Origin of the sequence: Taibaiella soli, from assembly GCF_003236175.1 — a bacterium.
Lineage (GTDB): Bacteria > Bacteroidota > Bacteroidia > Chitinophagales > Chitinophagaceae > QKTW01.
Window position 1 is genome coordinate 57672 of the sequence record NZ_QKTW01000014.1, and the last position, 57671, is coordinate 115342.

The window sequence follows — 57671 nt, forward strand, 5'->3', positions numbered from 1 at the left end:
GCAGTATTGAAAAATCCGCCGTTGCTGATCCTCGACGAAGCTACTTCTTCGCTGGATACAGAAAGCGAACGACTGGTGCAGGATGCGATCAATGAACTGATGCTCAACCGTACTTGTATTGTGATTGCGCACCGCCTTTCTACTGTGCAGCATGCGGACGAAATCATTGTGATGGACAAAGGAAAAATCGTGCAGCGTGGCCGCCATAGCGAGTTGATGCAGCAAGAAGGCATGTACCGCAAACTGGTAGAAATGCAGCAGGTGAAATAGCGTAATTTCTAAGGAAATTTTAGGAAAAACACGGGGAGTAATAAACTTATAATGACTTATCTTGCTTGAAGATGAAAAAGATTTTAGTAACAGGGGGTTGTGGATATATCGGTGCTCATACGATTATTGATCTTATAGCGAATGGCTTCGAAGTAATTTCTGTAGATGACCTTTCGCGCGGGTCTTTGCGCATGTTGTCGGGTATTGAAAAGATCACTGGTAAGAAAGTGAAAAACTACAAAGTAAACCTTTGTAATCTGGATGATACCGAAACTATTTTCATTGAGAACCCCGATATTCAGGGCGTTATTCATTTCGCCGCTTACAAATCGGTTGGTGAATCGGTAAACGAACCGCTCAAATATTACAATAACAATATCAGTTCGCTGGTGAATGTGCTGAAATGTGCGAGAGACCATAATGTGCTCAACGTAGTATTTTCTTCGTCATGCTCTGTTTACGGCAACGCTGAAAAATTGCCGGTAGACGAGCAAACACCATTGAAAGAGCCGGAATCTCCATACGCACGTACCAAACAAATGGGCGAAGCTATTTGTGTTGATTTCAGCAGAGTAAATCAGGCTTTCAACACCATGTTACTTCGTTATTTCAATCCGGTAGGTGCACATCCTACAGCCTACATTGGCGAGATTCAGGAGAAACCGGAAAATCTCGTTCCTGTGATTACACAGACGGCCATAGGGAAACGTCCGCAGATGCAGGTTTTTGGTTCTGATTATCCTACCCGGGATGGCTCTTGCGTGCGCGACTATATTCATGTAATGGATATTGCGAACGCGCATACCAGAGCGTTGCAATATATGATTGACGGTAATAACGATTCCAACTGCGAGGTTTTTAATCTTGGTTCTGGTGTTGGCGTTACCGTATTGGAAATGATTCAGTCTTTCGAAAAAGTTTCTGGTAAAAAGCTCAACTATAAAGTGGGCGATCGTCGCCCGGGTGATGTGGTGGCAGTTTATGCAGACAATACAAAAGCAAAAACAAAACTTGGCTGGGAGTGTAAATACACTTTAGATCAGGTGATGGATTCCGCCTGGCGCTGGGAACAAAATATGCAGCACGAATCACAAGTGCATCTCAATTAAAAAACAGGAGCCGGCAATTTTGCCGGCTCCTGTTTTTTAATTGAGGCCTAAAGCCTAAGGCTGAAAGCTTAAAACTGCTCGTGTTAATAAGCTTTTCGCTTCGAGCTTTGAGCTTTTCGCTTAATTGGACTGTATAAACATCCCTGCGTCTGAGTTATAAGTTGCGGAAATTTCAGTAGCGCCATTACGGAAAACCAGTCGGGTCATTTGTGAAGTGACCTTGGCGAGCATATTTCTCGGAGCCTGCGATTGAAGTGAAATATAAATTCCCGTATCCGGAGTCATTTCTGCGGTGTTCTGATAAGGAACACGCGCTGCGGAGAGCGGGTTTGCTGAAATTGTCATTCCATTTACGGTAGCATCCTGTGTTAATCCGATAGTCATGAAAGAAACAGATGATCCATTTTGAAACTGGTTCAAAACGCTAAAAGAATTGGAACCGCCAGTGCTTTTACCCGGACCGGAAATAACGCCGTCCCTGCCCAGCGTGTAAAGTGCATTCCGGGCAGCGCCAATTGGTAGGGTGGTTGTTTTAGTGATATCAACATTTTCTCCGGGAACAATAGTAGATGCATAAATGCCGTATTGATCCTGCCATTCAAGCCTGTTGCTTTCCATTGGCCTGAATGTCTGCCAGGCGAGCTCTGGCTTTTCATCGGTTACAGGTTTCGCAATAATTACATTCATGTTGGTCTCATAAATCAGATTTATTTGCTCTGGCGTAAAAATGAGATTGAGTGTGTAGTTCATGGTTTTTTATTTGTAACCTGAATTTAAAGCCTAAAGCTTAAAGTGCAAAGCCTAAAGTTTTCCTTCGTTTTGCATTAAACTCCCTTATGATGTTTCAACGCATGAATCTCTCATGTTCTTGTCATGGAGAGCGGAGTTGAAGGGCGACCACACCATGGTTCGACTTCGCTTACTATTACATCCGTGTGTATCGCTTTGCTTTTGTTAGGCTTCCCAAGGCGTATCAATAGACTAACTTTTTGACGAATTAACCCATTAACCCTTTAGCCCTTTAGCCAATTACCGCACTATAAACTTTTCCCGGTGCTCTTCACCATCTTCTGTTTGCAGATTGATGAGGTAAATACCAGATGGCAATTGGCCAAGTGTAATTTCGTTTTTGCCGGAATGTAACGCGCGTGTAATTACGAGGCGGCCCTGCATATCGTAGATGGTGATTTTTTTCAGCCTGTCAAAAATATCGTCGGCATAGATGACATCTGTTGCAGGGTTTGGATAAATCCGGAATCTGTCGCGCACTGTTAAGCCATCTGTATTGGTAATGCCGGTTGTTGTGGCGCTGTCTAAACGGTAGGCAAATGAGGTAACTGAATAGCTATAGTTTTTTCCTTTTTCGCCGGCAATGATAGCGCCTGATCTGCCATCGCACGGAGTGACTTGCTCAGGCAAGATACAGTATCCGCTATCGGAAAAAATGTATTTAGTCCATTTCAGATTCAGATTAGTGTCTGCGCAGGTTATCTGCAGGTAGTTTTGATTTCCATTACAAGGATCTACGTAGGTAAATGTATGCGTCCTTTCTGCAAAATAGATCAGGTTATCAGATTTATTGTAGGCAATTACTTCATAGATAGAGTAGCTGGTGCTGTGGTAGTGGTCATCGCTGTCATGGGCATAGAGATGAAGGCTTTTTACTGGCTCAAATCCGGTTGACGCGTAGCTTTTAAATAAGATGCTACGTGTGGGATATGTTGAATTTATGCCTGGGTAACCTTCAATCAGACCACCAGTAGGTAATGCTGTCATATTGCTCATCACGTTATAGACGCTGACAGTGTCATTAGGGTATGTAGTATAAAACGGGCGGAAGAAGCTATCTGTAAGATGCATATTAGTATCAGCCAGGTAAAGCTCTGCTGCATCTACTGCGTTGCCATTATAGCTCAAATTCGTTGCCAGAAAAAGAATCTGATTTTTATAAGGAATCAATCTCGTAAGCCAGCGATCTACCTGGTGCCTCGCCAGTGGATTCTTATCACCAAGTGTATCTGTATTGAGCAGGTTCGCATCCGTATCCAATTTGGCGTACCGGAGCACAGAATAATAGTTTCCGCCCACCACAGTAGAATCGTCGCCAGCAAATCCTAAAAATATACGATTACCAATAAACGTAGCAGTATATAAGCTCGTATTTGTCGTTGGCTGATGCTCGCTTTCAGACCATATTTTCTTCTCCGGAATTATAGGCGTTAACATGGTATCAAAAGCTGTGCAATAAATAATCCGGTCGTACGGCCTGACGGGCGTAACACTCGAATCGGCTTCCAGCGTTTTTTGGTAAAAAAGATAAATACCATCGGATGGTGATCGTCTCATAAAAATCGGATAAGTATATACCACGCTGTCGTCTTGTTTAGTGTCTCCCATCGCAATGGCGCTGTCGATAACCGCCAGACTGTATTTGTCTATTTTAAATAGTGTGAATTCGGTTGGCAGTGGTTTGCTGTATGGACTGTAAGTCCCGAAAAGACCACTTTCTTTAAAGGTCAGGAAGTAGTAATAATTACCGATTTCTAAAAAACTGTTTGAAATCGTTTGCTCAAAATGGGATGGCTGCAGGATGTTTGTCTGGCCTTGTGCATAAAACGACAGGATAGTAAACAGGAAGAATAATGCTTTTCTCATTGGGTATCGGTATTGAAGCATAGCGGTGCAAAATTCCCTGCTATACGATGGGTAAATAATGGATTGATAGAAAGTATATAAATCAGTTTTAACTCACAAATGGAAAATTTTCAATTGTTAATAGTGATTTAACGGTTTTTATTAGAAATTATTATCCTCGTCTCTCAATTCTCAATTTTAAATCGCCAACCCTCAATAACGTACCTTTGTGCTATGATGACAGTCACGCAAAAGCTGCATTTGTTTCTTGCGGATGAAGATAATTTTTTGATCAGGCTGCGTTTTCTGGAAGGACTGGATGAGCACAATCTGAATGAGTTTATGGGTTTGCTGAATGAAGCAGAACGTAATCTTTCCGGCAGGATATTCATTGAAAAAAAACTCGCTTCGATGTTGATAGAAGTAGTTCCAATGCTTTTGAGTATTTCCGAAAGTTATACGGGAAAAGAGCGGAAGGCAATTGACCAGGCTGTGAAAGACATTAGCGAGAAAATAACTGCAATTTTCTACTGCGAAGAATAAAATCGCGACAAATAAAAAAGGTTCCGATTGCTCGAAACCTTTTCTCTGCGCTCCCTTCAGGACTTGAACCTGAGACCCTCTGATTAACAGTCAGATGCTCTAACCAACTGAGCTAAGGAAGCTTTTTTTCCTTTTTGAGGACTGCAAAGATACAAATGGTTTTATTTGAAGCAAGAGGGCGACAAAAAATCTTTGCAGAAAAATTATGGATTGATCGAACCCGCGGATTTTGAAATTTAAGCTATTGTAATTCCATTATTCAATGCTGGTTCAATCTTGTCTTTTTTGTGAAAATATCTCGCCCCACGCTTGTCCGTGTTCGGTACGAAAAATTAAATGAAAGCTGCTGTCTGATTTTATTTGTGCGAATCTGTCATCCGGCTCAATATTATCAAAAAGGGCATAGTCTGTTGTGGAGTCAATATTCCAGTCGGCATGCTTAAATATTTTCCCAGATTTTAGCATCCCGGCTTCTGGTTTAACCATACTTACTCGTTGCTGGAATGAACCAAGTCCGATGTTCTTTTCGTAGGCCTGTTTATCCTCTAAATAATGTATCAGGTCTTGCTGCACTTTCATCGCATTAAAGGCTTGTAAGTTGCAGTCACCAACTCCTGTATTCCATTGGTACGCTTTAAAAATGTTCAGCCCAAGCAGAATGGCTATCGGAATGTACAAATAAAGGGAACTTCTGGAAATCAGCCCGTCTAGCCATATGGCGATATATACAACTACCCAGACTAAAACTGCTATTAAATATCGATGGGTAATAAAATTGAAAACAGTAAAAGCTATGTACAGCAGGAAAAATCCGCCCCCGAGTAACAGGAATTTCCTGGCTTTGTTTTGATCTGACAACAACCGCGAAGATGCTATGAATGCCGCAATGAATGACAATGCTAAAATCGCAACATATAATTTACCATCGCCAAATCCTGCATGACCAGTTACCAATCGCCATATAACAGTCGCGGGTAACAAATACACAAGCCATAACCATTGTTTTTTCCAAATGGCAATTCCAACGGAAAGCAGCAGTAAAAGCCAAAACACACGGTACATCTTATCCACAACGAACAAGTCATTCATGCTGTCTACAACCTTTCCAAAAATGGCGCCCCATGAATAATCGATCAGCCCAGTATGTCCTGGATACAAAAACCAGCCATAAGTATGATGTTGATAAAGGAAGAAAGCAACAATGATTGCGCCGGCACCGCCCACGCAACCTGTTTTTTTCCACCGTTCAGGCCAGGAAATAGATTTGTTGAAAAAAGAAAGCAAAACATCTGCGCCCAATACAATTCCCATTACCAAACCACTTTCCTTGGTAAGAAACAGGCAACTCAGGAAGACAAATGACCAGAAATATTTGCCGGCTGAATAGAAATAGATGGCAGCGAAAGCGAGCAATCCTACAAGTATTTCAGGCAACAACATTGCAGATTGTACAAAAAATGTCACTTGCGCGGCGAGCAAAATGGTGCTAACGATTGCAACACGTTTATTGAACAGCCGAAGACAGGCGATATAGACGATGCTAAGTTGTGCGAGTGAAACGAAAAGCGCAAAACAGTGCTTCGCCACCATTGTGTTGCCAAATATCTTCAACCACATTGCAGCGGAAGCATAAAAGAATAACGGATGGCCGCGGGATGCCTCTACATCAATTGAGCCAGGTAATAAGGTAGGGCCATGATGGTACATCAGGTTTACTGCTGGTGCGTATGACCAGGCTTCGTCCCAGTAATGCGGGTAGAAAAGGTGTGGAACTTTTAGAACGACAAATACAATCAACAGCACAAGCAGCACTGCATAATTGTTCAAAAATGTTCGCATTAAATTCGGTTAAAGTAAGTTAGCCGGGGCCTTAATAAACAAGGTACCCGGAAATAAGGGCGCATAATAGCTCTTTTTTGATCTTCTGGCAAGCTTTCGGAGGAAAAGTAAACTTGGAGTTGTTTATAAAGATCTGTGGCCAGGAAAATATTGGGCAAGTGGTATAAATGAAAAAAGGTTCCGATTGCTCGAAACCTTTTCTTTGGCGCTCCCTTCAGGACTTGAACCTGAGACCCTCTGATTAACAGTCAGATGCTCTAACCAACTGAGCTAAGGAAGCTTTTGTTTCCCTTTTGGGATTGCAAAGATACAAATGGATTTGTTTCTGCAAAATTTTGGGCTTAAAAATTCCCGAGAAATTTATAGTTTTTTATTAGTAATGTAATATCTGCGCCCGGAGTGTAGTTTTGGGCATAAGCTTTATTCATTTTTTCACGGATAGCTTCGCTGGGCTCGTAGTCAGCCTGAATAAAGTAAGACGGCAAAATGCTTTCGCGGATTTTCGGCAAGTGCGAAGGTGTTCCGGTTGCAGCATAACCGATCCATGTTTTTTTGCCTGTCAATACCTGAATGCAGTTGCTAAAAGCCTTTCCAGCATTTTTAACCAGAAAAAAACTAAATGGTAAAAACAGCAAAAGAAACACGGAAGCTACAATATCAAACACCCGTTTATTGCGTTGCTGTGCAAAGCTATTGAGGTTATAGCGGAGATCCATTGTGTACAGATCACCTGCGGTATGGCTTGAATTACTACCTACAAAGCTTTGGCTACCCGGCAGGTGGATTTTATAATCATACGAACCACCACAATATGCCATCTGTGCCAGAATTTCCTGGTAGCTCAATCCATTCACACAGAAAATTACTTCATCGATTCCCGCTGTGTACAATAATTGTTTCATTTCCGGCAATCCACCCAGCGAATGCTGCACATCAAGTTTGTCTGCATGAATACGTCCGGCCAATTCCGGCGCGTAGTGCACACGTTGCAGCGTTGCAGCGGTTTGCAAATAGTTTTTTTCATCCGCAACAATTACCGCTTTTTTAGGAAGCGTATCATATGGGATGAATTTGAAAATGCCCAGGCGGTATAATAATTCGTGAAGCCCAAGAAGCAACACCGTTCCGGAAAATCCAGACAGTACAATGATCGCACGCGAATAGCGCATGCCTGCTTGCAGAAGACCGTAATAGGCTAATATGAAAATGGTGCCGATCAGCATGCCGCGTACTACGCGCAACGCCCGGTACGGCTGGTCATAAGCGCCATTAAGATATAGCGAAACAATCCACAGTATGATGTAAACCGGGAATGTTGCATAAACAAGACTCATCGAAATAGGACTGATGTTTTTCACCTGTCCCACCCAGAATTCTTTCATGAACCAAAGTGTAATCAGCAACACCAATGCATCAAACAATGGCATACGCAATACTTTCAGAACTTGCTTGGCGGCGCCGAGGACAGCACGCAGAACGATGCCTACATTAATGAATAACGTAAACAGGCTTGCCTGTTGCTTGCTGTAGTGCTTTCTGACAAATGTCGCCAGTGCTTCATTAAAGATCCGTACATAGGAAAGCGTCGCCTTGCGCGTGCTTTCTCCTTTGTAATGGATCAATGTTGCTTCTGGGAAGTACATATTATCGTAGCCCGCTTTCTGAATGCGGTACGACAAATCGACATCTTCACAGTACATGAAATAGTCTTCGTCAAATGCACCGCCGATTTCATTAATCACATGACGGCGCACCAGCATGCAACAACCCGAGAGCACCTCTACAGGCGCCAGTTGATGTTCGCCGATATGTACTGCGTAGTATTTATTGAAGTATGGAGATTTGCTGAATATTTTGTTGATGCCGGTTGTCTTAAAAATGGCAACAGATAATGACGGAAACGATTTTTTGGAATCGGGCGCAAACAGGCCTTTACCGTCTATCAGACGCGGGCCGAGCGCTCCGGCTTTTGGATGCGCATCGAGATAGGTGATTGTTTTCTGGAAAAAATCTTCCGGCATCACTGTATCCGGATTCAGAAACAACACATATTCTCCCGAAGACCATGCAACGCCTTGATTGTTCGCTTTGGAAAAACCCTTATTGTCCTTGTTTTCGATCAGGATTACCGAAGGAAAACGTTCCCGGATCATTTCATTGCTGCCATCGTGTGAATTATTATCGACTACAATAATTTCCGCATCATAACCTTTTGCTGCGCGCATAACAGAATGCAGGCACACTTCCAGGAAGTACTTAACGTTGTAGTTTACAATAATTACGGATAGCTTCATTCCGGCCGGATAAGAATCAATTTGCTTGAACGCGAATATAAGCGGCGTAATCGTAATAACGAAAAAGCCGCTTACACATTGTGTAAACGGCTCTATTTATTTTGTCAAGTTCTACGTTTTAAGTTGTACGTAATAAGTCAAACCAACGTACAACTTAAAGCGCTCTATTGATACAGATAATAAATGTTTGTGATCCATTTGGTGGAGTCTTTCTCCTGTCCGGGACCTTTGATGTATTCTTCCACAACCAGATGTTGTTTTTTGCCCATTTCTTTCACTTTACTCATCAATGCATCATGTACAGCACCTTCAGAAGCATAACCGCCTTTGTGTACCGCCATCAGTGCCTTAGAAGATTCAACGCGGATCGGCACAATGCCGGTCGCAGTTACCTCGTTGGCTACAGGCATTACAGCGGCTACATCAGTACTTTGGTTATCGGTATCCCATTTGTAATAGATAGCTGCAGCGGGGCCATTAACAGAGCTACCAGCTGCTTGTCCGATTTTTGAGTAACTCTCCTGAAAAAAGGCGCTGAGCTCATCCCACTTCATGGATTTGCGGATGCCCGCGTAGATATGCATCGGATATTTAGTGTCCTGTATTGCTGGTGCAGTGTTTTCAGCCACGGGTTCCGGATGGCTTTCTACATATTGTTTCATTTTATCCAGCCCATGTTCGAAGTCTTTGCCCAGCATTTTATCCATGCTAAATATTGAAGAAAAAATGCTGTGTGGAAATGAATTGTCCATGATAAAGATCCAGGTAGCGTTGGTCATGCCGCCACTGTCGGTGGCTACCAGATATCCGGTTGCTTCTGATTTGAAAGGTTTTATAAACTTGAGGCTGAATTGCATGCTGTCGCCGTTCAGATTTTGATTGGTAATTTCTCCCTCACCTGATTTTTTAGGATCTCCAACCCAGTGATAACCACTGCCTACTTCTCCGTCATTACCAAAATAAGTCATTTGTACGGCTGTGTCCATTTCATACCAGGGACTCCAGTTCGGCCAGTTTTTAAAATGTGTCATTTGTGCAAATACAGCACTTTTGGAGCCTTTAATGGTTGTACTGCGTTGAACGAGAATGGTTTTTGGAGCGATCGCCGCAAGAATGCCAACAATGACGATGACGATCACTATAAGGATCAGAAGAACCTTTAAGAATTTTTTCATGAGTCTAGAACAATTTCTCGAAAAATATAAAATTATTTTAATTATAAGTATATATTTTTATTCAAAACTTTTTAGAAATGAATGAGAATGGTGTTGTCGGGTAGTTAAACTTCAGACAGAATAATATTTCAGATAAACATAACGTACCTTTGCGCCATGAAAAATTTGCGTCAAAGCAGTTTGGAAGAGCTGCAGGCCGTTTTTAAAGAATGGGGTGAGCCTGCTTTTCGAGCCAAACAAGTGTATGAATGGATCTGGAAAAAGTTTGTGGGTGATATCAGTGAAATGACGAATCTGTCTAAATCGCTCCGCGAAAAATTAGCTGAACATTATTATATTCCTAAAGTAAAAGTGCATCACGCACAGTACAGCAATGATGGTACCATCAAAAGCCGTCTGCAGCTTCATGATACACATTTTATCGAAGGTGTTTTGATTCCTACTGATAAGCGTATGACTGCCTGTGTTTCTTCGCAGGTAGGTTGTAGCCTTTCTTGCAAATTCTGCGCTACAGGCTATTTGCCACGTAAGCGCAATCTGGATTACGATGAGATTGTAGACGAAGTGGTACTGATCAATGAGCAGGCGCAAAAGCACTATGGTAAAAATCTGAGCAATATCGTTTTTATGGGTATGGGCGAACCTTTGCTCAACTATAAGAACGTATTGAAGGCGATTGAAAAAATCACTTCGCCAGATAGTTTAGGTATGAGTCCGCGTCGCATTACGGTTTCCACTGCCGGTGTTGCCAAAATGATCCGTCAGCTGGGCGATGATCAGGTGAAATTCAAGCTGGCTCTATCACTGCATGCTGCGAATGACGAAAAGCGCAATGAAATCATGCCGATTAACGAAAGCAATAATCTGGCTGCGCTGGTTGATGCATTGAATCATTTTTACACGATGACGGGTAACGAAATTACGTTTGAGTACATCTTGTTTAAAGACTTTAATGATAGCTTAAGGGATGCGGACGAGCTGATTAAGCTTTACCGTAAGGTGCCTGCAGATCTGGTAAATATCATCGAGTACAATCCAATTGATGCTGCTGCTTTTGAAAAACCGGAAGAAGATGTTGCGGAGCGTTTCATGGAATATCTCGAATCTAAAAAAGTAAATGCCCGTCTGCGTCGCAGCCGCGGTAAAGATATTGATGCTGCATGCGGTCAGTTAGCAAATGTGGATCATCCGACTGCATAATGCGGTAATTGAATGTAAATGTGAGGGAATGTGATTAATATGTTTCCTTGAAGAATAAACAAGAAAGGCGTTAAGTTTTAAACTTAACGCCTTTCTTGTTTTTAATTATTTGGGGACAATACATTCACCATATTGAACACATTCAGCACATTCCTTATAGCATTGTCGCATTTTTTAATTATCGTATTAAATCACATTCCCTCACATTAAAACACATTCTTCACATTAATTAATAAGCCCACTTAATATAAGTAGCGCCCCATGTAAAGCCACCGCCAAAAGCTGCGAGGATAATATTATCGCCTTTTTTCAGTTGACTTTCCCATTCCCACAAACAGAGCGGTAAAGTACCGTTGGTTGTGTTACCATAGCGTTGAATGTTGACCATTACTTTTTCCTGCGGCAAGCCCATGCGCTCGCGGGTTGCGTCGATGATGCGTTTATTGGCCTGGTGTGGAACCAGCCACGATACATCTTCAGAGCTAAGGTTGTTGCGTTCCATGATTTCTGCAGAAACGTCAGCCATGTTTTTCACAGCAAATTTGAAAACAACCTGACCTTCCTGGTACACATAGTGTTCCTTGTTCATGACTGTTTCAATTGATGCGGGTTTTACTGAACCGCCTGCTTTTTGATGCAGATGCGCACGGCCAGCTCCGTCACTTCTGAGAATAGAATCACGGATACCTGTTTCATCAGTTGTTGGTTCCAGCAAAACGGCGCCTGCACCGTCGCCAAAGATGATACACGTAGCACGGTCTTCATAATCGATGATGGAGCTCATTTTGTCAGCACCCACCACAATAATCTTTTTATGACGGCCAGTTTCGATAAATTGGGAAGCAGTAGTCAGTGCAAATAAGAAACCGCTACATGCAGCGTTGATATCGTAGCCAAAAGCATTTTTCAAACCTGCTTTATCAGCAATTACGTTGGCAGTTGCCGGGAATTGCATATCAGGCGTAGTTGTAGCACAGATAATCAGATCAATATCCAGAGGGCTGATACCTCGTTTCTGAAGCAATACTTTTACCGCTTCAACGGCCATATCAGAAGTTCCTCTTTCGCCTTTCAACAAACGGCGTTCCGAAATTCCGGTGCGCGCTTGTATCCACTCGTCATTGGTATCTACCATCGTTTCCAGCTCCGCATTTGTAAGAACGTACTCAGGGACATATCCACCCACTGCTGTGATGGCAGCATGAATTTTCTGCATCTATTGATTTTTAAAAAGGCAAAATTAGTTATGTCAGCACACATTTCACAATAGATATGTTATAATCTATTGTGAAATGTTTATAGGCACTGATTATGTATTCATACCGCCGCAGGCACTGATTACCTGACCGGTTACATAGCTGCTTAATTCAGAGGCAAGAAAGAGCGCAACGTTGGCAATTTCTTCCGGTTTGCCGAAGCGTTGCATAGGAATTTTCTCAAACCATTTGTCACCGCCACCATCTTTCAGGTAATGTGTCATATCGGTTTCGATAAAGCCTGGGGCGATGGCATTTACGCGAATATTGCGGCTGCCGATTTCCTGGGCGATAGATTTTGTAAAACCGATGATACCTGCTTTGGAAGCTGCATAGCTGCTTTGGCCGGGATTACCTTTCATGCCCACAATAGAGCTGAGGTTGATGATGCTGCCGCTGCGCGCTTTCATCATAGGTTTGATTACCTGACGAGTGAGGTTGTAGACAGATTTCAGATTGGCCTGCATTACTTCATCCCATTGCTCCGGAGTAAGGCGGAGCAGGAGATTATCGCGGGAAATACCAGCATTGTTTACACAGATATCGATAACGCCAAAATCCTTTGCCACATCGCTTGCGAGTTGTTCTGCTGCAGCATAATCGCCGGCATCAGATTTATAACCTTTTGCTTTTACACCAAAAGCAGACAGCTTTTCTTCGAGCGCCTTTGCACGTTCTTCAGAAGAGAGATAGGTAAACGCAATATTTGCACCTTGTTCCGCAAATTTGATGGCGATTGCTTCACCAATACCACGGCTTGCTCCGGTAATGAGCGCAACCTTATTTTCCAGCAATTTCATTTCCAGTTGGATATTTGGCCGCTAAAATAATGATTGCTGTAAGAATAACATATTTCCGGCCTGTAAAACCGCAAAAAAGTGGGATTTACAAGCCGGATTTTGACTTTGATATAGCTTATTTGTCACTAGTTACCGGCCCAGGGTGCGGGTAACGCAGTTTGTTTGGATGTGCGGAGAAATCAAAGGTCATCATATCGGGGTTGTAACCGGACTGCTTATTTACATTTTCAATCATCGCGCTGTATTTTGAATTATGCTCCTCGTTGAGTTTTTTACCGTTTACAAACACTGATCCCAAAGAATACTTGATTTCAATTTTTTTGCTGGTGTCTACAAGTTGATCATCGAGCATATTCAATACGAGCAAGTCTCCGAGATGCCTCGCGCTATCTCGGTCTGGTAGGACTTTATTGGGCGGTGTGTTGAACCAGGCTGCCGACGAACTTTTTGCAGGTTGGTCGGCAGCGATGTAAGCTGTTGTCTTGAAAATTTCCGCTATACGAACGCCGTCACTGCGTATGCTGACAGTTGAATTTTCAGTCATACCACCGTTTTTGAGGCAGGTTATGAATTTCTCGTTGTATACCCGCTGCTGTTTTTTAGATAATTTTTCTTTTTTAAAACTGCATCGTTTGTCTTTGTAGGTGAATTCATAGGGTTCATTTAATTCGAGAATTCCGTCCAGCACTGCGTCTACGGTTACGAAACCGTAAGTTCCGGTTTTAAACATCAGATCGCTTGCTTTTTGCAGGCTATCTCTGAGCGATGGTCGCAATTGTTGCGCCGATACGGTTTGTGTGCCGATAAGAGCCGATAGCACGAGTATCAGAAAGGGTTTTGGCATGGTGCGTTTTTTTGAATTGGGTGAATGTGGACTAAAATTTAAGCATATTATTTGGCATGTGTTCCCATAAGCTCTCTGTTCTCTTTCATCGTTGGGCCCCATAGGCGGGAATTGGTGTCGAATATTTGCATCGTACTTACACTGTCGGAACGCCAGCTGGCTTTAATGTTTGCCGGCTCATATTGCTCAATCAGGAAGGCCCGGAACTTTGCAGCATATTCTTGCTGCATTTTTTCGGAAAGTTTTGCGTCACTAAACCTGACTATGCTGTCCTCATAGGAAAATTCAAATGGCGTACCTGGTTTCAGAATACCATCTTTAAAAGCATCAACAATGATGAAGTAAGCTGATCCCTTGTCATACATTCCATCACTTGCTTTTTGCAGGCTGTCCTTATAAGAGGGGCGCCATTGTTGGGCTGACGTGATTTGTGTGAAAAGAATAGATACTGAAAGGGTTAGGAAGAGTTTTTTCATTAGTATATACATTTTTGAATTAGATGTGATTAAGTTAGAATTTATGCATCGAAAAAATACAACACGTTATGTTAAAACCGCATTCAAATGCATAGGAACAAATATTTGATTGGGGGTCTTTATATTGGCATTAACATTTATATTTCGTTTTTATTCTTTAACTTTTGCTTCTAAAAAATAAAAAAACCGATGAAAAAAATCTTCAGCCTGTTATTGGCAACTACAATGCTGTTTGGCGCAAGTATACTGCACGCACAAACGCAACCTGCAAAAACTACACAGACTACCACTACAACAACACATACGAAGAAAGATGGTACTCCTGACAAGCGCTATAAGGAGAACAAGACAGGAACTACAACATCTACCACTACGACAACACATACAAAAAAGGACGGCACTCCGGATCAGCGTTATAAAGAAAACAAAACAACCACTACTGATCACAAGAGTACCACAACGACTACTACAACTCAGAAAAAATAAAGAAAGGCTGCGATATTGCAGCCTTTCTCGTTAGTTAGTTTTTATACAATAAACAGATCGCTTGCGATCCGGTCTGCGAACAGCTTTCCAGCTTTTGTTAGCAGCAGTTTATTTTCCTCCAGAACCTGCCAGCCTTTTTCAATAAAGACACGACTGTTTTCCACGATATGTTTTAAGGCGTCGCTGCCGAATTCCGTTTCAATTTTTTGCAGGTCAGTGCCCCACATGGTTCGCTGAGAGGTCATGATGTATTCGTTGAGCTGCTCTTGTTGTGTCAGTATTTCTTCTTCGAAAGGAATTTTATTTTCGGTAAGAATCGATTTTAGATAAAGTGCATTGTTGGCGATGTTCCACCGGCGGTTGCGGCCGTTAAATGAATGGGCTGAAGGGCCGATGCCGAGATAGGGTAACCCACGCCAGTAATTGGTGTTATGCACGGCATAATGGCCAGGCAAAGCCAAGTTTGAGATTTCGTAATGATCAAATCCCATTTCCTCCGCTTTTTCCATCAGTATCTCAAATTGCCCGGCAGCCTGTTCCGGATCTACGGCAACCGTTTTTTTCTTTTGAATATTTCTCGCCAGTGCGGTGCCTTCTTCTACAGTCAGGGCATAAGACGAAAAATGCGGAATCTGCAGCGATTTTACCTGCGCCAGATTGTACAGCCAGTCTTCATCTGTAAGTCCGGGTGTTCCGTAAATCAAGTCGATAGTTATATTGGTAAACCCGGCGTCTTGTGCTGCTTTGATGGCGTAATCCGCTTGTTGTGCATTGTGTGCCCGGTTCATGTATTTCAGATCATTTTCCCGGAACGATTGTACGCCGATGCTAAAGCGGTTGACTGGCGTATTGCACAGCGAATGCACATATTGGCTGTTCAGGTCATCTGGATTTGTTTCCAGCGTAAATTCTTTGATTTGCTGCACCGGATAATGCTCATAGATAAATTCGGCGATTCGGTTGATCTCATCAGCGCTCAATAAAGAAGGTGTTCCGCCGCCAAAATAAATTGTTTCAATCCGTGCGTGCTCCGGCAGGTAATGGCGTTGCATTTCCAATTCCTCCAAAATGCCGCGCAGCATATCGTCTTTCATTTTCAGTGATGTAGAAAAATGAAAATTGCAATAAGTACAAGCCTGTTTGCAAAAAGGAATATGAATATAAATGCCAGCCATGTCGGTCGTTGTGTTAAATAATGTTCACTACATTTGAAACAACTGCATGCAATTACAAACAATAAGAATCTTGTTTTTCCTGCTTTTGCTGCATCTGTCAGGGATGTATGCGAATGCACAAAGCTACGTCGTCTTATTGCATTCTGTAGACAGTAACAATACGGCACTAAAAAAGGCGATAGAAGTACCGGAAAAATTCTATTCGCAGTTGGACGCTTATAATTTCTTTCAGCAGCTCGTGCCACAGCTCCAGGAAAAAGGATACCTCGCAGCTTCCGTCGATAGTTTTTCAGTTTCGCAGGCACAGTATGATATTTTTCTTTACCTGGGCAATTATTATAAATGGAGCAAGATTTCCTTTGATTCCATTCCGCGGGCATTGCTGGTTTCTGCCGCTATCAACACACAGCAGTGGGAGGGTCGGGCATTAAATCCGAAACAGATTTCGCGGATGAGTGAAAAACTGCTGCAATATTGTGAGGATAATGGTTACCCGTTTGCGAAGGTTTGGCTGGATGATGTACATATTGACAGTGTAGGTGGGGTAGAAGGTCGTTTTATGATTAATCGCGGACAGGTAAGGAAAATCGATTCAATAGAAGTGGTTGGCGACATAAAAGTTTCCCAAAATTACCTGATGCGCTACCTCGATATTCATAAAGGAGATTTGTATTCGGAAAAGAAACTACACAGTATTTCCCCGCGCTTGAAAGAGCTTCCGTTTTTGCAGGAAGCGCAGCCCTGGTCTGTTTCTTTTAAGCTGTTGGATACACGTCTGAAATTGCATCTTGCGGAGCGAAAAGCTAATCAGCTTAATGCCATTGTGGGTTTGTTGCCAAACAGCACGGAAACCAATAAATTCCTGCTCACAGTCGATGCGCTTTTTGCATTCCAGAATATTTTAGGATCGGGCGAATCGATGAGCGTGACATACCAGAATTTGCAGTATAAATCACCATCGTTAAAAGTGGATTTTGCCTGGCCTTATTTGTTCAATACACCGATTGGGGCAGACGGTCATTTTGAGTACTACCGGAAGGATACTACTTATCGCAGGACGTTGCTGCAGTTAGGCGCCCGTTATCAGCTCACAGCTACAGACTATGTGCGTGTTTTTTATCAGAACCAAAGCAACCGATTGATTACGGTAGATACCAATTATGTGTTGAGCACGCATCAATTGCCCGATAATGCCGATGTTTCGGCGAATGGTGGGGGCCTTGAGCTGGTGCTGAATCGTACAGATTACCGTATCAGTCCGAGGAAAGGCTGGCAGGTACGGCTGAGCGGAAGTACTTTATTGAGGAAAGTGAAAGAAAATGATGAAATTCTTGCCCTTTCTGACGGTACTGGTTTTAATTATTCCGGTTTATACGATTCGCTAAAAAACGATGCATACCAATATCACCTGCAGGCCGATTTAGCTTATTACCAGCCTTTAGGGAAAAAAGCCACATTAAAAACAGCATATGACGGCGCCTGGATCAGCGGCGATCATCTTTTCCGGAATGAGTTATATCAGATCGGTGGGTTTAAATTGCTGCGTGGATTTGATGAGCTGAGTATTTATGCGTCTATGTATCATGTGGTTACGGTAGAAATACGATTATTGCTCAGCCAGAATTCCTACGTATATGCTTTCAGCGACAACGGATATGTACAATCGCATTTTAATGGTACGTATACGGACAATATTTACAATGGTTTTGGCGTTGGTACTACACTGGAAACAAAATCGGGGCTTTTTACAATCAGTTACGCACTTGGCAGAAGCGATATAAACCCCGTTCAGTTTAAACAGTCAAAGATTCATTTCGGGTACGTGGCATACTTTTAGAAAGAATTTTTGTAAATTCAATTAAACGGGGTGGCTATGGGATACAAAACTGCTATATTTCTGACTTTACTTACTGCTGCGGGCCAGCAATCGGTGAAAGCGCAACGTTTGCAAGAAGTTTCCTTTTATCTCGGCAGTCAAGGTGTTTCCACAATTGCCAAAGATTACTACCACAATCTTTTCGTTGCAGGAGACGATCACAAATCCATTTCTATCGTAGACAGTATGTGGACGAGCAACTGCAACACACGTCCATTCTATTTGCTGCTTATCTCTAATATGCTGGTTAATGCCGATGGTGCGCTCGGTGATACGCTCGGCGTTTATTGCAAGCGCTTTATCGAAACCCGTCCGGACGATATTATTGATTTTCTGTATTGCGGCAATCCGGCAGTGAATCGTGATTTTATTCAGCATTGGGCATACCAGATTGCCGGTGAAATCATGGCAGACCGGGGCGAAAATCCGGTGGCTTCCCGTGAAAAACTCTTAAGCGTTGCATTAGAAAAATGCAAACCGGAAAATCGCTCTAAACTAGAATTCTTCTTTAGCCGGGTCGCTAAATTTTGTGTTTAATTAGTAGTTGCCTCTTATTTGATACATCAGATTAAACATTACATTTGCGCGGCTTCCGCTATGAAATTGTATCGTCAACGAATTGCATTCATCGTTTTATTTTTTTGTCTCAGTTGCTTCGCTTTCGCGTCCAGCGCAAAAGTGAATCCGGCGGCATACGGCATTACGCAATTGGCAGATTCGGCAACTATGGCAAGACTGGTTCTGTTTAAAACAGACAGTCTGATACAAAGCCATCCTATGCTGGCGCAGAAAAATATCATTCATGCATTGCAAAGACCGCATGGGTCTGTGGATAAAACGACCGATTTCTATCTTATACTTTTCCTGTTTTTTATGCTCGGGCTGATACGCATGAGCAATCCGAGATATTTTCAGGCTTTGATCCGGGCGTTCAGTTCGCCGGGTATGAGTAATCGGCAGGTGAAAGAGCAAATCGAGCATGCAGAATTGCCTAATTTCCTGATGAATATTTTTTTCGGGATTGTAACTGGAGGCTATCTGTATTATGTGATTAATATTTTTGTACCGCTGAAACATAGCAATCTGCCTCAGTCAATACTTTTGGGACTTCTTATTGCAGGTGTTTTGCTTATTTATCTGGTCAAATATCTTGTTATTCGCTTCAGTGGCTGGGTGTTTAGAGTTGAGGGTGTTACGAATGAATATATATTCAATGTATTTCTTATCAATAAAATAATATCCATTGCGCTGCTTCCGTTCATTGTGATTTTAGCCTTTGGTAATCCCGGTTGGCTCAGTACACTGGTGATTTTCACGTTTATACTTATCGGATTGCTTTGGATTAACCGCTACATGCGGTCTTGGCAGATATTTGGTTCTTTTTTTCAATATTCGAAATTCCATTTTTTTACGTACCTTTGCGCCTCAGAATTATTGCCGTTGGCAGTGTTACTGAAGTTGATGGTGCGAGGCTTACTCTACTATTGATATTAGAAAAGACGTTACACCATTAGCAGAGCATTGTTAACCCTTAACTACTCTTTTTCGATCCCGTATGGCCAAAACTGTTCGAACACAAAGTAAAGGCACTGAGAAGAAGGAACTCAAAGTGAATTCCATTCTGATTACCCAGCCAAAGCCGGATACGGATAAATCTCCGTATTTCGAACTCGCTAAAAAGTACAATCTCAAACTTGAATTCCATCCGTTTATTCGCGTAGAAGGGCTTTCTGGTAAAGACTTCCGCAAACAGCGTATTGATATCAATGAATTTACTGCCATCATTTTCAACAGCCGCAATGCAGTAGATCATTTCTTTCGTATTTGTGAGGAATTGAAAGTGAAGGTGTCGCAGGAAATGAAGTATTTCTGTATCACGGAAGCTGTGGCGCTTTATCTGCAAAAATTTATCCTTTACCGCAAGCGTAAGGTGTTTTTCTCTGCGGACGGGTCTACGGAAGGTTTGCTGGAAGTTATCGGAAAGCATAAGAACAATGAAAAGTTCATTTTGCCGAAATCAGATAACGGGAAAATGGATGTAAACCAGTTCCTGACAAAAAATAAAATCGAATTCGCAGAAGCTACGCTTTATCGCACGGTTTCCAACGATATCGCTCCGGTGATGAAAGATGCGTATGATATGATCGTATTTTTCAGCCCATTCAGTGTTCAGACTTTGTTTGAGTATGATGCGGCGTACAAGCAAAATGGCACCATCATTGGCGCATTTGGCCCAAGCACGTCAAAAGCGGTAGAAGAAGCTGGCCTTCGCCTGGATGTAAAAGCACCGGCGCCAAACGCACCTTCTATGGTTTCTGCCTTGGAGCAATATCTTACAGAAAAGAAATAAGCGCCCTCGACCCCGAAGGGGAATTACAGTGCGAAACATAATTGAAAGGAATGATCGAAAGGTCATTCCTTTTTTTGTTTTTGTTTGGCAAAGTCTCCAGACTTGGTCGCAGTGGTCGCCGGTCTCTTGAGCGCTGCATGTTTCCCAAAAATGGTCAGATGGCTCTAAGCCGTCCAATCATTTTGACTTCACGTTTGACTTTTGACGTTTCGCAATTCACCACTGACCATTCACCATTGACCAATCAGCGATATCTTTATCCCATGTCCAACCGATTAAAGAACGAACAAAGTCCATATTTGCTGCAGCACGCCCACAATCCTGTTGATTGGTATCCATGGGGTGATGAGGCGTTTGAGCGCGCAAAGGCCGAGAATAAGCCTGTAATCGTCAGCATTGGCTATGCGGCGTGCCATTGGTGTCATGTAATGGAGCGGGAGAGTTTTGAGGATAAAACAGTTGCCGCGTATATGAATGAGCACTTTATTTGTATCAAAGTAGATCGCGAAGAACATCCTGATGTAGACCACCTGTATATGGATGCGGTGCAGGCGATCAGCGGCAGTGGCGGCTGGCCTTTAAATGCGTTTGTGACGCCTGAAAGGATACCGTTTTATGGAGGTACTTATTTCCCGCCAGGCCCGGCATATAATCGTCCCTCATGGTCGCAGGTACTGCAGCGGATGAATGAAATCTGGCATCAGCAGCCGGGAGAAATAAAAACACAGACAACGCAGATGGTTCAGTTTCTGAAACAGACGGCTCAGACGAGCATGTCTTCAGATAAAACAGCAGACTGGAATATGGACAGTTGTAGAAAGATGGTTGAAAACCTGCTGCAGATGGCCGATACAGAACAAGGTGGTTTTGGTCGCGCGCCGAAATTTCCGGGTACAATGGCAATCAGTTTTTTACTGGAACATTATCATTTCACCAAACACGAACCATCATTAAAACAGGCATTACTCAGCCTTGATAAAATGCTTGAGGGCGGGATTTATGACCAGCTGGGCGGTGGTTTTGCACGTTATGCAACCGATAACGAATGGCTGATTCCGCATTTCGAGAAAATGCTGTACGATAATGCGTTGCTGATTGTCAGCCTGGCAGACGCGTATGCTTTAACCAAAGAAAATCGTTACAAAAAAATAATAGAGGAGACCGTTGCTTTTGCTGATCGTGAACTCTGGAACGGAGTAGGTGGTTATTTCAGTGCGTTAGACGCAGACAGTGAAGGTGTGGAAGGGAAATATTACACATGGACATGGACAGAATGGGTGGATGCATTAGGTGGAAATGACGAAGTGGTAGCCGCTTATTTTGGTGTCAGCGAAGAAGGGAACTGGGAAGAAACAAATATTCTGAGTGTTGTTTCAACAGACGAAACATTGGCTGCGCGGTTTCTATTGCCGCTGGAAGAAATTCAAAACCGTATTGCGTCAGCAAAGACTAAACTTTTTGAATTTCGGAAGTCTAAGATCCGTCCTGCAACGGATGATAAAACATTGCTTTCGTGGAATGCGCTGATGAATCTTGCGCTGACGAAAGCCGGGCAGGTATTGGAAAACGACGTTTACAAACAGAAGGCTACCGCACACATGCAGTGGTTGTTGCAGACGTTTGTAACACCGTCAGGAGATTTGCTGCATACCTGGAAGGACGGGATTGCCCGTATCAGCGCTAATCTGGATGATTACGCTTATTTGATCCAGGCCCTGTTGCAGTTGGCTTCGGTGACCGGGGAACTCCGGTGGATACCAGAAGCAAAAAACTGGTGTGACTATGTTTTAACGCATTTCCAGCACGAGTCTGGCAACTTTTTTTATTTCACTTCCGATCTGCAAAAAGACATCCCAATTCGCAAACTTGATTTATACGACGGCGCTACACCTTCGGGTAATGCCGTAATGGCGCACAACCTGCTGTGGTTGGGCCTTTGTACAGAAAATCACAGTTGGCTGGAACAATCACATTTTATGATGCGTCAAACAGTATCGACAGCGATGCGGTATCCCTATTCTTTTGGGAACTGGTGTATTCTGGCACAGCGATATACTAAAGACCCCAAAACTGTCGTTTGTATAGGAGTGAAGGCTGGAATTCATGCTGCTGTATTGAGAGAATATTTTACTCCGAATTGCTACCTGATAGAAACAGTTGAAGAAAATTTTGAAATACCGGTGCTGAGAGACAAGTATTTTCAGGGAGAAAACTATATATTTGTTTGCACACGACAAGCGTGTCTGGCTCCCTATAAAGAGCCGGAAGCTGTTTTGCCCCTGATAAGAGGGTAGGCAGGCTGGAAGTTTGATAGTTGGTCCATGCAATTCATTTTGAAATTCTTAACAAATTTTTTTGTGAGACTTGCATTTTTGGAAAAATCTTCAAATATTGTGTGCCAGTTTCATTGTAAGCAATACAAGTGAAACAGAAAAAATTACTTTATTTGCCAATCGCAAAAACAACAATAACAGTAGTATGAAACAACTTTCCCTGAAGATCTCGGCTGTAGCATTACTGGCACTGGCTGCAAGCTGTGGAAAATCGGGTTCTGGAGGTCAACTGGTTGGTGAGCCAACTATGATGAACTACAAGGCGCCTGTACCACTCGGAATGGTGTACGTTCCCTCTGGTGTTTTGAAGATAGGAGCAAGCGACGAGGATGTACGTGGTAAAAACGACGCATTGGTTCGCACTGTCCAGATGACCGGATTTTACATGGATGCTACGGAAATCTCCAACTCCGAATATCGTCAGTTCACTAACTGGGTACGTGACTCTATCGCGCACACAACGTTGGGAGACTTTATCGATAACCCGGACGGAACGCAGCGTGTTGATATGCGCAAACGTATCAACTACCGTGATCAGGATGTTCAGGATCAGTTGTCAAACTTGTACATTGCTGCTGAGCAGTCTGGCTGGGGCAAGAAAGAATTCGACAATTCAAAACTCGTGTTTCACTACGAAACGTTCGACTATGATGCGTCTATAAAAAATCCTGGACAACCGCGTCAAAGCTTTATCCGCAAATACGATCAGGCAATTTATCCGGATACAACAGTTTGGGTAAAACAATTCAGTTATTCATATAACGAACCGATCGCAATGCAATACAACTGGTTCCCGGCATTCAACAACTATCCGGTTGTGGGTGTGAATTACAACCAGGCAAATGCTTTCTGTCACTGGCGTACAAACCTGTGGCGTTCTAACCGCGAAGGTCAGAAACTGTATTTTGAAGGTGAATTCCGTTTGCCGAATGAAATGCAATGGGAATGGGCAGCACGTGGTGGTCGTAACCAGGCTCCTTACCCATGGGGTGGTCCTTACCTCGTAAACAAGAAAGGTTGTTACCTTGCAAACTTCAAGCCATTGCGCGGCAACTACGCAGCTGATGGTGGTCTTTATACAGTTCCGGTTCAGAGCTATTGGGCAAACGACTACGGTTTGTATAACATGGCCGGTAACGTAGCTGAATGGACAAGTTCACAATACTACGGTAGTTCATATGATGCCGTTGCAGACGTAAACCCTAACATCCAGGTAAAACTCCGCGAAAGCGACCCTCAATGGATGAAACGTATGGTGGTTCGTGGTGGTAGCTGGCGTGATGTTTCCTTCTACCTTCAGAATGGAACACGTGACTGGGAATATTCAGATACTGCTAAATCTTATATCGGTTTCCGTTGTATCTATCAGGAAATCGCACAATCCCTCACCAACAGACGTTAAGTTTAAATTAGTTCATTTTTTCAAGCCAAAAGAAAAACAAAAACATGAATTCATTAGCACTGTTTTTTGAAACCAAACAGGGTAAATATCTTAAAAATCTGATCATTGGTCTTGGGGCCTCTGTGGTATTGTTAGGTGCGCTGTTTAAAATCCAGCACTGGAAAGGTGCAGGTGTGATGCTCACAGTAGGTATGTGTACAGAAGCATTCATTTTCGCAATCCTCGGTTTGCTCCCACCACATAAAGATTACTACTGGGAACGCTACTATCCTAATCTGGACGAAAATCCACACGTAGAAGCTTACCGTAAAGGTGTTAAATTCCAACCTCCTACTGCTGCACTGGGTGCTGCTGGTGGTAATGGTGCAGGTGCTTCTGCTACTGCATCTCTGGATAAAATGCTCGAAGAAGCAAACGTTACTCCGGCTAATCTGAAACGCCTTAACGAAAACTTCCAGAAATTCGGAATGACTGTAGATCAAATGAAAGACATCACTGATGTTACTGCTGCTACAGGTACTTACTCTCAGGCTGCACGCGAAACAGCTGAAGCGCTGGGTCAGATGAAAGGTACATTCCTTGGAGCTACGCAAACAATGACTGCGTTTAACAATGCAGCCGACGATACAGCGAAATTCCACCAACAAGTACAGGTTCTTTCTAAAAACCTCGGTTCACTCAATCAGATTTACGAAGTTGAATTGCAGGATGCACATAACCACCTGAAAGCTATGAACAAATTCTATAGCAACCTGGTGAGCGCGTCAGACGCAATGGCTTCTAGTGCAGAAGATGCTAAAGCAGCTAAAGATCAAATTGGTATGTTGGCTAAAAACCTCACCGTACTCAACCAGATCTACGGTAACATGCTGACTGCTATGCAGGGTCGTTAATAATTGTGCCGTGAGAAACGGCGCATTATGAGAAGTAAATCAAAATATTGTAGTAACCATAGTAAATTAATAACAGGATGTCTCTACCTAAAGAGCCGCGGCAGCTAATGATCAACCTGATGTACTTGGTGTTGACCGCTATGCTTGCCTTAAATGTGTCATCCGAAATCCTGCATGCGTTCAAAACCATTAACAACAGCGTTTCTAAATCAAACGAAGCGATCAATGGTAAAAATAACGAGACCATGCTGGCATTTCAGGCGAACGAAGACATGGACGGACAGAAGGAGCGTGTAAAGCCCTTCAACGATAAAGCAAAAGAAATATCGAAAGAAGCCGACAGAGTATATCAATATCTTGAAAACTGGAAGGAACGCGTTGTAGCGGAAGCTGGTGGATATGATGTAGAAAACGGCGAAAAATCGATCAAACGTGAAGATGATATCAATGCTTCTACTCGTTTGTTGGTTGAAAACAAAGGCGGCGATTCTATCAAAGCTCAGTTGGAAGCGCTTCGTAAATACATGCTGGATCGCGTGTCTGACTCTTCGAGAACAATGATGGGCCAACAGCTCGCTATTCAGATTGTGGATCCTAAGCCGAACGACAACAACCCACAGGGTGACTGGTCTACTGGTAACTTCTACAATATGCCTACTCTGGCAGCGGTAACATTGTTCGCTAAAATGCAGAACGATATCCGTAACTCTGAAGCGATTGTAATTCAAAGATTATTTGATGAAGCAAACGCAAAACAAATTAAGTTCGATGCCATCACTGCGATTGCTGTTCCTAAAACAAGCTACGCATTGCAGGGTCAGAAAGTAGAAGCTGAAATCATGGTTGCTGCCTATAACAAATCAGTAAACCCTCAGATCTCTTCTAGCTCTGGTCAGATCAAAATCGAAAACGGTGTAGGTCATTGGACTGGTAGTGCTGCCGGTGTTGGTATGCAAACAGTACGTGGTCAAATCACACTGGATCTGGGTAGCCGCAAAATCACACAACCTTGGGATTTCCAATACATGGTAGGTTCTACAGGTGCGTCTATTCAGCTTGATAAAATGAATGTGTTCTACATCGGTGTTCCGAACCCAATCACAGTTTCTGCGGCTGGTTATTCAATGGAAGATGTAAGCATTTCAATCCCAGGTGCTGAAGTTCATGCAGATCCTGCAAGAGGTAAAGGTGCCTACAATGTAAGCGTTGGTAAACTCGGTGATATTGTAGCTTCTATTATCGCTAAGAAACATGAAGGTGGTACTGCTGAAGTTGGTAAAATGAAAATCCGCGTGAAAATGATTCCTGATCCGGAACCACAAGTAGGTGGTAAATCAGGAGGTATAATGCCAGCAAGTACTTTCCGTGTACAAAGCGGTGTCGCTGCGGTGTTGAAGAACTTTGACTTTGAAGCTTCATTTAAAATATTGAGTTACTCTTTCTCTATGACGAAAAAGCGTGATCCAGATATTAAAGGACCGTTTGTAGCTTCAAACGCATACTTCCACTCAAGCCCTCAGATTCAGGCTTTAGTAGAACAATGTAAACCAGGTGATATCGTTTATATCGATGATATTAAAGCTCAGGGCCCTGATGGACGTGTTCGTACCTTACCGACTATAGCATTTAAACTTAATTAGTATCATAATCAGCAAATTTTTTCAGGATATGAAAATCCTCCATACATACAAGATTGCCGCGAGTGTAGCTTTAGCATGCATGAGCTCTGTATCTTTTGCTCAGTCGCCAAACATTACAGACCAAGCTCAGACGCAGATGAGCGCTGCAGATGCTGTAAATACTGCCTGGAAACCTTCTTTGGTTAAGGATGGTGTTTATGATCAAGCTCCGCATATCTCTAATCCGATTATGTGGCAGCCGATCCGCGAAGCCGACGTAATGTATAAAAAGAGAGTATGGCGTGAGATTGATATCCGTGAAAAACAAAACCAGGCGTTCCGTTACCCAGGTGACGAGAATACAGGTGGCGGTTATTTCATTGAAATTTTGCTGGACGCTGTGAAAAAAGGTAAAATCAAAGCGTACTCAACTTTCGATGATCGTTTTACTACTGCTATGAGTAAGCAGGAGGTAATGGATCAGTTGACTGGTAAAGATGATTCTACATTAGTTACTGACGTTGTTACCGGCGCTCAGACTGTGCAGATCACACACAAAGATTTCAACCCAGATTTGATCATTAAATACCGTATTAAGGAAGATTGGATTTTCGATCGCAACCAAGGCCGTATGGTAGTTCGTATCATTGGTATCGCTCCGATCGTTGCTAAAATCGACCCAACTACAGGTGAACCACGTGGCCAGTCTCCTTTGTTCTGGATCTACTATCCTGAAGCTCGTCAGGCATTGGCTCAGTACGAAGTATTTAACCCGGATAACGACGTTCAACGTCTGACATGGGATGATTTCTTCGAAAATCGTTTCTTCTCCAGCTACATCATCAAAGCAAGCAATGGATTTGATGAGTACATCTCTAACCAATATCCAGGTATGGAGTCGCTGTACGAAGCTCAACGCATCAACGATCAAATCTTCAATAAAGAACATGATATGTGGGTTTATTAATCCCAGATCAAACAATACACAGAAACAGCCGGTCTCAAAACCGGCTGTTTTCTTTTCTACTCTGCGCAAACTGTTCTAAATTGCGCCACTTTTAGTTTTAGTTATGTCCGATAGTGTTTTGCCTCGTTTAGAAATCTGCCTTTCTCCTGCTTTATTGCACCTTTTTGATACCAGGGATACGATTGTAGTAATCATTGATGTATTCCGTGCTACTTCGACGATCGCCGCTGCGCTTCATAATGGTGCTAAAAGTGTCATCCCGGTTGCATCTGTGCCTGAGTGTATTGAGATTGGTAAAAGGACGGAGAACAGCATTACAGCCGGCGAGCGCGATGGTAAAATAGCAGAAGGATTACAACATGGTAATTCTCCTTTGGAATACCCGAGCACATTTGTGGAAGGTAAAACGCTGGTACTGACTACAACCAACGGAACACGTCTGTTGCATATGGTGGAAGACGCGGCTGAAATTATTACGGGCTCCTTCCTGAACCTTTCTGCGGTTTGCGATTTTCTGATTGCGCAGAAGAAAAATGTGTTGCTTGGTTGCGCTGCCTGGAAAGACCGTTTTAATCTTGAAGACACCTTATTTGCAGGAGCGGTAGCTACAAAGGTTGCAGATCATTTTGCTACTAATTGTGATAGCGTTCGCGCTGCGAAATATCTGCACGAATCTGCCGTGGCAAAAGGAAACTATATAGATTTTCTGAGAGATAGTTCACACTACAAACGCCTCTCCGCCTATGGTCTGGAGCACGATATGGAATACTGCACCACACCTGATCAACACCCGGTAGTTCCTATTTTAAAAGGTGATAAACTTGTGATTCATCAATAGTATTTAGTATCAAGTACCAAGTATAAAGCTGTTGTAAATTAGAACCCAGTCATTTTACTAAACACAGCTGGCTACCTGATACTTGCTACTTGATTCCGCCGAAGGCTATTGAAGAAACGGGTTGTGTGTTTTCTCATGACCAACCGTAGTTGCTGGTCCGTGGCCTGGGTGAACTGCCGTATCATCTGGTAAGGTAAACAGCTGCGTTTCGATGCTACTGATCAGCGTTGCGAAATCGCCGCCAGGCAAGTCTGTACGGCCAATGCTGCCATAAAATAAAACATCCCCGCCGATTGCCCACTTACCCGGTGCATAGTAAAAAATAACGCTTCCAGGCGAATGGCCCGGTGCAAAGCGGATCTCTAGTGTTTCATCTCCAATCTTGAACGGTTCATTTTCTTTTAAGAAGAAATCCTGCACTGGCGCCTCCTTCAGCGGCAGACCAAACATAGCAGCAGAAGTGGCGGCATTTTTCAATACAGGCAAGTCTTTCTCATGCAGTCCGAACGGAATATTGTATTTCTCTTTTACCGCCTGAATCCCAAGAATATGATCGATGTGCGCGTGTGTATTGATGATTGCCTGCGGCTCCAGACCGTTCTCACTGATGTACTGAGTAAACCTCTTTGTCTCAGAAGCGTCATACATGCCTGGATCCACAATCCAGCATTGCTTTTTTTCGTTTATGATGAGGTAGGTATTTTCCTGAAACGGATTAAAGTTAAATGAGTGAATACGTAACATAAATAAGCAGATTTTTCAGTAATTTTCAATTGCAAATCTATTAATATTACGCGGTAGGAAAGGGTGGAGCATTTTTACAACAAGGATTAAAAACTGTTCTCATTTTATGAGCATGTTTATCAAACAGAAGGCGGGACTTATTTCGGTATTTATTTTGGCATTAAGCTTGTTTTTCGTGGAAAAACCGCGGGCGCAAGCATACCTGGAGACTTATGGACAAAACCGCGTGCAGTACCGGAAATATAGCTGGAAATATTTCGATACAAAACACTTCAGAATTTATCATTATGATGCCGCCGGGCGTCAACTGGCACGTTATATTGCGGAGCAGGCGGAGAAAGATCTTACAGTAATAGAAAAGCGCCTTGGCGGAGAATTCCCGCATCGTTTTAATATCATTCTATATAACAACTACGACGAATACCGTCAAACGAACGTGGGCCTGAAATACGATTCTCAGTTTGAGAACGTGCCTGCCGGAACGGTCGATTTAGTCGGCGACAGACTGGTTGTTTACTTTACCGGCATTCACACTGATCTGAGGAGACAATTGCGCTCAGGTATGAGCCGTGTGGTCATGGAACGTATGATCTTTGGTGAAAGTTTCCGCCAGATGGTAAAAAATGCCGTGTTGCTGAATCTGCCGCAATGGACTACCGATGGATTTATCGCTTACCTCGTGGATGGTTGGGATGCGAAAACGAACAACGACTGGAAAAATCTGCTGGAAGAATATCCGCACAAAGGGTTTTATGAACTTGGCGAAATGAAGCCGGAACTGGCCGGTAAAGCTTTCTGGAAATTCGTGACAGAACGCTACGGTGAAGGCAGCATGAAAAACCTGTTGTATACAATGGAGCTGAAAAGTAGTCTGAATGAAGGCATTAAAATGGTATTCAACCAAAACGTGCACAAGACTTATGATTCATGTGTGGCTTTCTATAAAAGGGTTTATACAGAAGAAAATACACGTACAGAAACGCCGGATAGCGCCAGCGCTTTGCTGGAAATAGATGTGCCGAAGGAGAATGGTATTGTGCGCTCAGTAACCGTGTCGCCAAAAGGGAATGATGTGGCCTATGTCTCATGGAAGTATGGCGAGTACCAGGTATACATCCAAAAAACAGAAAAAGAGAAAACCCGTTCGCTGATATTGGAAGGTGGTCGTCAGGATTACAATGAAGTAAATCCTGACCCGAATTATCCATTGCTGGCTTGGTCTAATAATGGTTATAAACTGGCGATGGTTTATAAAAAGGGTACGCAGACCCGCATTCGCATTTACAGCTCGCTCAAAGCTAAGATTGAAAACTATGTGATTCCGGGTAATCGTTTTGATCGCGTGCTGGGGCTTTGCTTCATGGAGAATGATGATAAACTTGTTCTTTCCGCGATTAAGAAAAGCCAGACAGACCTTTATGAATTTACCATTAAAGGCAACAAAATAAAAAACATCACCAACGATGCCTGGGATGACCTGCAGCCATGGTTTGTAAGCGGCGGTGCACACAAAGGAATTCTGTTTTTGTCAAACCGTCCGCAGGCCAATATGAATGTACCGATCGGTGTGAATGAACTTCCGGTAGGAACAATGAACGTTTTCTTTTACGACACAAAAACAGAGAGTCCTGTTTTGATGCGCTGCTCCAATATTACTAAAGGAGATATTTCACAACCGATTCAGTATGGCAACGATAATTTTGCCTATCTCTATGATGTCAACGGCGTGCAGAATAAATACGTCGTGATGTTTAAACGTGATGTGCATAATATGGATTCCGCTTATGCAGTTCCCGTTACTAATTACAGCCACAGTTTGTTGAATCATCAATACAATCCGGCAAGTAAACAGGTTGCAGATGTAATGCAGCAAGGCGACAAGGTGAAAATCTATTTCAAGCCACTACAAATACCCGATTCCAATTTTGTGCCGAAACCATTGACGCAGGCGCTCTTGGTTGATACGAAGAGTCCCGACAGTACGAAGAGTGGGTTCCTGAATATCCAGACGCTGACAATGCCAGAAGTAGAATATGACGAAGTGGACGATTCAACAGCGAGTAGTACACATCCTTCGGTAATGAAAAGCGGCAATGCATTTCAATCTGAGTTTTCGGACACATCAGCTCCGAAACAGGCACCAAGACATGTACGTAAAGCCAAAGAAAAATCTTCCATTCCGGGACTTGCAGGTTTGCCTGTTGGTCCGGATAGTACTTATCTGAAGATGAAGGCGGAATCGTACAGGCTCAACTTTAAACCTGATTTCTTTACGATTCGTCTCGACAACAGCATATTGTTCAATAAATATCAGTCGGTACGTTATAATGGCGGATCATACTCCAATCCTGATCTGAGCGGTTTGCTGACAGTAAGTCTGAATGACGCGTTGGAAAACCATCGTTTTACAGGAGGTTTCCGCTTACCGATCAATTTCTCGGGTTTCACCTATTTTATGGAGTATGAAAACTTTACCCGGAGAACCGACTGGGGTATTTTGTACATGCGCACACAAAACAATTACAATTACGCAGTCAATTTCACAGATCCCAATACCGGTAGTCTTGTATACACCGAATACACAACCGGAAAGCTGTCTACGAATCTCGTACAGGGTTATGCTAATTTCCCGCTTGACCGTATTCGTAGTGTCCGTATGACTTTGGGTTTCCGCCAGGATGCGCTTGATTATAAAGCAATCGATACGATCAGCCTGACTTATCTGCCGCGTGACAAGCAATACTGGACAATGAGCCGCGTTGAGTATGTGTTTGATAACAGCACCAGTCCTACTATGAATATCCACCGTGGTTTCCGTTATAAATTCTTTGGTGAATACATGTACCAGATGAATAATAATGGTGGTGGCGTTTACAATATTGGTACCGATTTCCGTTTCTACCAGAAACTTTATCGCAACGCCATTCTCGCAACCCGTCTGGCGGGCGCGCATTCTGGTGGCGAACAAAAAATCTTATATACACTTGGTGGCGTTGATAACTGGATCAATCCGCAGTACAATAATTTTGCGCCAACGAGCAATAGTACGACCTATGCTTTTCAGGCATTGGCAACGAGCATGAGAGGTTATCCTCAGAATGCCCGTAATGGTAATACTTACGCCGTATTTAACGGAGAACTCCGCGTGCCGATCTTCTCCACATTCAGCAATCGTCCGATACAATCAGCCTTTCTGCGGCATATGCAGGTGATTGGTTTCCTGGATGCGGGCTCAGCCTGGAATGGTCTCTTGCCAAATGCAGAGGCGAATACTAATACATATACGCTCGGTCCGGATAATCAGGCCAACAATGTAATACTGAAGCTCAACGTTACTGGTCAATCAGGGCTGGCAATGGGTTATGGTGCTGGTTTGCGCACCATGTTGCTCGGCTATTTTATGCGCCTTGATGCAGCCTGGAATATCGAAGGACGAACTAAGCCAATCTGGTATTTCTCACTCGGAACAGATTTCTAGGCAGATAAAATGATATAATTAGTGCCGGTATTATTACCGGCACTAATTTTTTATGTGTTTAATCCTGAAACGAATAATTGCCCGGATGCTCAGATAACCTGTTGTTTTTCCCTATTTTTGCGATAAGCTACCGCTTAGAGGAGGATAGAACAAGCGTAAGATTGCGGTTCCCAATCTTTAATGAAGACAAAAAAATTGCAATGAAAATAGCAAAGGAAGTCAGGATAGGATTAGTCGTGGCGATCGCCATACTTGTATTTTTTACCGGTTTTTACTTTTTGAAAGGGTCAAATCTCTTCTCAGGGGAAAATAATTTCTATGCCGATTATGATAATGTGCAAGGATTGACACCGTCTGCAGTGGTGCAGATCAAAGGTGTGAATGTGGGCAAAGTGACCGATATTAACCTGGATAGTAAGGTCCGCGTTACATTGGCCATCGATAAAAAAGTGCACATCCCGGTAGGTACCAAAGCTGAATTGATTTCGCTGGATCTTCTGGGTACAAAGGCAATCCGACTGGATCTGACTAACAGCTCCGAATATGCTAAGAACGGTGATGTATTGCCAGCTGCGGTAGAATCGGGAATCATCGATAATATTTCTTCCGAAATTTCACCGCTGGTAACAGATGTAAGAGCAACAGTTGCTATGCTGGATTCTGTATTGACCGGTATCAATGGCATTGTAAACAAACAGACGCAGGAAAATATTGCAGGCAGCATTGCTTCGCTCAACGAAACAATGCATCATTTTTCCAGTCTTTCTAACCGTTTAGATAAAGAAAGCGAGCAAATTGCGGGTATTGTGGACAATGCAAATAGCATTACTACCAATCTGAAAGACAATAACGAGCATATTTCCAACATTCTGAAGAATGCAGAAGCCACTACCGATCAGCTTTCCAAAGCACCGATCGAACAAACGGTGAAGAACCTGCAATCTACTTCTGATCAGCTGAATACTTTGATGGCTAAGATCAATAATGGTGAAGGTTCAGCGGGTATGCTGGTCAATGATAAGCAACTTTACAACGAGTTGACGCAGGCACTTGCCAAAATGAAAGAACTGATGGCAGATCTGAAATCACACCCTTCCCGCTATATAAACGTTTCGGTGTTCGGTAAAAAACAAAAAGATAAATAAGCGTTTAATTGATTGTGGTGCGTGTAGTTTTAAAAAAATCTCTATTTCGAAAAATAATTTTGTCATGCATCCTCGGGTGCATGATATTTTTTGTTGCTACAGCCCAGAAGCAACAAAAGCAGCAACAGCAGCAACAAAATCAGGATACGTCCAAACAGGTAAACGTAATCATCAAATATGCTCAGATAGGCGGTGGCTTTGTAAAAGGCGATACGCAGATGAATCGTCTGGTGGGTAACGTGCAGCTGGAACAAAACGGAACACTGATGTTTTGCGATAGTGCGTTCATTAATCTCAATGCCAATAACGTAGAGGCTTTCGGCGATGTAAAAATCGTGCAGCCCGATGGCACGCAGGTGATGAGTGATTATCTGCGCTATGTAGGTAATACGAAACAGGCCTATCTGAAAGGCAATGTGAGTCTCACGGACGGCAAAAGCAATCTCTGGTGTGAAGAACTGTATTATGATGTTGGTACTAAAATCGGTCGCTACGAAAATGGTGGTACGCTGCAGACTGAGTCTACAACAGTGACCAGTAATGCAGGAACTTACAACGTAACAACAAAAGACGCGCGTTTTTCCGGTGAAGTTTATGTAACCGATCCGCCGTATGAGATAACATCAGATGAATTGGGCTATAACACCCAGACCAAGCTGGTTGTGTTTTATGCGCCGGCCATTGTCACGAGCGACAAGTCTATTTTGCATACCGGCAATGGCAGTACCTGGGATGGCAAGAGCGAAATTGCGCATTTCGTGGTGCGTTCATCGATTCTCAACGAAGGGCAATATATTGAAGCCGATAAGATTGATTACAACCATAAGACAGGCTTTGGTCATGCCGAAGGCAAAGTAATCAGCATTGACACGGCTCAGAAAATAACGTTGTATTGCGGCATTGCAGACTACAATGAAAAGGCAAGAAAGCTGAAAGCTTATGTGAAGCCGGTAATGAAGAAAATGAATGGCAATGACAGCTTGTTTATCCGTGCTGATACATTTTTCTCAGCGCCTGTTCCGAAGCCAGTTGACACGCTGAAGATGAGCGTGAGCAAAGCCAAAGATTCGCTGACTGTTGTTAAAAAAGGAAAGTCGAAAAACAAAAAAGGACTCGCAGTATTGGCTGCGACACCGCAGACAGTGAACGATACCACGAACACCACGCCAGCGGCAGATTCTACAGCACCGAGATATTTTATTGGCTATAACCACGTTATTATTTTCTCTGATTCGATGCAAGGGCGGTGCGATAGTATTGTATACTCGATGGCCGATTCTACGCTGCGGATGATTAAAGATCCGGTAGCATGGTTCCGGCAAAGTCAGGTGACGGGCGACACAATTCTCGCTTATCTGGAAAATAACAAAGTAAAGAAAGTCTACATTCCGAATAACGCTTTGTTGATTCAACAATCAGGACCGGCAAAAGCACAGATGTTTGATCAGGTGCAGGGTAAAACGCTTAGTGTGTTTTTTGCAAATGATAAGATTGACCATGCCGTTGTATTTCCAAATGCGGAGTGTATTTATTTCTCTAAAGATGAGGTAGGGGCGTATCTCGGTGTAGTGCAGGGACAATCTGAACGGATGCGGATTACTTTCAAAAATGAGGAAGTAAACCATGTTTATTTCGAGCAGGATCCGAAACATACGATGTCACCGCTGACGAAAGTCAATATTTCCGAAACACGTCTGAGCCGTTTTCAATGGCTGGATGCCAAACGTCCGAAAAGCCTGCTGGAGCTGTTTGAATAAGGGAAAATTCAAAAAAAGTTTGTTTCGAAAGGAAAACGCTCTACTTTTGCAGCTCAATTTAGAAACAGGAATGTCTCGAAAGTTATATAAACGTATGTGTCAACTTACTAAACAGGTAGGCAGATATGGTATTGTATAACCTCAGATATACAAAAGATACCCAAAAGCGGCTTACCGGACTCGGTGAGCCGCTTTTTTGTTGCTAAATACACCCGGGATATTGTATACATTTTAAACTAAATATTGATAATGAGTACGCTTAGCCGTCTGGCCGAAACACTGATCGGATCTGAAATTGTTCGTCTTGGTAACGAGATCAACGCAAGAATTGCTAAAGGAGAAAAAATCTACAATTATACCATTGGCGATTTTGACCCTGAAATTTTCCCAATTCCGCAGGAACTTGAAAATGGCATTATAGAAGCGTACCAAAAACGTTATACCAATTATCCTCCCGGTGATGGTGTACTGGAATTGCGTGAGGCGGTTAGTGAATTTATCAACATGCAGGAAGGTATTCAATATGCGTCCAACGAAGTATTGATTGCGAGTGGTGGTCGTCCGCTGATTTACTCTCTGTTCCGCACGATTGTAGATCCGGGAGACAAGGTAATCTATGCGGTTCCATCCTGGAACAACAATCACTATGTACACATGAACGGTGCTGAACATTGCGTGATTGAAGCGTTGCCGGAAAACAACTTCATGCCGCGCGCTGCGGACATCGCACCGCACATCAAAGGTGCTACGCTGATTTGTCTTTGTACGCCGCAAAACCCTACTGGTACTACATTAGACAAAGCCGAGCTGGAGAAAATATGTGATCTGGTACTCGAAGAAAATAAATCGCGTGCAGAAGGCGAAAAGAAACTGTACGTGATGTTTGATCAGATGTATTTCACACTTACTTACGGCGATACCAAACATTACAATCCGGTAAGTCTGCGTCCTGAAATGAAGGCGTATACGATATTGATTGATGGTATTTCTAAAGCACTCGCAGCAACTGGTTTGCGTGTAGGTTGGGCATTAGGTCCGGTAAAAGTGATTGCTAAAATGAAAGCTTTGCTGAGTCACATCGGTGCATGGGCGCCAATGGCAGAACAAAAAGCTACAGCAAAATATCTGAAACAGGACAGCGCACTTGAAAGCTACCTTACGCATTTTAAAGCCGAACTGGAAGAAAGACTCTGGAGCATTTACAATGGTTTTATTGCACTGAAAGAAAAAGGATTTTGTGTAGATGCAGTAGCACCGCAAGCAGCGATTTACCTCACCATCAAACTGGATCTGGCGGGTAAAACAACCGAAGCGGGCACGCAATTGACGAACCAATCTGATGTAACGGACTACATTCTGAGCGAAGCAAAACTTGCTGTAGTTCCGTTTTACGCATTCGGCGCGGATAAACAATCACCTTGGTATCGTCTGAGCATCGGTACGTGTAAAAAAGAAGAGATCAGCGAAATGCTGGGCAAATTGGAAGCGGCACTTTCAAAGCTAAACCCCTAGCCCCTGAAGGGGAATCTCAGCGCGACTATCACCCGGTTGCATTTTTGACTTTTGACTTTTGACTTTTAAATTTTGACTTTATAAACATGCAAGTGTACAAATTCGGCGGAGCGTCGATAGCGACTCCGGAACGTATGGCGGCATTATTGCCGATTATTCAAGAGGCTACCCAGCCAATCATTATGGTCGTATCTGCATTAGGCAAGACCACCAACGCACTCGAAGACATTGTGTCTGCTGCCTGTAAGGGCGACAAGGAAAAGGCACATGATATGGCGCGTAAGTTGGAGCAGATTCACCTTGATTATGCAAAAACACTGCTGAACACCGAAAACTTTGCAAAAGCCGAAAAAGCGCTCAATGTATTTTTTACAGAGCTGCAATGGGCAATTGATGACGCTGAAGCTGCGAAATACGATTACTCTTACGACCAGATCGTTTGTATGGGAGAATTACTTTCTACGCGCATTTTCGGCTTTTACCTCCAACAAGAAGGCCTCAATTTTGAGTGGGCTGATGTGCGCGATGTAGTTCGTACAGACGAGACTTTCCGTGATGCACGTGTGGATTGGAACTATTCTGAAACGCAGGCGAAACAAAAACTCGGCACACTTTTATCGCAAGGTAAAAGCATCGTAACACAAGGTTTTATTGGCGCTACTGCCGATAATGCTTCCGTAACACTGGGCCGTGAAGGTTCTGATTATACCGCAGCGATGCTGGCCGCGATGCTGGGTGCTACCGGGGTTACCATCTGGAAAGATGTAGAAGGTCTTCAGAACGCTGATCCGAAGCTGTTTCCGAACACGGTTAAAATTGAGGCGATCACTTACCACGAGGTGATTGAAATGGCCTATTATGGTGCACAGGTTATTCACCCGAAAACCATTAAGCCGCTGCAGAATAACGGCATTCCTTTGTACGTGCGCTGCTTCCTTAATAAGGATCTGAAAGGAACGGTAATTCAGAATGAAGTCAACAGCATTTTTTATCCGCCGCTGATTGTTTTGAAACAGAAACAAATCTTGCTGCAGGTAACAACGCGTGATTTCTCGTTCGTCACAGAAGACAACCTGAGTAACCTCTACAGCATCTTCCATAAACTGAAGATTAAAGTAAACCTGATTCAGAATGCTGCGATCAGCTTCGTAGCTTGTATTGATCACAAAGAAGATCAGATTCAGGCGTTGGTTACTGAGCTCGAAAAAGACTATAAAGTATTCCGCAACGAAGATGTAAGCCTGCTTACAATTCGTCACTACACGCCGGAAATTCTTTTTGAAATGACCAAAGGCAAATACACGCTGCTGGAACAAAAAACAAGACAGACGGTACAGGTGGTGATGAAATAATCATCTAAGTTGACAATTGACAGTGGACAGTTGACAATTGCCATGTTTGTCGTGTCGAGGATACGAGACATCTCACGTGATGTGATTTATTTAATTAATTATGTCCTTGTATGAAGCAATTTGCACGAAATATCAATAAAGAAGTACTGTTGAGCGAAGTCTCTGACTTCGTTCGAGTGGCCGCGGTCTCCTGACCGCAGCATAATAAAACGATACAATTAAAGGTGCTTGCATCGACAAACAGAAAGAGACTGCTCAACGCAGTCTCTTTCTGTTTAAAAATATTACTACGGTCAGGAGACCGTTTCCGTCAGAACGAAGTCAGAGACTTCGCTCAGCTGTGAGGTCGCGCCCAGTATTTTAAAAATAAGTGTAACTGTCAATTGTCAACTGTCAATTGAATTTATCAGATCTTGGTAAATGTCAACGCGTCCGTTCCGCCATTACCGCCGCTTACATCCTCAAGTAGAATGGTAGTATTATTTGTGTTTAGAATATGCCAGTCATTATTTAATTCATCAAAAGGACTTGTGTTTCCAAAGTTAAGTTCCAGTTTCGCCTGGTCGTCGTCTGTTCCGGTTTTCCAGGTGCCATTGACTGTGCTGCCGCCGTTGGATGCTGTAGCGCTGCCGTTAGCATTAAAAGCGAATTCATAACCGGTAAAATGGTTTGTTTCGTCATTGCCGTTATCGCTGAAAAAAGAAACCTTCCAGACGCCAGCCTGTATATTGCTGTCATTACTCACGGGAGGACTAACTGTCTCATCGCCGTGACCACAGGCAGAAAGAAACAGTATAAATACGGGTAGAAAAAGGAGTTTTAGGAATCGTTTCATATGGTTTGATGTTTTAATGAATATACGGATCATTTTTCTGTGCTGCCATTCAACTAGTTACAGCATTCGAAAACAAAGTATAAATTGCGGGTACAGAAACCTGATATGAACCTTTTGCCGAAATATTGTTTTTTATTTTTTAGCTTTTTTGCGGTCGCGAAAAATGTAGTCGCGCAAAATGTATTTTTCAGTGCGGAACTCGGTGGTGGGCTGGCCTATGTGACAAAAAAAGATTTGCCGAATACAGATTATAAACCACGCCTGACGCCCAATTGCTCGGTTTCGATTCTTGTTCCCGTTTCTAAAAAGATAATGCTTGAAAGTGGGTTGGAGTACGCAGAGAAAGGATTCAATTCAAACTCATTTGCTGCAGATCCCGATAACCCCGAATATATCAGCCGTTTCATTGGAACTGCAAAGCGCAGTTACTTAAATATCCCGTTAGTGGTGTCCTGTCAGATATGGCATACTGCAAAACATCAGATGTTTGCCGGCGCGGGAATGAATTTTGGTTTCTTGCTGAATGCTTCTGTTGAAGGCTCCTGGGAAAATTATAGAGAAGGACTCTTTCTTGGAGCCAGCGAAATGCAATATTCAGAACGCATAGGCCTCATGCAGTCTTACGATAAGAATGGGTATGACAAAATCGACTTGTACCTTTTTGATGCGGGATTGAAATTGCAGGTACGATACGTCTACAATAATCGCTATACCGTCCGGTTATTTCATCAGCTAGGACTTACTGATCCATCAGCGACCACCCTTAGTGGGAGTGCTGGAAAAATTCACCAGCAATATACTGGTGTTTCCATAGGCGTTGTTTTCCCCCGGTTTAAAAATTAAATTCTACAATCAATGGTGAAGGGTGATTAAAGTCTGAGAACCGGATCCACTTTGGCGTTACCGTGAAATATGCAATGTGCTCCCATTCGGTTCGTCCAATGCCATCGGGAAAAGTGCGCAGGTAAATTTCCTGATAAGGTTTTAATTCATCGCCAGTAAGCAATCGTGCTTCTCCTTCGTATTGTACGGTTTGCTCGCCATCCCAGCCAATTACAGCTGCAAGCGCGGGGTTGCGTACGAGGTTGTCATATTTCCGTGTATCCGAAGTAGTATCGAAAATAAGCTCCAGATTTTCTGTAATGGCTACGCCCACTAATGCGGATTGGGGCATATGATGTTTTGCAACTGAAGAAATCACTGCGTGGTGATGTTCTGATAAGAATTCATACAAAGCGGCGACGGTCATGGCTTTTAATTTTACAATGAGAGAATGTCTCACAAATTTACAGCTTCGCAACTTTGCATAAAAAAGCGCCCCAACAGACTGTTGGGGCGCTTTCTTATGTGTTAGATTATTTTTTTGCCTTTCATCGCATCTTTCAATGCAGCATCCATTACACGTTCTGCAAATGGACGACTCACATCATTGAGCAATTCCATTTCCTTCTGGATGAGGTCTTTATCTTTTGCATCAATGGCATTGCGCAGCAGCTGCATATGTTTTTCCGTAACCGCCAATTCATCGTCGTTGAGAAATTCGCGCTGCTTTAAGATGAATTTTTCCGTTGTTTCCAGCATTTGCTGTGCTTCTGTAGCAGCTTCTACCAGAGCACGCGTTTTGATGTCTTCCTTAGCATTCGTCAGCGAATCCAGCAGCATTCTTTCTACTTCTTCGTCAGTAAGTCCATATTGCGGTTTTACTTCAATACTTTGGGCTGTACCGCTGCGAAGTTCTGTAGCGCTTACTTTCAGGATACCATCCGCATCGATCATAAAGGTTACTTCTACTTTCGGCAACCCGGCCGGCATTGCGGGAATTCCGGTGAGGTTAAATTCTGCGAGTTTGCGGTTGTCGGCAACCATATCACGTTCACCTTGATAAACAGAAATACGCATACCGCTTTGTCCGTCTTTCTGCGTCGTGTATTGACGACCGGCACGATTCGGAATTTTAGAATTGCGTGGGATCAACACATCCATGAGTCCGCCCATTGTTTCAATACCGAGGCTTAATGGCGTTACATCCAGGAGCAGCATTTCTGTATTGTTGCCCGCCAGAATATCTGCCTGTACTGCCGCGCCGAGCGCAACTACTTCGTCAGGATTCAGTTCGTCATGAACTTCTTTGCCGAAGAAATCACGGATGGCTTGTTTGACCAAAGGTACGCGGGTAGATCCGCCAACCATCACCACTGCATCAATGTTGGCAGGGGTGAGGTTTGCGTCGTTCAACGCATTCCTGCAGCTTTCCAGTGTACGGTTAATCAACGGTTGAATAAGTTCGTTGAATTGTGTCCGTGTTACGGTTGCTGTCTTGCCGTTAATTTCACCTGAGAAATCTTCGTTGCTGCTTAAGTGTTTTTTCGCTGCTTCTGCAGTCAGACGTAATTGTTGCGACAGTGATTTATCAGTCGCCAATTGTTCGTCGGAAATATTCAGCTGTTGTTGGAAATATTGCACCAGTGCGCGGTCCATATCGTCACCGCCAAGGTATGTATCGCCGTGTGTAGACAATACTTCGAAAATACCATTGCTGATATGTAAGACAGAGATATCAAATGTACCTCCGCCGAGATCATAAACTGCAATTGTTTTTTCTTCGTCCGGTTTTACGCCCAATCCGTAAGCGAGGCTGGCAGCAGTTGGTTCGTTGACAATGCGCAGTACATCCAGACCTGCCAGACGGCCGGCATCACGTGTTGCTTGTCGCTGTGCATCGTTAAAATAAGCCGGAACCGTAATTACAGCTTTAGTTACGGTTGTCTTGAGAATATGTTCGGCGCGGTGTTTCAGCTCTTTCAGAATATAAGATGAAAGCTCAATTGGTGAATAGAAACGGTCGCCTACCTGAATTTTTACTAGTGAATCGGTGTTGTCGTCAATAACTTTATAGGAGAAAAGACCGGCATGATCGCTTACATCTTTGTAAGACTTACCCATCAGTCGCTTTACAGAGTAAATGGTATTCTGTGGCTCGGCTACCAGCTTTTCACGAGCCGGGGCACCAACTGTAATATTGCCAAAAGAATCAAAGTATACAATAGACGGAACCAGCGTAAGGCCGTCAATTTCGCGTAGTGCGATTGGTTGTTTTGTGTCCTGACGCACAATCGCGATCAGACTATTGGTAGTACCCAGATCAATACCTACAATCGTTTCTTCCTGTTGTAAACTTCCTGTTGCCAGGTTAATCCCTACTTTAGCCATGTTCAGTCAAAATTGACCGCAAAGGTACTTACAATTGACAATTGAAAACGGACAATTGACAATTCATTGCATAAAGCCTAAGGCCCGAAGCAATTCGACAATTCGATAATGGTTCGGCACGCGTATTGTTTCCCGCAGAAACGCATAAGGAGCAAAGACGCTGGGATTCACAACTGACAACTGACCACGCATAATCAGCCATCAGCGATTACCTCCGGTGTTTTGTCTTAGTGGTCTTATTGTCAAAAAACTTTGAAAGGAAGTTTTTAGCCATACCTTCTGCCTGAAATTTGAAACGCTTTACAGCACCGTCTTCAGGGCGGGCGTAAAATGTAGTGCGATGCACATAAGACTTATGATTTACCGGCATGGCAGAAAAATAATAATTGGAAATGCAGGCGCGAACACCGTCATACAAGATTTTTCCTACAGAGTGGATAGATTCTGTATGTGTTTCCATTACCGCGAGGCGGTTGAATTTTGAATGGATTTCGAGCCGTTCAGTCATTGGTTTATTCCATAGTTCCAGGTTGCCGCCTTGGTTTTCAGGCCATTCCGGACTGATATAATACAGCGTATTAATAACCCGGTATTTCTTGCCATCGCCATCATGTGAATTATCGAGGTGCGGCATCAGGAAATCATCTTTCAGCATCATGGAAATGCCCGATCCATAAAGTGATTCATCCGCTTCAAGAGCTTCCAGTCCTGTTATTTCAGCTACAATATCGATCACTCTTTTATCCTGAAATGAAAATAAAATTGCCTTCATCAGTGGATTATAATCCTCCAGTTTAATACCTACCCGTTTGCGTTCCTTTTCGGTATTGCGGAGCATCAGCTTCCGGGGATCAGGAAGAGCGTCGAAACAGGCCTGAGCCCATTCTATAGGTAAAAGGTCGTCAATAAAAAAATGGCGTACCGGACCTGATTGTTCCCAGTATGCTTTAAGTGACTCCTTATGCTCTTGTAGTTTTTGAGCAATCGCCCCGCCAAATTGTTCCTGATTCATGTACTGTTATTGCTCTTTAAAAATAGCTATTCCTTTGGAAGTGAAAATAAATTATATTATATTAAAACTGTTTTAAATTTATAATTCTGGTATTAGTTACACTCAAAACGATTTGTATGAAAAGCACGATCAAGATTTTGCTCACAATGACGATGGTTTGGTTTGCGGTAATGACAAATGCACAACAACCCAAAACGGCACTGGATCTTAATAACCGGTTGGCATCCATCACAGATTCTCTGTACAGCAAAGGTCAGGATTGGGGGAATAAGTTTGTGGAGACGACTAATACGAGGGACTTTGCAAGTCTGAAACCTTACCGGGAAAATATACAGCATTACATCGCGTCAGAATTGAAAGTTGTGAAAGGTATGAAGGATATTAATGGTTCTGAAAATCTGCGGAACGTTATCATAGAGTTTCTTAATTACGAAAACAAAATGATCGATAACGGTTTTGTGCCGGTCGAAAAACTGCCCCAAACCGCGAGTGACGATGATGTAAAAAAAGTAATCAATGATCTTGCGGAAGCATCGAAAGATGAGGCTGACTTGTTAAAGAGAGTAAGTGAAGCGCAAGACAGTTATGCAAAGAAGAATGGCTTTACGATAGAAGCACCGGCCGAAAGCCACTAGCAGCGCTTGTTAATCGTGTATGAGGTTGTTGGTTTTAAAAGTCTGCAGGGCTGGTAGAATAACTCAAGAATTCAGCGACCGGAAAAATCAGCGATCTAAAACTTTGGCCTCAAATTTGAAATAGTCGGTGTAAAAACGCCACTGACTAATGAAAGTATTTTTTATCTGCTTTTCTATTTATTGTACTTGTTGTTTTCTTTCTTGCCGTTCCGGACAAGTGAATGATGGCGAGCTGCTGGCGATTCAGGACAGTATTGCTATTAAAGTAAGTAATTGGACAAAGCTTGCGGAGAATGGCAGATTCAAGGAATTGAGCGAGACGCGGCAGGACCTGGAACGCTTTGTAGATCTGAGTTTGCCGAAGGTTCAGCGTTTGCATGGAAAAGAATTACAGCAACAGGTGTTGCATCATTTGGAATACCTGCAGGCAGCTTCTCCCGATATATTGAAGCCATTTGAGCAACTCACACATAATTCCGATAACAAAGAGATATCAAGCCTCGCGGATAAGATCAATAATTTCAGCAAGGAGGAAGAGCGCATCAATGTAAGGATGGATCATATCCGAATTAAACTGCTTCGCTAAACAAAATTGGCACGGGATTTGCTACGCTATATCAATAGAGGAAATTAAAAACTGCTACGATTGATTGTCGATTAGATTGTTTAAAGCTGTTTCGAAAAGGTAGATTGATTTGTTTTAGGTTTAGCCCGTACGGTGCCTCTCCGCTACGGGCTTTTTTTGTAAGTATTGCAGATTGCTTGAAGGGTGGGCTTGATGATTTTTAAAAATAATATTAATAGGATACGGGAAAAATTATGGGATACTGCTGTTGTTACTCACCCTGTATTATTCGCGGAGAAAAACAGTTAAAGTTGGATCCGAATAAAAAGTAGATAATTAGTCTTTAAATAAACATCGCGGAAATGCCGCGAAATAAAATTTTTGTATGATTGCTTTAATAGTGCTCGCAGTGCTTTTCTACCTAAGCCTGACTATTCTGATGATTGTTTCACAATGGAAAATTTATCAGAAAGCCGGTTTTGAAGGTTGGGAATGTATCATTCCCTTCTACAATCTCTACATCCTTACAAAGATTATCGGGAAGCCCAGCTGGTGGATGCTATTGATTTTTATTCCTATTGCAAACATTGTTTTCATAGTTTGGATGGTCAATCTTTTATCAAAGAGTTTCGGAAAATCAGAGGGATTTACGGTAGGCCTGATCTTTCTCGGTTTTGTTTTTTATCCGATACTCGCTTTTGGTGATGCAACGTATATAGGTCCCGGAGGCTATAGCGGCAGGAGCATCGTAGATGAATTAAACAGCGGATTGGATGATCTTGAAAAATCCTAAAGCGTAGCAATAGACGATTATTTTTGAATTTTAAGCCCGCAGGTAAACATCGCTGCGGGCTTTTTTGTGCATATAACGTGCATAAGTAGAAAGTGTTTTCTTGTTTTTTAACCGTATTTTTTAGAGTAGCAGTATATATTATTAGTGTTTGTTTTCACTTATTTTTGAAGTCTTACAAATCCTTGTGCTTTGCGGTTAAAATCGTTGGAAATAAAAGGCTTTAAATCTTTTGCTGACAAGACCCATGTGGTGCTTGATAATCCGATTACCGGTATCGTAGGGCCGAACGGCTGTGGTAAATCGAATATCATAGACGCTATCCGCTGGGTAATTGGCGAGCATAAGATCAAGGCACTGCGCTCAGATAATCTTGAAGATCTCATCTTCAATGGCTCGCGTTCGCGTAATGCGTCGGGCATGGCCGAGGTATCGCTCACTTTTGAAAACACCAGAAATCTGCTTCCTACCGAATTTACAACGGTGACAATCACCCGTAAATTTTATAAAAGCGGAGAAAGTGAATACCGGTTGAATGATGTGACCTGCCGCCTGAAAGACATTCACAATCTTTTCCTTGATACCGGCGTATCCAATGATTCCTATGCAATCATCGAACTGGGTATGGTGGATGATATAATCAAAGATAAAGACGGATCGCGGCGGCGCATGCTGGAGCAGGCCGCGGGTATTTCCATTTATAAAACAAGAAAGAAAGAAGCGAAGCAAAAACTGGAACTGACGGAACAGGACATTGCCCGCATCGAAGATCTTTTGTTTGAAATTGCAAACAATCTGCGCACGTTGGAAAATCAGGCGAAGAAAGCAGAGCGCTATTTTCAGATCAAAGAGGAATATAAAGAAATCAGCATTGAACTGGCAAAGGCTTCACTTGAAGATTTCAATGAACAATATAAATCGCTTAATGAGCAACACGAGCATGAAGTAGACCGGAAGTTACAATTGGAAGCTATTGTAGCAACTGGTGAAGCGGCTATTGAACATGATAAAACTAGTCTGATTGGCCGGGAACAAGAGTTGAGCGGATTACAAAAGCAGTTTAACGAACTCGTCAACCGGATACGTCAGATAGAAGGCGATAAAAAACTTGCCGCTCAAAGACTCGATCATCTGAAAGAACGAGAAATAAATCTGAACGAATTTCTGGCCGGAGCGGGTACGCAACAGGAGCAGCTTGAAGAATCGATTTCGTTTGCCGACCGGCAGATTGGTGATGAAAATGATGCGTTACAAGAATTGAATGATCAATTGCAGACGCTGCGTGACATGGCTGACGAAAAGCGAGAAGCATTTGATGCCGGGAAACTAGCGTTAGAAAATCTGCGTTCCGAACATCAGCAACGCCAGCGAACACAATTTGACGCAGAGAAAAAGGTAGCGGTAGCAGATACCTCTGTAATGAATTTGCAACGTGGCATGCATCAGATTCAGGAAGAAAAGGCACAGCGTAATGCACAGATTGCAACGCTCATAAATGAACGAACGGAAACGGAGGACGAACTACAGCATAAACAGGACGAACTGCAAGACCTGGTAACGAGCCAGGAGGAAATTAAGGCAAAGATCCTGCAGAACCAGCAACAATTAGAAAATCTGCGTGCACAACTGGTAGAAGAAAACCGGAAATTGGATGCCCGCCGAAACGAACATGATCTGTTGAAATCGTTGGTGGAAAGCCTGGAAGGATATCCGGACAGCATCAAATTTTTAAAAAATAATGAAGACTGGCATGCAAATGCACAATTGCTTTCGGATGTTTTTGTAGTGCAGAATGAATATCGTACAGCGCTGGAAAACGTGCTGGATAGCTATCTCAATTATTACATCGTTGATAATATGCAAGAGGCAGTGCTTGCGGTGCGACTGCTGGACGAACATAAAAAAGGGAAAGCTCAGTTCTTTGTATTAAGCCATTTCAGTGGCTATGAGCCGCATACACACCCTGCGCCACAAGGAACTGTTCCCGCACTGAGTGTGATCTCGTTTGATGAAAAATATAAAGATCTTGCGCAGCATATATTGGGCAATGTGTACATAACGGAAGATGATCCTTCTTTTCTCCCGTTAGAAAATGGGAACGTCATTGTGGCACGCTCCGGAAAAATGGTGCGTGGTAAATACACGCTGGGCGGTGGTTCCATTGGTTTGTTTGAAGGCAATAAAATTGGTCGTGCGAAGAATCTGGAACGCCTTGCCGAAGATATAGATCAATTGACCCAGACGACGACTCGACTTAAAACGCTCATCGAAGAAACACAAACAAGGATTACTGGTTTTAATGAAACACTGCATGATCAGGCGATTGAGCAGACCAGGCAAGAAATCAACCGCCTGCAAAACCATATGGTCAATCTTGGTCATCGTGTGGAGAACTTCGAGCACTTGAATCAGACGGGTGATAAACGATTGCGTGATTTGCAGGATCAACTAGACCTTACACACGAAGATATCAGCGATGTGCGTCAGGAACTGGACGAGATAACGGAGCAACTGCAGTCACTGAAGCAACGTGAAACCAATGCACAGCATGAGTTTCAGGCAGTGGAGCAGGAGTTTAATATGGCGACGCAGCAGTACAATCAGCAAAACATACAGTATACACGTCAGCAGAGTAAGATTGAAAATCTAAAACAGGAATTAGGTTTTCGCCATAACCAACTTGCTGATTTAAAAAGGCAGATTGTAAGTAATCAGGAACAACTGCAGCAAACAACTGTTCAGCTTTCAGAAACAGAAGGCAAATTGCATGGCGGTGATACTGAGCTGTACGATTTATTGACGAAGAAAGAAAAAGATGAAGCCGAACTGAATGAGAAAGATCGTTTGTTTTACGAATTCAGAAATTCGGTAACAGCGGCGGAAGGTCAACTCAATCAAAAGCGTCGTGAAAAAGAACAGGCCGAAGTAATTCTGAACAGTATCAAAGACAAGCTCAATGATATGAAACTTCGTCTGACAGGTATGAAAGAACGTTTGAGCGTTGAGTTTAAGGTAAACCTAGACGATATTCTCGACGATCCGCGTATTACGCAAATGACCGTTGATGAGCTGGTCACAGAAGCCGAACGCATTAAAAAGCGACTGGAAAATATGGGTGAAGTAAACCCGACGGCAATTGAAGCATATACGGAAATGAAAGCGCGGCATGATTTTATCGTAGAGCAGAAAGATGATCTGGTAAGTGCCAAAGAATCATTGCTCAAAACGATAGAAGAGGTAGAAAATACTGCGAACCTGAAATTTCGTGAAACATTTGATGCTGTACGGGAAAATTTTATCCAGGTATTTAAAGCTTTGTTTACCGAAGAAGACACTTGCGATCTGCGACTGACTGATCCGGATAATATTGCGGATAGCGGCATTGAGATTTATGCACAGCCGAAAGGAAAGCGTCCGAGTACGTTGACACAGCTTTCCGGCGGAGAAAAGACATTGACTTCAACGGCATTTCTCTTCGCGATTTATCTTATCAAACCAGCCCCATTCTGTATTCTAGATGAAGTAGACGCACCGCTTGATGATGCAAACGTCGGGAAATTTACGCAGATGATCCGCAAGTTTTCAGATAACTCACAATTCATCATTGTTACGCACAACAAGCAAACAATGGCTGCTGTGGACGTAATTTATGGTGTGACCATGCAGGAAGCCGGTGTGAGCAAATTAGTGCCGGTAGATTTCAGAAGCCTGAATTAATCACTGATTTGGAAGTCAAAAAAGTAATGCATTGACTTCCAAATTAGCTAAGTCGAGATATCAGTGATCAGATGTCATCGGTCATAACGTCAGATGTTAAACATCAGATGTTTTTTTGAATTCCTTATCAAAATCCTCGACTCTTGCATTTTCCGGAATTTTTTTACGGTCCAGCAAAGCCGCAATTTCTTTGTGATAGAAAACAAGGATACCCGCAATTATTATTTTGATCACCTGATAAGGGACGGTAAAGCTGTCGTTGCCGCCGATACCCATTTTGGTGCGTTGGTAGGCTTGATAAAGCGTTCTGCCAAACAAAGGAAGGGTATCGACGAGTAGAAATATGCCTGCTGTCATTACCACAACGTCTACAATACTTTTTTGATCAATCAGTACGGTAAATTTTTCCTCCTTAAAGCCCTGATCCAATTTGAATTTGTCAATGATAATTTCGGGCTTTGCAACAGTAAACCAAAAACAAGCGCAGCTGATCACCACCGATATCATTGCAATAAAAACGGCTATTAATGGCGAATCGTCGGGGCCGAACCTCATTGAAAATACCTGAAGCGCCTGTACAATGGCGAGGAAAATATCTTTGAGCAGAAACAATCCGATTATACGGAGAATAATAATAAATAAGCTTCTTGGGGTCATGTGGTAGTTTTTAATTCCGCCAAATATAACAGAATAGGTAAATTTATGTAAGTCCTTGTTGGAATGATTTTTCTTTCACCATTTCAAAAAACAAATCATGTCACTATTCAAGAAAATAAAACAAGCTTACCATCTGTATAAAGAAATAGATATGGATGCTCTGGGTAAATTATCGGAAAAAGTGGATTTACCGGAGGTGATGAAAGCTTTCGGAAAAATGGATGAAAAGCAGTTGCACGGCCTGATGAAAATGATTGGGCATGATGGTAAACATAAAGAGTTGCCGCCCATTAATGCAGATTTCTATCAGGTTTCGGAATTATTAACTGATGATGAGCGGACATTGCAACTGAAAGTGCGTGCTTTTATGGAGAAAGAAGTAAAACCAATTATTAACGAATACTGGCTGCGTGCTGAATTTCCGCATGAGTTGATCCCTAAACTTGCTGCGTTAAATATTTGTGGTGTTACCTATAAAGGCTATGGTTGTCCGGGTTTGTCAAATGTGATGGAAGGTGCGCTGGCAATGGAAATGGCGCGTATCGATTCTTCGATTGCCACTTTTTTCGGCGTGCAAAGCGGGTTGGCAATGGGTTCTATCTACTTGCTGGGGTCAGAAGACCAAAAACAGGAATGGTTGCCTAAAATGCAGCAGATGCAATTGATAGGCGCGTTCGGTCTTACAGAGCCCGAAGTGGGCTCGGCTGTGGCGGGTGGTCTTACAACTACAGCTAAAAGAAATGGCGACAGCTGGACGCTGAATGGACAGAAAAAATGGATCGGGAATTCAACATTTGCCGATGTAATCATTATCTGGGCGCGGGATGTGGACGATGATAATGTAAAAGGATTTTTGGTTCGCAGAGGAACACCAGGGATTGAAGTAGAGAAGATGGAAGATAAGATGGCGCTGCGTGTGGTGCAGAATGGGTTAATCACCCTGAAAGATTGCGTTGTTCAGGAGCACGACCGGTTGCAAAATGCCAATAGTTTTAAAGATACGGCGAAAGTGCTCCGCATGACGCGTGCCGGCGTTGCGTGGGAAGCTGTAGGCTGTGCACGTGGTGCGTATGAAAGTGCGCTGGCTTATACGCGTGAAAGAAAGCAATTTGGGAAACCGATTGCTTCGTTTCAGCTGATACAAAATCATCTGGTAGAAATGCTTTCCAATCTAACCGCTATGCAAACGATGGTTTTTCGTCTGTCGCAATTGCAGGATGAAAATAAGCTAACCGATGAGCATGCATCTTTAGCCAAAGTGTTTTGTACGCTGCGTACCCGAGATATTGTAAGTCGGGCGCGGGAGGTTATGGGCGGGAATGGCATCTTGCTTCAGTACGATGTAGCGCGTTTTGTTGCGGATGCGGAAGCTATTTATTCTTACGAAGGAACCAAGGAGATTAATTCATTGATTGTAGGCAGAGCGATTACGGGATTTAGTGCGTTTGTTTAGAAAGTCAAAAATCAAAAACCAAAAGTGAGTGGGGCGTTATGAGCGGGTCAAACATGAAACGTCAGACGTCTATATATTATTACACAACTTTGCGTCGCTGCCTTTGTGAGAAACACTTGTTTATTATGGGCTTCGTGTTTGCGCCTCTTATGTGTCTTTGCGGGAAAAAACACTCGCGGAGCGCCATTATCGCATTAATTTCCCGTAGATAAGCATCAATACACACAGTATCACGACCACCAATATTAACACGTAAGGTTTTATTTTTTCCCATTCTGCTTGTTTTTGCTGTTCTGCTGTCAGCTTTTTGATTTCGGCAAGCAATATGATATCTGATGCAGCGAGCGTATTGAGTCGCGCAATAATCTCCGGTATGTAATCATAGCGAAGTGACTTCATGCTTTTCAGTAATTCCCCTACAATATTTCTATTCAGCTCCTGATGATTTGCCCGTTCCAGTATGGCCATATCATCATTAGAAAGTATCAGTAAGATATAATCGCGTAATGCGGCGTGACTCATTCTGTAAATATCCACTGTAGTCATGTGTTTACTCAGACTGAGACATTGCTGGTAGATCCATTCGGGCGTTACAGACGCCGGTTGTTTCGTCATGGAATATCCGGCCAGCCAGCGTTCTTCATCGTAAGCAACCCGACGGTGTGCGTTGGATAGTACATGATAAGCTTCCTGTATTTCCCTGAAAAAACCTTCGGTGTATTGGTTGTGTGTGTTTTTATCCGGATGATATTGGTGTGCAAGTGCGCGATATGCTTTTTTTATTTCCTGCAAACTGGCATTGGGTGGGACGGCCAGCGTTTTATAATGGTCTTTGAATGGCATCATTGGCAGAAATAGACTGTGAAATTACAGCTTTTAAGTTATTGGAAGGTAATCAGGACCTGCGAAAAATGGCATGGTATTTGGTATACGAAGGCAAAGGTTAATGGATGAATATTGGATATAAAAAGGAGTTTTTTGTTTCACTTGCGATATGCTTTTTTACAACCGATGCGCATCAGCTTTTCGGGCAAAATATGGTAGACACGGTGAAGATGTTGAACGGTGAGAATCGGGTAGGTAAGGTGCTCGATCAGAATAATGAACAGATAAGGTTTATTTACAGGAACGAAACATTGGTTTACACTATTGATAAATTTTCTATAAACAAAATAGTCTTTGGCAGCGGACGCGTGGAAATGATGAACAATGGGTCTTCTATATCTACTGCCACAGCGATGCCCGGTAATGTTGCTATATTGCCGTTCACGTTTTATGATAAATCGCTTGCGCCTGCAACTGCTATGACTTTTCAGAATGAAATGCAAAACGAAGCTTTCGTTTTCTTGTCTGACAATGACGGTGCTTTTCATTTCCTCAATCCAGATACAACCAATATAACACTTGCCCGGAGTGGCATTGATCAGAACACAATCAAGAGACATACTTACTCAGATTTATGCAGGATACTGGGCGTACGGTACGTGCTGATTGGTGGTGTGCATATTAGTGCCGCTGATAAGAATGAATCGAATGAGGTTGCTACGGCGCAGGTCAATAGGGAGTATAAAAATGAAATGGAGGTAACAATTTATTCGGCAGACAACACGCAGATTTATACCGACCGTCATACTGCGATGCTCAGAAATGAAGAATCCTATAAAGATGCTTTGCGTTATATACTGAAACGTTGTCCTGTGTATAATAAAAAATAGTTGTTATGGTCTGGCTGTAAATGACTATAGATTAGCGGTAATTTAAACTTGTAGATGTTCATTAATTTATAAGAAAATATTTTTTAGTTCGGGGAGTGGAAATCTGCCCGTATTTACATACTTTTATTCCCAATAATGGCCAATAGAGCCATTTTCCCCTCATTACATCAGAAACACAGAAAGAGAGCACTGTATTTCACGAGAGCAATTGCACAGTTTAAAAATTATTGAAACCAGCGAAGCAAAATACCGTCCGGTATACCGGTAAGGGTATATAATGTTTTGTGGGTTATGCATATAAAAGATCTTTGCTTTGAATGATTACTCCCAAGAGATAGTAATCTACCTCCCCACGAATGCCGCATTGGCATTAATTCCACAATCATCTAAAAGCAAACTCCCCCCAGCGATCGGTTCTCCGGTCGCTTTTTTTATGTCCGGAAACGATATAAATTTTAAGATGTACCTTTGGCGCCTACAAAACATACCTTTGGCACATAATCCGAAATACACGACTGATCTGGCTTTCCTTGCAAAAACGGCTGTTGAAAAAGAAGAAGAGAATGAACATTTCCGTCTTTTTCTGAAACATGAAGATGGTCGTAAAGTTGATGGTATTGCACACCGGGTTTACGAAGAAGTGAATGCCGGAGTGGATTGCACGCTTTGCGGTAATTGCTGCAAAACACTGGTGGTTAATATTACCAACGACGAGATTAAAGATTTGTCTGCATTCCTGGAACAACCGGAACCACAGGTACGGGAAAAATATATTGAAGAAAGCCTTGCCGGCAATTGTTTTATCAATTCGATTCCATGCCATTTTCTTGATGGTACCAAATGCAGCATTTATACACATCGTTTTACAGAATGCCGCGATTTTCCGCATTTACATAAGCCGGGATTCAGCGAACGTTTTCTGGGAACGTTATTACATTACGGCAGTTGCCCGATTATCTATAACGTGGTGGAAGAAGTAAAAAAGGAATTGGGATTTATTATTATCGGGTAGAGACGTTGCATGCAACGTCTCTACGAGACATCATTAATTACCAGCCATAATTGACTCCATTGTTTTTTCTACTGATTCCAGTTTTTGGAAACCTTGTGCCAGTAAATAATATTGATCGGCATAATGCAATACGGTGCAGGGGAAGCCTTCGATACCCGCTGCTTTTACCCATTGGAAATCCTGTTGCGTGCCATATTTCGCATCTTCTGAGTTCATTGATTCGATGAATTCATCCGCATTAAGACCGAATGCTGTTGCCAACTCGCGGTAAGTGTTTTCATCATTAAAGCTTTTGCCCTCGATGAAATGTTTTAGTTGCAGTGCGTGTGCAAAGTCCACCATTTTATCAGGCTGCATTTGTCCGAATGCATAGATTGCGCGACAAGGTGGTTCTGAGTTGTTGATATCTGAGCCGTCGCGGAGAAAATCGAGGTAAGGTTCGCCGAATTTAGCGCCGGAAAAATCTTCTACACGTTTATAAGCGCCGAGAATATAATTAGCCATGTTGGAAACCGGACCGATGCGCTCGCCGGTGATCATGCCACCTACGATCACGCGAAAATCAAAATCAGCAGCGTATTTCTGCTCCATTTCCTGCATCACATTGCTGAATCCATAACACCAGCCGCAGAGTGGGTCCATTACATATAAAACGGTTCCTTTTTTCATGCTGCAAAATTAACTGTAAATGAAAATATTTCAGATAAAATGCGTTTATCGCTGTATTGATTTGCTGGTAACCAACGATTCTTTAACGTAGAACATTATGATGCCCAATACAATGATGCCTAAAGCGAGCGCAATAAAGATTGTTTCGCTCATGGTAAGAATGTAGAGCCAGATAATAATGGAGATAATTGCAGGAATCGGGAACAATGGCATTTTAAATGGTCGTTCGTCGCCGGGTTTTGTATAGTGCCAGCGGATCACACCGACAGCCTGCGATACGAACTGAATCAGAATGCGCATCGTTACAATTGCAGAAATGACTTCACCCAAACGGAACAGCAGGCTGAAAATAAAAGCGAGTCCGCCGAGCGCCAGTAATGATACATGCGGAAATTTTAACCGTGGATGTACCTTGCCGAATACAGGGAAGAAATCGCCCTTAAGCGCGGCTGCATACGGCACGCGCGAGTAGCCGAGTATTACAGCGAATAGTGATGCCAGCGCGATGCATAGAATCAGAAATGTGGCAACCTGAGCCACAGTGTGATTATATACCGTTTCAAAAAACAGGCTGATTACGAAATCGGAATGTGCGAGTTGCTGCCAGGGAACAACGCCAAGGATCACGGTTTGCATGCCAAGATACAAGATGGCAATACCGGTGATGGATAAAAATATAGCGCGTGGTATATTCTTCGATGGATTTTTAATTTCTCCTCCGAGATGACAAACATTATAATAACCCAGGTAAGAATAAACAGCTTTTAGCGAAGCCTGACCTAAAGCAGCAAAGAACAGTTTGGAACAATCGAATGACCAGTAGCTGCGATCGAAAACCTGGCTGGTATTAAATTTGGGTGCTCCGGAGAAAATAATCCAGAGCATGGTGCCAATGGTGATCGCTGAAAGTACGATCGATATTTTTCCGATGCTTTTAATATCACGGTAAAGCAGGGCAACGAGGACTATTACTAATGCACCACTTACCATTTTCTTCTGAATCGGGTCTAGCGGAATGAGGTAAGAGAAATACTGGGAGAAACCAATTGCGCCGCTGGCCACCACTAACGGGGCCTGAATACTGGTTTGCCAGACAAAAAGAAAAGCCATTAACCGGCCGGCATTACCACCAAATAATTTCTGCAGGAACACATAACTGCCACCGGCTTCAGGCCATTTTGCGCCCATCTCGGCCCAGACCATTCCATCCATGTATGCGAGAAATGCGCCAATCACCCAGGCTATCAGACTCGCAGGACCGGCCATCAGACTTACCATTCCGGAGATGATAATAAACGGCCCGATGCCCACCATATCGATCATGTTGATAGCGGTAGCTTGCGGTAATGACAGGCCTCGTTGTAATTGGTGCTCGTTTTGCATCAGATAAAAGTCAGACCAAAGGTTAAAACTCGGCAGCTAAAATGCAAATAAGGAATCAATATAGGGCAATGGTCAATGGTGAATGGTCAATAGTCAAACGTCAAACCTCAAACCTCAAACTTGAAACGTCAAACTTGAAACCTTTCTGTGGTTCTTGACCTTTCATGTTGGCAGTTTCACCACTATTCACCATTCACCATTAGATGAATTTATTATCTCTCGCCGTTTTTATTGCATCTGCTTTAGAATGCACGTCGAGCTTGTGGTAGATATTTTTGATGTGGCTTTTTACGGTCTCGAGGTCGATGAATAATTCTTCGGCAATGCGTTTGCGACTTTTGCCGGTTGATATTTGTTCCAGAATTTCCGTTTCACGGCGAGTTAGCGGAGAAGCTTCATTGCGCTGAAACGAATGAATGACCATACGGGCAATGTGTGCGCTCATAGGTCCGCCGCCTTCCATTACTTCATGGATGGCACTGATGATCTTTTCCGGTGGTGTGTTTTTGGTAAGATACCCGGAAGCGCCATTGCCCAGCGCGCGGAAAATCAGCGTATCCTGTTCATAAACTGTAAGGATCAGAATATATGTTTCCGGCAAAGCCTTTTTCAGTTTCGGTAAACCGTCGATGCCTGAAACTCCCGGAAGTTCTACATCGAGCAGTAATACATCCGGATCATCTTTGTCAATTTTTTTCAGCGCGTCCTCTACAGATGCATAAGTGCTCACCACCGTATAACCCGGCGTATGGCCGATCAGGTAAGCATAGCCTTCACGGATGGTCTCATCATCTTCTATAATGCTGACACGTATGTTTAAATCGCGAGTCATCTTTTTTTGTTTTTGGTGATTTTTAAATCTGCAAAGTTGCGAAAGCGTAAAATTGCGTAGAAAGCGACTTTACAAAGAACAGCTTCACAAATTTGCAACCGATATAAAGTTAAAATTTTCTTCCCGTGCGATTATCACTTCATGGAAGGGATTTTGAAACTCAATGAGATAATAGTGCCGCGTTCTTTCGCAGCGTCAATGTAAAGACGGCCGTGAATACGTTCGGCCCGCATCTGCATGTTGTTGATACCGTGACCTTTCTTTGCGGTCATAATGTCAAAACCTTTACCGTTGTCTTTGAAAACGATCTGCAGCACATCTTTCTGCTTAATAGCCGCATCAAGTGAGACTTCTGTAGCGCCGGAATATTTCAGCGAGTTATTCATCGCCTCTTTGAAGATCATAATCAGATTCCGGCTTACGTCCATTGGCAAGCGGAAGTTGCGCCAGCGTTCGTCAGTGCCGGTAAATGTAAAGTTGACTTCCGTATCCTGATATAATTCGCCGCCGAAATCACGCAGGCGGTGAATGATTTCGTAGAGATTATCGTTAGAAGGTTTGAGTGACCAGAGAATATCGCGTGTGCCGCTGTAAAGCTGTGCTGTATTGTCTTGTATCTGATCAATGATTCGTTTTGAATCCGGATTGATATCGCCGATTTTCGTTTTCAGGACATTGGTCAATACATTGATGCGCGTTAGTTTATTGCCCACTTCATCATGGAAGTCTTCCGCTGTGCGCTGACGCACTTTTGCCTGTTCTTCACGACGTAGTTTTTCCACCATCAGCAACCGGTTTTGTTTTCTTTTGTTGGCGATG

General features: G+C 43.0%; 49 protein-coding genes and 2 tRNA genes (2 of these 51 cut by a window edge). 28 read left to right on the plus strand and 23 right to left on the minus strand.

What is annotated here, in order from left to right:
- Together DN068_RS08865 and galE are read left to right on the plus strand one after the other, a co-directional pair.
- On the plus strand, window positions 1–270 hold the 3' end of the coding sequence (locus DN068_RS08865) for an ABC transporter ATP-binding protein (RefSeq protein WP_110998551.1). Its footprint begins 1545 nt before the window's first position; only the last 270 of its 1815 coding nucleotides appear in the window; its start codon lies off the left edge, out of view; its stop codon occupies window positions 268–270.
- A gap of 71 nt (window positions 271–341) precedes the next feature.
- Complete coding sequence (gene galE / locus DN068_RS08870; RefSeq protein WP_110998552.1) at window positions 342–1379, plus strand: UDP-glucose 4-epimerase GalE; 1038 nt, start codon at window positions 342–344, stop codon at window positions 1377–1379.
- Window positions 1380–1499: 120 nt separating this feature from the next.
- Here the strand turns inward: galE and DN068_RS08875 are convergent, their stop codons facing one another.
- Window positions 1500–2129 carry a hypothetical protein gene (locus tag DN068_RS08875; protein ID WP_110998553.1) on the minus strand — a complete coding sequence of 210 codons (630 nt, stop codon included), beginning with the start codon at window positions 2127–2129 and terminating at the stop codon, window positions 1500–1502.
- A gap of 279 nt (window positions 2130–2408) precedes the next feature.
- Complete coding sequence (locus DN068_RS08880) at window positions 2409–4034, minus strand: T9SS type A sorting domain-containing protein (RefSeq protein ID WP_165836332.1); 1626 nt, start codon at window positions 4032–4034, stop codon at window positions 2409–2411.
- A 213-nt stretch (window positions 4035–4247) separates the two neighbouring features.
- Between DN068_RS08880 and DN068_RS08885 the strand changes: the two genes are divergently transcribed.
- Window positions 4248–4556 carry a hypothetical protein gene (locus DN068_RS08885; RefSeq protein ID WP_123985288.1) on the plus strand — a complete coding sequence of 103 codons (309 nt, stop codon included), beginning with the start codon at window positions 4248–4250 and terminating at the stop codon, window positions 4554–4556.
- Between the two features lie 48 nt (window positions 4557–4604).
- On the opposite strand, the gene DN068_RS08890 is transcribed toward DN068_RS08885, so the two are convergent.
- The 5 genes from DN068_RS08890 to DN068_RS08910 all read right to left on the minus strand — a co-directional run bounded on the left by DN068_RS08890 (window position 4605) and on the right by DN068_RS08910 (window position 9864).
- Window positions 4605–4678: transfer RNA gene (locus DN068_RS08890), tRNA-Asn, on the minus strand.
- A gap of 148 nt (window positions 4679–4826) precedes the next feature.
- Window positions 4827–6395: an ArnT family glycosyltransferase gene (locus DN068_RS08895; protein WP_110998556.1), complete on the minus strand. Its 1569-nt coding sequence runs from the start codon at window positions 6393–6395 to the stop codon at window positions 4827–4829.
- Between the two features lie 203 nt (window positions 6396–6598).
- Window positions 6599–6675 (minus strand) — tRNA-Asn (locus DN068_RS08900).
- A 61-nt stretch (window positions 6676–6736) separates the two neighbouring features.
- Entirely contained in the window at window positions 6737–8689 is a 1953-nt protein-coding gene (locus DN068_RS08905) for a glycosyltransferase family 2 protein (protein ID WP_110998557.1), read from the minus strand.
- A 164-nt stretch (window positions 8690–8853) separates the two neighbouring features.
- On the minus strand, window positions 8854–9864 hold the full coding sequence (locus DN068_RS08910; protein ID WP_110998558.1) for an SRPBCC family protein: 1011 nt from the start codon (window positions 9862–9864) through the stop codon (window positions 8854–8856).
- A gap of 156 nt (window positions 9865–10020) precedes the next feature.
- Here DN068_RS08910 and rlmN point away from each other — a divergent pair, with 156 nt between their 5' ends.
- Window positions 10021–11064, plus strand: a complete 1044-nt coding sequence (gene rlmN, locus DN068_RS08915) for a 23S rRNA (adenine(2503)-C(2))-methyltransferase RlmN (protein WP_110998559.1) — start codon at window positions 10021–10023, stop codon at window positions 11062–11064.
- A 229-nt stretch (window positions 11065–11293) separates the two neighbouring features.
- On the opposite strand, the gene DN068_RS08920 is transcribed toward rlmN, so the two are convergent.
- The 4 genes from DN068_RS08920 to DN068_RS08935 form a co-directional block, all read right to left on the minus strand.
- Window positions 11294–12280: a beta-ketoacyl-ACP synthase III gene (locus DN068_RS08920; protein WP_110998560.1), complete on the minus strand. Its 987-nt coding sequence runs from the start codon at window positions 12278–12280 to the stop codon at window positions 11294–11296.
- A gap of 93 nt (window positions 12281–12373) precedes the next feature.
- A complete protein-coding gene (gene fabG / locus DN068_RS08925; protein ID WP_110998561.1) occupies window positions 12374–13120 on the minus strand; it encodes a 3-oxoacyl-[acyl-carrier-protein] reductase in 747 nt (248 codons plus the stop codon).
- Between the two features lie 115 nt (window positions 13121–13235).
- On the minus strand, window positions 13236–13964 hold the full coding sequence (locus tag DN068_RS08930) for a hypothetical protein (protein ID WP_110998562.1): 729 nt from the start codon (window positions 13962–13964) through the stop codon (window positions 13236–13238).
- A 47-nt stretch (window positions 13965–14011) separates the two neighbouring features.
- Window positions 14012–14440, minus strand: a complete 429-nt coding sequence (locus DN068_RS08935; RefSeq protein ID WP_123985289.1) for a hypothetical protein — start codon at window positions 14438–14440, stop codon at window positions 14012–14014.
- 189 nt (window positions 14441–14629) lie between these two features.
- Here DN068_RS08935 and DN068_RS08940 point away from each other — a divergent pair, with 189 nt between their 5' ends.
- On the plus strand, window positions 14630–14926 hold the full coding sequence (locus DN068_RS08940) for a hypothetical protein (protein ID WP_110998564.1): 297 nt from the start codon (window positions 14630–14632) through the stop codon (window positions 14924–14926).
- Between the two features lie 41 nt (window positions 14927–14967).
- On the opposite strand, the gene hemW is transcribed toward DN068_RS08940, so the two are convergent.
- The gene (gene hemW / locus DN068_RS08945; protein WP_110998565.1) at window positions 14968–16101 is read right to left on the minus strand and encodes a radical SAM family heme chaperone HemW; all 1134 of its coding nucleotides are present in this window, start codon (window positions 16099–16101) and stop codon (window positions 14968–14970) included.
- 46 nt (window positions 16102–16147) lie between these two features.
- Between hemW and DN068_RS08950 the strand changes: the two genes are divergently transcribed.
- From DN068_RS08950 to DN068_RS08995, 10 genes are all read left to right on the plus strand, one after another.
- Window positions 16148–17938: a BamA/TamA family outer membrane protein gene (locus tag DN068_RS08950; protein WP_110998566.1), complete on the plus strand. Its 1791-nt coding sequence runs from the start codon at window positions 16148–16150 to the stop codon at window positions 17936–17938.
- A 36-nt stretch (window positions 17939–17974) separates the two neighbouring features.
- Window positions 17975–18514 carry a hypothetical protein gene (locus DN068_RS08955; protein ID WP_110998567.1) on the plus strand — a complete coding sequence of 180 codons (540 nt, stop codon included), beginning with the start codon at window positions 17975–17977 and terminating at the stop codon, window positions 18512–18514.
- Between the two features lie 60 nt (window positions 18515–18574).
- On the plus strand, window positions 18575–19465 hold the full coding sequence (locus DN068_RS08960; protein WP_110998568.1) for a DUF4271 domain-containing protein: 891 nt from the start codon (window positions 18575–18577) through the stop codon (window positions 19463–19465).
- A gap of 67 nt (window positions 19466–19532) precedes the next feature.
- Complete coding sequence (locus tag DN068_RS08965; protein ID WP_110998569.1) at window positions 19533–20327, plus strand: uroporphyrinogen-III synthase; 795 nt, start codon at window positions 19533–19535, stop codon at window positions 20325–20327.
- Window positions 20328–20590: 263 nt separating this feature from the next.
- Window positions 20591–22621 (plus strand): thioredoxin domain-containing protein, encoded by a 2031-nt coding sequence (locus tag DN068_RS08970; protein WP_165836334.1) that lies wholly within the window; start codon window positions 20591–20593, stop codon window positions 22619–22621.
- Window positions 22622–22805: 184 nt separating this feature from the next.
- Window positions 22806–24062, plus strand: a complete 1257-nt coding sequence (porK, locus tag DN068_RS08975) for a T9SS ring complex lipoprotein PorK/GldK (RefSeq protein ID WP_110998617.1) — start codon at window positions 22806–22808, stop codon at window positions 24060–24062.
- A 44-nt stretch (window positions 24063–24106) separates the two neighbouring features.
- Entirely contained in the window at window positions 24107–24955 is an 849-nt protein-coding gene (gene porL / locus DN068_RS08980; RefSeq protein ID WP_110998571.1) for a type IX secretion system motor protein PorL/GldL, read from the plus strand.
- A 77-nt stretch (window positions 24956–25032) separates the two neighbouring features.
- Window positions 25033–26595: a type IX secretion system motor protein PorM/GldM gene (gene porM, locus DN068_RS08985; RefSeq protein WP_110998572.1), complete on the plus strand. Its 1563-nt coding sequence runs from the start codon at window positions 25033–25035 to the stop codon at window positions 26593–26595.
- Between the two features lie 28 nt (window positions 26596–26623).
- Window positions 26624–27541: a type IX secretion system ring subunit PorN/GldN gene (gene porN, locus DN068_RS08990; protein ID WP_110998573.1), complete on the plus strand. Its 918-nt coding sequence runs from the start codon at window positions 26624–26626 to the stop codon at window positions 27539–27541.
- Window positions 27542–27659: 118 nt separating this feature from the next.
- The gene (locus tag DN068_RS08995; RefSeq protein ID WP_243630181.1) at window positions 27660–28379 is read left to right on the plus strand and encodes a 2-phosphosulfolactate phosphatase; all 720 of its coding nucleotides are present in this window, start codon (window positions 27660–27662) and stop codon (window positions 28377–28379) included.
- A gap of 105 nt (window positions 28380–28484) precedes the next feature.
- On the opposite strand, the gene DN068_RS09000 is transcribed toward DN068_RS08995, so the two are convergent.
- Window positions 28485–29123 carry an MBL fold metallo-hydrolase gene (locus DN068_RS09000; RefSeq protein ID WP_110998575.1) on the minus strand — a complete coding sequence of 213 codons (639 nt, stop codon included), beginning with the start codon at window positions 29121–29123 and terminating at the stop codon, window positions 28485–28487.
- Between the two features lie 106 nt (window positions 29124–29229).
- Here DN068_RS09000 and DN068_RS09005 point away from each other — a divergent pair, with 106 nt between their 5' ends.
- The 5 genes from DN068_RS09005 to DN068_RS09025 all read left to right on the plus strand — a co-directional run bounded on the left by DN068_RS09005 (window position 29230) and on the right by DN068_RS09025 (window position 38367).
- A complete protein-coding gene (locus DN068_RS09005; protein WP_110998576.1) occupies window positions 29230–32601 on the plus strand; it encodes a BamA/TamA family outer membrane protein in 3372 nt (1123 codons plus the stop codon).
- Between the two features lie 200 nt (window positions 32602–32801).
- Window positions 32802–33746 (plus strand): MlaD family protein, encoded by a 945-nt coding sequence (locus DN068_RS09010; protein ID WP_110998577.1) that lies wholly within the window; start codon window positions 32802–32804, stop codon window positions 33744–33746.
- A gap of 80 nt (window positions 33747–33826) precedes the next feature.
- The gene (locus DN068_RS09015; protein ID WP_110998578.1) at window positions 33827–35503 is read left to right on the plus strand and encodes an OstA-like protein; all 1677 of its coding nucleotides are present in this window, start codon (window positions 33827–33829) and stop codon (window positions 35501–35503) included.
- 249 nt (window positions 35504–35752) lie between these two features.
- A complete protein-coding gene (locus tag DN068_RS09020) occupies window positions 35753–37015 on the plus strand; it encodes a pyridoxal phosphate-dependent aminotransferase (RefSeq protein ID WP_110998579.1) in 1263 nt (420 codons plus the stop codon).
- Between the two features lie 86 nt (window positions 37016–37101).
- On the plus strand, window positions 37102–38367 hold the full coding sequence (locus tag DN068_RS09025) for an aspartate kinase (protein ID WP_110998580.1): 1266 nt from the start codon (window positions 37102–37104) through the stop codon (window positions 38365–38367).
- A gap of 406 nt (window positions 38368–38773) precedes the next feature.
- Here DN068_RS09025 and DN068_RS09030 read toward each other — a convergent pair whose 3' ends face one another.
- Window positions 38774–39202, minus strand: coding sequence for a hypothetical protein (locus tag DN068_RS09030; RefSeq protein ID WP_123985290.1), 429 nt, complete (start codon window positions 39200–39202; stop codon window positions 38774–38776).
- 84 nt (window positions 39203–39286) lie between these two features.
- Between DN068_RS09030 and DN068_RS09035 the strand changes: the two genes are divergently transcribed.
- Complete coding sequence (locus DN068_RS09035) at window positions 39287–40045, plus strand: outer membrane beta-barrel protein (RefSeq protein ID WP_123985291.1); 759 nt, start codon at window positions 39287–39289, stop codon at window positions 40043–40045.
- Here the strand turns inward: DN068_RS09035 and DN068_RS09040 are convergent.
- The 3 genes from DN068_RS09040 to DN068_RS09050 all read right to left on the minus strand — a co-directional run bounded on the left by DN068_RS09040 (window position 40035) and on the right by DN068_RS09050 (window position 43424).
- A complete protein-coding gene (locus DN068_RS09040; RefSeq protein ID WP_110998583.1) occupies window positions 40035–40451 on the minus strand; it encodes a pyridoxamine 5'-phosphate oxidase family protein in 417 nt (138 codons plus the stop codon). The genes DN068_RS09035 and DN068_RS09040 overlap by 11 nt on opposite strands.
- Before the next feature lie 101 nt (window positions 40452–40552).
- A complete protein-coding gene (gene hscA / locus DN068_RS09045; protein WP_110998584.1) occupies window positions 40553–42412 on the minus strand; it encodes a Fe-S protein assembly chaperone HscA in 1860 nt (619 codons plus the stop codon).
- A 208-nt stretch (window positions 42413–42620) separates the two neighbouring features.
- Window positions 42621–43424 (minus strand): 2OG-Fe(II) oxygenase, encoded by an 804-nt coding sequence (locus tag DN068_RS09050; protein WP_110998585.1) that lies wholly within the window; start codon window positions 43422–43424, stop codon window positions 42621–42623.
- A gap of 116 nt (window positions 43425–43540) precedes the next feature.
- Between DN068_RS09050 and DN068_RS09055 the strand changes: the two genes are divergently transcribed.
- From DN068_RS09055 to smc, 4 genes are all read left to right on the plus strand, one after another.
- Window positions 43541–44059: an LIC11966 family surface protein gene (locus tag DN068_RS09055; RefSeq protein WP_110998586.1), complete on the plus strand. Its 519-nt coding sequence runs from the start codon at window positions 43541–43543 to the stop codon at window positions 44057–44059.
- A 148-nt stretch (window positions 44060–44207) separates the two neighbouring features.
- Window positions 44208–44645 carry a hypothetical protein gene (locus tag DN068_RS09060; RefSeq protein WP_110998587.1) on the plus strand — a complete coding sequence of 146 codons (438 nt, stop codon included), beginning with the start codon at window positions 44208–44210 and terminating at the stop codon, window positions 44643–44645.
- A gap of 364 nt (window positions 44646–45009) precedes the next feature.
- Complete coding sequence (locus tag DN068_RS09065) at window positions 45010–45417, plus strand: DUF5684 domain-containing protein (protein WP_207798883.1); 408 nt, start codon at window positions 45010–45012, stop codon at window positions 45415–45417.
- Window positions 45418–45606: 189 nt separating this feature from the next.
- The gene (gene smc / locus DN068_RS09070) at window positions 45607–49131 is read left to right on the plus strand and encodes a chromosome segregation protein SMC (RefSeq protein WP_110998588.1); all 3525 of its coding nucleotides are present in this window, start codon (window positions 45607–45609) and stop codon (window positions 49129–49131) included.
- A 96-nt stretch (window positions 49132–49227) separates the two neighbouring features.
- Here smc and DN068_RS09075 read toward each other — a convergent pair whose 3' ends face one another.
- The gene (locus tag DN068_RS09075) at window positions 49228–49788 is read right to left on the minus strand and encodes a hypothetical protein (RefSeq protein ID WP_110998589.1); all 561 of its coding nucleotides are present in this window, start codon (window positions 49786–49788) and stop codon (window positions 49228–49230) included.
- 97 nt (window positions 49789–49885) lie between these two features.
- On the opposite strand from DN068_RS09075, the gene DN068_RS09080 reads away from it, so the two are divergent.
- Window positions 49886–51241, plus strand: a complete 1356-nt coding sequence (locus DN068_RS09080) for an acyl-CoA dehydrogenase family protein (protein ID WP_207798884.1) — start codon at window positions 49886–49888, stop codon at window positions 51239–51241.
- 186 nt (window positions 51242–51427) lie between these two features.
- Here DN068_RS09080 and DN068_RS09085 read toward each other — a convergent pair whose 3' ends face one another.
- Complete coding sequence (locus DN068_RS09085; protein ID WP_110998591.1) at window positions 51428–52087, minus strand: J domain-containing protein; 660 nt, start codon at window positions 52085–52087, stop codon at window positions 51428–51430.
- A gap of 104 nt (window positions 52088–52191) precedes the next feature.
- Here DN068_RS09085 and DN068_RS09090 point away from each other — a divergent pair, with 104 nt between their 5' ends.
- Both DN068_RS09090 and DN068_RS09095 read left to right on the plus strand, forming a co-directional pair.
- Window positions 52192–52956 (plus strand): hypothetical protein, encoded by a 765-nt coding sequence (locus tag DN068_RS09090; protein WP_110998592.1) that lies wholly within the window; start codon window positions 52192–52194, stop codon window positions 52954–52956.
- A 490-nt stretch (window positions 52957–53446) separates the two neighbouring features.
- Window positions 53447–53968: a YkgJ family cysteine cluster protein gene (locus DN068_RS09095; protein WP_165836335.1), complete on the plus strand. Its 522-nt coding sequence runs from the start codon at window positions 53447–53449 to the stop codon at window positions 53966–53968.
- Between the two features lie 33 nt (window positions 53969–54001).
- Here DN068_RS09095 and DN068_RS09100 read toward each other — a convergent pair whose 3' ends face one another.
- The 4 genes from DN068_RS09100 to DN068_RS09115 all read right to left on the minus strand — a co-directional run.
- Complete coding sequence (locus DN068_RS09100) at window positions 54002–54637, minus strand: DsbA family protein (protein ID WP_110998594.1); 636 nt, start codon at window positions 54635–54637, stop codon at window positions 54002–54004.
- Between the two features lie 45 nt (window positions 54638–54682).
- The gene (locus DN068_RS09105) at window positions 54683–56020 is read right to left on the minus strand and encodes an APC family permease (RefSeq protein ID WP_110998595.1); all 1338 of its coding nucleotides are present in this window, start codon (window positions 56018–56020) and stop codon (window positions 54683–54685) included.
- A gap of 199 nt (window positions 56021–56219) precedes the next feature.
- Window positions 56220–56852 carry a response regulator gene (locus tag DN068_RS09110; protein WP_110998596.1) on the minus strand — a complete coding sequence of 211 codons (633 nt, stop codon included), beginning with the start codon at window positions 56850–56852 and terminating at the stop codon, window positions 56220–56222.
- Window positions 56853–56986: 134 nt separating this feature from the next.
- A protein-coding gene (locus tag DN068_RS09115) for a ligand-binding sensor domain-containing protein (RefSeq protein ID WP_110998597.1) crosses the window boundary here: on the minus strand, window positions 56987–57671 show its 3' end. The gene runs 2288 nt beyond the window's last position; 685 of the gene's 2973 nt are visible here — the last part of the coding sequence; its start codon lies off the right edge, out of view; the stop codon is at window positions 56987–56989.

Coding starts and splice junctions, on each gene's coding strand:
- galE (WP_110998552.1), top strand. CDS start 342: ATGAAAAAGATTTTAGTAACAGGGGGTTGTGGATATATCGGTGCTCAT.
- DN068_RS08875 (WP_110998553.1), bottom strand. CDS start 2,129: ATGAACTACACACTCAATCTCATTTTTACGCCAGAGCAAATAAATCTG.
- DN068_RS08880 (WP_165836332.1), bottom strand. CDS start 4,034: ATGAGAAAAGCATTATTCTTCCTGTTTACTATCCTGTCGTTTTATGCA.
- DN068_RS08885 (WP_123985288.1), top strand. CDS start 4,248: ATGATGACAGTCACGCAAAAGCTGCATTTGTTTCTTGCGGATGAAGAT.
- DN068_RS08895 (WP_110998556.1), bottom strand. CDS start 6,395: ATGCGAACATTTTTGAACAATTATGCAGTGCTGCTTGTGCTGTTGATT.
- DN068_RS08905 (WP_110998557.1), bottom strand. CDS start 8,689: ATGAAGCTATCCGTAATTATTGTAAACTACAACGTTAAGTACTTCCTG.
- DN068_RS08910 (WP_110998558.1), bottom strand. CDS start 9,864: ATGAAAAAATTCTTAAAGGTTCTTCTGATCCTTATAGTGATCGTCATC.
- rlmN (WP_110998559.1), top strand. CDS start 10,021: ATGAAAAATTTGCGTCAAAGCAGTTTGGAAGAGCTGCAGGCCGTTTTT.
- DN068_RS08920 (WP_110998560.1), bottom strand. CDS start 12,280: ATGCAGAAAATTCATGCTGCCATCACAGCAGTGGGTGGATATGTCCCT.
- fabG (WP_110998561.1), bottom strand. CDS start 13,120: ATGAAATTGCTGGAAAATAAGGTTGCGCTCATTACCGGAGCAAGCCGT.
- DN068_RS08930 (WP_110998562.1), bottom strand. CDS start 13,964: ATGCCAAAACCCTTTCTGATACTCGTGCTATCGGCTCTTATCGGCACA.
- DN068_RS08935 (WP_123985289.1), bottom strand. CDS start 14,440: ATGAAAAAACTCTTCCTAACCCTTTCAGTATCTATTCTTTTCACACAA.
- DN068_RS08940 (WP_110998564.1), top strand. CDS start 14,630: ATGAAAAAAATCTTCAGCCTGTTATTGGCAACTACAATGCTGTTTGGC.
- hemW (WP_110998565.1), bottom strand. CDS start 16,101: ATGGCTGGCATTTATATTCATATTCCTTTTTGCAAACAGGCTTGTACT.
- DN068_RS08950 (WP_110998566.1), top strand. CDS start 16,148: ATGCAATTACAAACAATAAGAATCTTGTTTTTCCTGCTTTTGCTGCAT.
- DN068_RS08955 (WP_110998567.1), top strand. CDS start 17,975: ATGGGATACAAAACTGCTATATTTCTGACTTTACTTACTGCTGCGGGC.
- DN068_RS08960 (WP_110998568.1), top strand. CDS start 18,575: ATGAAATTGTATCGTCAACGAATTGCATTCATCGTTTTATTTTTTTGT.
- DN068_RS08965 (WP_110998569.1), top strand. CDS start 19,533: ATGGCCAAAACTGTTCGAACACAAAGTAAAGGCACTGAGAAGAAGGAA.
- DN068_RS08970 (WP_165836334.1), top strand. CDS start 20,591: ATGTCCAACCGATTAAAGAACGAACAAAGTCCATATTTGCTGCAGCAC.
- porK (WP_110998617.1), top strand. CDS start 22,806: ATGAAACAACTTTCCCTGAAGATCTCGGCTGTAGCATTACTGGCACTG.
- porL (WP_110998571.1), top strand. CDS start 24,107: ATGAATTCATTAGCACTGTTTTTTGAAACCAAACAGGGTAAATATCTT.
- porM (WP_110998572.1), top strand. CDS start 25,033: ATGTCTCTACCTAAAGAGCCGCGGCAGCTAATGATCAACCTGATGTAC.
- porN (WP_110998573.1), top strand. CDS start 26,624: ATGAAAATCCTCCATACATACAAGATTGCCGCGAGTGTAGCTTTAGCA.
- DN068_RS09000 (WP_110998575.1), bottom strand. CDS start 29,123: ATGTTACGTATTCACTCATTTAACTTTAATCCGTTTCAGGAAAATACC.
- DN068_RS09005 (WP_110998576.1), top strand. CDS start 29,230: ATGAGCATGTTTATCAAACAGAAGGCGGGACTTATTTCGGTATTTATT.
- DN068_RS09010 (WP_110998577.1), top strand. CDS start 32,802: ATGAAAATAGCAAAGGAAGTCAGGATAGGATTAGTCGTGGCGATCGCC.
- DN068_RS09015 (WP_110998578.1), top strand. CDS start 33,827: ATGATATTTTTTGTTGCTACAGCCCAGAAGCAACAAAAGCAGCAACAG.
- DN068_RS09020 (WP_110998579.1), top strand. CDS start 35,753: ATGAGTACGCTTAGCCGTCTGGCCGAAACACTGATCGGATCTGAAATT.
- DN068_RS09025 (WP_110998580.1), top strand. CDS start 37,102: ATGCAAGTGTACAAATTCGGCGGAGCGTCGATAGCGACTCCGGAACGT.
- DN068_RS09030 (WP_123985290.1), bottom strand. CDS start 39,202: ATGAAACGATTCCTAAAACTCCTTTTTCTACCCGTATTTATACTGTTT.
- DN068_RS09040 (WP_110998583.1), bottom strand. CDS start 40,451: ATGACCGTCGCCGCTTTGTATGAATTCTTATCAGAACATCACCACGCA.
- hscA (WP_110998584.1), bottom strand. CDS start 42,412: ATGGCTAAAGTAGGGATTAACCTGGCAACAGGAAGTTTACAACAGGAA.
- DN068_RS09050 (WP_110998585.1), bottom strand. CDS start 43,424: ATGAATCAGGAACAATTTGGCGGGGCGATTGCTCAAAAACTACAAGAG.
- DN068_RS09055 (WP_110998586.1), top strand. CDS start 43,541: ATGAAAAGCACGATCAAGATTTTGCTCACAATGACGATGGTTTGGTTT.
- DN068_RS09060 (WP_110998587.1), top strand. CDS start 44,208: ATGAAAGTATTTTTTATCTGCTTTTCTATTTATTGTACTTGTTGTTTT.
- DN068_RS09065 (WP_207798883.1), top strand. CDS start 45,010: ATGATTGCTTTAATAGTGCTCGCAGTGCTTTTCTACCTAAGCCTGACT.
- DN068_RS09075 (WP_110998589.1), bottom strand. CDS start 49,788: ATGACCCCAAGAAGCTTATTTATTATTATTCTCCGTATAATCGGATTG.
- DN068_RS09080 (WP_207798884.1), top strand. CDS start 49,886: ATGTCACTATTCAAGAAAATAAAACAAGCTTACCATCTGTATAAAGAA.
- DN068_RS09085 (WP_110998591.1), bottom strand. CDS start 52,087: ATGATGCCATTCAAAGACCATTATAAAACGCTGGCCGTCCCACCCAAT.
- DN068_RS09090 (WP_110998592.1), top strand. CDS start 52,192: ATGAATATTGGATATAAAAAGGAGTTTTTTGTTTCACTTGCGATATGC.
- DN068_RS09100 (WP_110998594.1), bottom strand. CDS start 54,637: ATGAAAAAAGGAACCGTTTTATATGTAATGGACCCACTCTGCGGCTGG.
- DN068_RS09105 (WP_110998595.1), bottom strand. CDS start 56,020: ATGCAAAACGAGCACCAATTACAACGAGGCCTGTCATTACCGCAAGCT.
- DN068_RS09110 (WP_110998596.1), bottom strand. CDS start 56,852: ATGACTCGCGATTTAAACATACGTGTCAGCATTATAGAAGATGATGAG.